Raw genomic sequence first — 56,788 nt, 5'->3', positions numbered from 1 at the left:
GAATGCCCTCGCAACGAAAATCGACAAGAGCCCCACTGCTGTCGCGGCGTACGAAAATAATACAAAGCGCCCAGCTCCCGCGACAGTTGCACAACTATGCCTGACGCTTGGAGTTGACCCGGGTTTCTTCCTCCCCGGTCCTCATCAAGCGAAATCAAGTGACTGCGTACCCCACTTTCGGTCATTGCGTTCAACGACGCAGTTGGCACGAGATCAAGCTTTTGCTTACGGAGTTATTTCTGGCGATGTAGGCGCCGCGCTCGAACGGCACGTCGAATTCCCAGAGCCCAATCTCCCGCAGCTAAGTGTCGATGTGGAAGACGAGTCAAGCACCCTTCCCGAAGAGGCGGCCCGCATCCTCCGCAAGCATTGGGAAATCGACTCGGGACCAGTCGGACACCTAGTGCGCCTAGCGGAAAATCATGGCGTCGTGGTGGTGTTCAGCCCCCCACAAAATGCTGCCGTGGACGCCTACTCTTTTGATGACGGCTATAGGCCAACAGTGGTGCTGAATCCCACCAAGGAAGATTACTACCGTCAGCGTTTCGACGTGGCTCATGAACTTGGGCACCTCGTAATGCATGTGGACGCCGAACCAGGAAGTAAGGTCGTCGAAAATCAAGCCCATCGATTTGCGGCCGAACTACTACTTCCAGAAGATGAGTTGCGCGATCTCCTACCTAGCAAGGCCGACTGGAGAATTCTCGCAACTCTAAAGGAGACTTACGGCGTCAGCCTTCAGGCCCTGCTGTACCGATCTAGAGCCCTAGGCGTAATGAGTGAGGTGACGTATCGCAACACAGTCGTCTACTTGAACTCGAAGGGCTGGCGCCGCCGAGAACCGGGAGAGATGCCTGCCGTAGAGCAGCCATCGCTCTACCCAAAGGCAGTGCAGATCCTCTCCACGGTAGGAATTACTGAACTTTCATTGGCCAAAGAGTCCCGAGTAACTCCGGGTATATTTCGAACAGTAACAGCTAGATCCCCCGTGCGCGAGGATCTGTTTCTTGAGTCCCGAGGAATTGAAACTTCAGATGGAGTCATCCCTCTATTTCGGAGCAAAGTTGATCGGCCCGCGAATTAACACGGCGGACCTCGGCTGGAACAAGAATCCGGATGCACGGCTCATTCAGCGCTCGCATCTGTCGTCAGGTTAGGTAGATGTCATGCTTGGTGCCCCGGTCGAGACCGGGGCACCAAGCATGGGGCATGCGTTCGCGAGCATCGGCGTTGAAGTAACACAAAGCCTCACGACGGCCCTGCCTGTGCCAGCGCCCTCATCGTGGTCACGACCGATACGGCACCCGCTGCCGTGAGGGCTTGCGCCTTCCCCGGCTTGTTCGCGTACCCAATCGCCGACATGCCGGCCGCGTGGGCGGCTTCGATGTCGCGGACGGCATCACCGATGAAGATGGCTTCGGCTGGCTCCGCGTGCGCTGCCCGCAGCGTGGCGAGCAGGAGTTCCGGCGACGGCTTCATGGACTGCGGCCGGCCTGGCACCCGCCCGAAGCACCCTGCCACCAATGTTTTGAGCTGATGTGTATCGACGTACCGGTCGAGGGCGGCCGTCGCGTTGTTGCTGACCAACCACACCTGCCTGTCAGTTGCCGCGCATGCTTCCAGGAACTGCACGGCGCCCTCTGTCGGTCGTGCGTGGGCGACGGCTTCAACCTCCAGTTGCACCAAGGCACCGTCCGCTGCCGGTACCAGCTCCGGTCGCGCGTCGGCGATATGCCGCAGCATTGCCAGAGGATCCGTCAGCTCATGTCCCGGCGGGGGGCCGTCCGGCCCCGTCAGTAGGTCCGCCAAGCGTCGTGCGACATCGGCCGCTGGGAAGCCTGCGAAGACCGAGCAGACCGGCCCGTCGAAGTCGAGCAGAACGTGTCGCACTGGCGCGAGGATGGCGGCCAGTTCCTCCCGAGTCGTGCTCATGCGCGCTCGAAAGCGATGGTGGACCACACGCTGTTGAACCAGGTGGTGGCCTGCTGCACGTACTGGGAGCCCATCGACTCCGCATCCGGACCGGCGGCATGGTGGAACAGGGTCGCGTCCTTGCCTGTGATGTCGTAGAAGGTCCGGGCTTCGCCCTCGACTGCCAGCGTGCGTTCGCGTAGCGGGTAGAAGCCGAAGAACACATCGCGGTGGTTCAGGACGTACAGCTTGAACAGCGATGTCGCCCGGTAGACCTTCACGTCCACCGACGCCTTGTCGACCAAGCCCATCTCCGCCAGCACCTCCACCGAGTGCTTGATGCCGGCCGCGTTCGTCAGCGCAATGTCGCGGGCCCGGTCCCTGAGTGCCGGGTCATCCGCCAAGCCATCCACCAGGGTCGGAACCGCCATCGGGGCCGTAGTGTCCGGCAGCAGGAGTCGAACCGCGATGGACTCCGGCCGCAGACGGCCTGCGCGGATCTTGTCGAGGGGTTCTTGCATCGCGCTGTGCAGCGTCTCGCTGCTGAACCCCGCGAAGTCGACTGTGACCTGCTGGTCGGCGAACGCCATCTCCAGGTGCGGACGTAGGCCAACCGGCCGCTCGGTGCGTTCGCGCACGTAGGAGCCGGACCCCTTGCGGGTCACGATCAGCCCCTCGTCCCTGAGCATGTCGATGGCCCGCGTGACCGTGCCACGGGCCACCTGGAAGCGCCTGGCCAACTCGGGGCCGGACGGAATCTGTGTCCCGGGCTCGAACTTCTTCGTCAGGATCTCGGCTCGCAGAATGCCGCTGACCTGCAAGTACGGCGGGCGTTCGTCGTTCGGATCGAGGCTCATAGAGCCATGGTAAGCCACCTGTCCAACATGCACGATCTGCTCAGCCTGCTTGACCTGTCTAAGCAGGCTGGTTATGTTGGTCACGTCGCCACAGAAACACCCGAGGCGACACGGAGGGGCCCTTCTTTGGGCTGCTCAGACATGACCAGGAGCCCCGCGGTGGACGGGGGGAGGCGCCCGGGGCCTTTGCATCCGGAGGGCACAGACCGAAAGGTCACGTCTCTGCCTAGAACGGGCCCAGGCCGCTCTACCTGATACGGGAGCGGCTGGCCCGAAGGAGACATGCACGTCAGCCCCGGTATCCAAGCCGTGAGGGCGCCGGATCAGATCCGGCCCGGGGCACTCGCACCACCCATGCCCGGTTCGGCGGCTCCCGACCAAGGAACATTCCGCCGTTCCGGGTTCCTCCATCCTCTTCGATCGTCTGGAGACGACCCGTGTACGACTTCGTTGGGCCCCATCGGGCCTTGAGTACGGACGAGTTCATCGAACTCGCGCTGGGCACCCCGCTTGACCTGTGGCTGGGTGTCGAGGGCGAGAGCGAGCAGGAGCAGGCCGCGCGTGAGGCGGCGGCCCGGGACATCCTCGCCGACGACCCGGGCATGGTCGACCGCACCACCGCGCTGGCGGTGGAGAGCATCGGCCGGACCATGCCGGAGCTGCTGCACCTCGCCCCGGCGCCCCGCCCCGCCATGGCGGCCCGCCGCCGGTCGGTGCGCAAGGGGGCGGCGGCATGACCACCAACCTGACGACCGGCGCCGGCACGGCCCGCACGGACGCGAACCTGGACGCCGCCCGCGCGGACGTGAAAGCCGAGATCAGCCGGACGGACAACAAGGCGTCGCTGTTACTGGCGTTCGTCGGCGCTCTGCTGGCCGGGGTGTGGACCGTGGCGTCAGGCCGGCGCCTTCCGCTGGTCTCGTTGGTGATCGGTGGTGCGGCGATGCTGTTGCTGGCCACGGTGGCGGGTGTGCTGCTGTGGGCGGTGCGCCCGAACCTGGGCGGTGCCCGGCCGGTCGGCTTTCCCAAGTGGGCGACGCTGGCGCCTGAGCAGGTGGTCGCTGACCTGTCCGGCGACGACCGTGCCGAGCACATCGCCGTGTTGTCGCGGATCGCGGTGCGGAAGTTCACGCACCTGCGGCGCGCGGTCGACCTGACCTGTGCCGCTGGTGTGCTGCTGGTCATCGCCGCTGTGATCGCGGTTGGGGGTACGGCATGACCCGGACGGCCAAAATCCTGCTGGTGACGGCGCTGGTGGTTGTGGTCGGGATGGCGTTCCGGGTGTCCTGGAACGCGTTGCGCGACATCGCCAGCACGGTCGGCGCCGACCCGACCGCCGCGCTGCTCTACCCGTTCGTGGTCGATGGCCTGATGGCGCTCGCGCTGGTGGCCACCCTGGTGCTGACGGGTACGGACCGGAGGTTCGCGCTGCGGGTGCTGGCCGGGTACACGGTCGCCTCGCTGGTCCTGAACTACGTGCACGGCCTGGTGCCCGCGCTGCACGCGCACACCGCCGGTCGGCTGCACCTGGTCGACAACGGGCCCGCCAACTGCGTGCTCGTGCTGCTGGCGACCTCGCTGCCGGTCGGGTCGATTTTCTTCGGCTCCGACCTGGTCGCCAAGGTTCTGCACCACCGGCCCGCCCTGGTCGCAAATCAGGATCAGATCATCCTCTCTACCGTAAATCGGTTGGGGTCTGACCTGCGGGAGTCGACCCCTACCGCCCTGCCCGAGCCGGTCGACGTACCCGTGTCGGAGTCGACCGATCCGGCGCCGCTGCCCGTACCGGTCGAGCCTGCCCCGTCCGGTCCGCGTCGCCCGACCGGTCCGGTGCCGAAAGCCGCCCGCACGCCCCGACCGACCCGCACCGCCGACCAACTGCTGACCGAGGCACGGCGGCTGACCGTCGACTGGTCGGACGACGAGCTGACCGGCGAGGCGATCCGCAAGGCCGTGCACACCTCGTCCGCCAACGGCCGGATGCTGCGCGACGCCCTGCGCGCCGAACGCACCGCGCCCGCGCCACTGCACCTGGTCGACACCGACCAGCGCGCCCACTCCGCCGCTGCGGCCCTGTGAGAACGGGAGACCTGGTCATGACCGACATCAGCAAGGCGTCCGCCGAAGCGGTGGAAGCCGCGCGGCAGGGAGAACAGTTCGCGATGATCCTCGCCACCCTCAAGGCCGTGCAGGCCATCCAGCCGCAGCCGCCCGCGCCCCTGCCGGCCGCGCCGCAGCGGTCCGGCGTCGAGACGGCGGGCAAGTGGCTGGCCATCGGTGCGGGCGGTTCGATGCTCATGGTCACGGTCGCGTTCGCCGCTGTCGCGCTGGCCATCGCATCGGCGTGCATCGCGCTGGTGGCCTTGGTGGTCTACGGCATCTACCGCGACATCAGGAAGCGGTGACCCCGTGATCCGAACCCACCCGAACGACCCGCCGCTGACTGCCGGAGAAGCCGCCAAGGCCGCCTGGTACATCGGCCGTATGGCCAAGCGCGGCCTCGCCGGTGACGACGTCGACCAGTCCGACTTGCAGCGCAAGTTGGACCGCATCATCGACGGCGCCCGCAAGCGCGCCGACCAGGCGGGCAAGTAGCTCTGCCCCGGACCGGCCGTCATCCGCCAAGACACCGGCCGGTCCGGGCCCCGCACCTCATACCAGAGAGCAGGTAACCCCAGCATGACCGAAGTCATCGACCTGGACGCCTACCGGCCCCGGTCCGCACCCGATCTGACCAAACACACCACCCCGCCCGACACCGCGCCGCCGCGCGAGGTGCTGGAAGGCGGCGTCATCCCCGCCGCCACCACGGTGACCGCCCCGGCGGCGCCGCTGTGGCGGCGTACCGCCCGCACGGTGCGGGTGGTGGCCACCGACCCGCGCACCCGTACCGCCGCCCGCACCGCCGCCCGGCACGGTGCGTACGTGGCCGGCGGCGCGGGCATCCTCGCCAAGCGCACCTGGGACGGCCGCTCGGCCGCGCGGTACGAGCGGATGATCCGCATCGCCGAAGCCGCGGGGCAGCACGAGACCGCGATGGAGTGGGAGGAACGGGGCCGGCAGTTCCGCGCCGCCCGCCACCAGCGCCGCATGGACCTACTCACCGCCCCGCAGCGCGTCGCCAAGGGCGCCGTGGTGGGCACCGCGACTACTGCCGGGGGTCTGCTGGGCTTGGGCATCGTGCTGGCCTACGCGGAGCGGGACGTTGCGCAGGTCATCGCGCCGCTGGCGTTCACCATCGACGCCATCCGCACCTTGGTGTGGCTCGCGTCGGTGGTGTGGGGCCCGGCGCTGTTCCTCGCCCCGTGGGCGGCCCTGTTCGGCCTGTGGAACGTCGGCAGGCGCGGGCAGGCGGCCCCCAACTGGGCTCTTCCGCCCGTGCAGCGCTCCACCGATGGGGTGCCGATCACCCCGTCGATTGTGGTCACCGCCCTGCGTGACCTGGGCATTGCCGCCCTGCGCGGCGCGATCAAGGCCATGGAGGACAACGGCGCCGCGATGCTCGGGCCGATCCGGATCGCCGGATGCGGTGTTGAGGTCGACGTCACCCTCCCCTCCGGCGTCAGCACGGAAGAAGTCCAGGGACGCCGCCGCAAGCTCGCGGAGAACTTGGGACGGCACGAGCACGAGGTGTTCATCAGCATCCCGACCGCCGCCCGCACGGTCCGGCTGTGGATCGCCGACTCCGGCGCTCTGGACGAGCCGATCGGCCCGTCCCCGCTCACGATCGACGCGGACATGTCCGCCGCCTACGCGACCGGTCGGGCGCCGTGGGGGCAGGACCTGCGCGGGGACGCCGCGCTGATCAGCCTGTTCCAGCGCCACCTGCTCATCACCGGCCTGTCCAACCAGGGCAAGACTGCGAGCCTGCGCGCGCTGCTGCTGTGGCTCGTCCTCGACCCCACCGTGCAAGTCCGCATCGCCGACCTCAAGGGCGTAGGCGACTGGCGGATGTTCGACGGCCTGGCCACGGTGCTGATCGAGGGCCCGACCGATGACCACGTCATCGACGCCACCGAGATGCTGGAAGAGGGCGTTGCCGAGATGGAGCGCCGGTTGATGGCTCCGGCCGGCACCACCTGGGACCCGCTGATCCTGCTGGTAGATGAGGCACAAGTGGCGTTCATGTGCCCGGCGGTCGGCCCCGACAAGCGACCCTACGGCGGGGTCAAAGCCACCTCCCGGTACTTCCAGGCCGCGCGGAAGATCCACAACCAGGGCCGCGCGGTCGACGTGCTGCTGTGGCAGGGCACCCAGGACCCCACCGACCAGAACCTCCCCAAGCTCGTCCGGGAAGGCGCGCACATCCGCGCCTCGCTCGTGCTCGGTACGGAGTCTCAGGCCCGGATGGCGCTGGGCGACAAGGCCATCGACGGCGGCGCCGCACCCCACAAGCTCCGCCAGGGCCTCGACAAGGGCACCGTCGTCGTGGCCGGCGACGGCGTCAAGCTCGCACCCGGGCAGTCCAGCGTGACCATCCGGACCCACTTCATCGACGGCGACACCGCCGCCGAGATCGCGGAGCGGGCCAAGGCTCGCCGCACCGGAGTGACCACCCGCAGCGCTGCCACGACCGGCGAGGCGGCCGACCACCTCGCCGACGTCCGGACCGTGCTCGGGGACACCGAGCGGATGCGCACGCAGGAGGTCTTGCAGCGGCTCGCCGAGCTGAACCCGGGCGAGTACCGCGAGTGGACGTTCCAGTCGCTCACGGCCGTGCTGGACGAGGCAGGGTGCCCGCCGTACACCTCCGGCGGGGTTCGCGTGGTCGCCCTCGCCCGCGTCCGCGAAGCCCTCCACGCCCGCGAGTTGGCTACCGAAAGTGAGTGAGGCGCCCGGTGAGGCGGTGAGTTCTCACCCGCCGCCTCACCGGCCCTGCCTCACCAACCCCACCAGCACAAAGACTCTCCGAGTGAGGCAGTGAGCTACGCCCCCGCCACCTGCGGAAACCCCTCAGAACACGGGTCCGGCAGACTCACTCACCTCCCTCACTCTCACGCACAGTGACCAACTTCCCGATCAGGAAGGGGGACCCGTGCCCGTGCCCGTCCACCGCTACCGGCAGGCCGGATACGACCTGCTCACCCGCCGCCAACTCCGCGCCAAGGGATTGCGCCCCGGCGGCGCCGAGCCCGTCGCGGAGATCCGCTGGCGCCGAGGGCGACGCGTCGCCTACCTCTACGACCCCGCCCGCGCCCTGCCCGTCCGACCCATGACCCCCGGACGCTGGCGCGCCCACACGGCGATGATGCGCGCCCGCCGGACCTGCCCGGCCTGCCGAACCGATCGCGGCTACGTCATCCCCACCTCGCTGGGCCGCTGCTGGCCCTGCGCCGCGTAGTACCCGTGGCGGCGGCTCCCGACCAAGGACAATCCGCCGCCACGGTCCTCCATCCGTCCCGAAGGACAGGAGAACCACCAGCATGACCCATCCCACCCCCCTCCAGCGAGCGCAGCTCCCGTTGCCCCTGCTGGAAGAAGCGCTGGCCCTGGCCATGCGCGCCGTTCCCGTGCTGCCGCTGCGCGCGGGCAAGGTGCCGTTCGGCAACTGCCCGGCGTGCGCGGGAAACGCGTGCGGTGGCCGGCCGAACATGAAGGCCCCTGGCCCGTGCGCCTGCCCGCGCCCGTGCCATGGCTGGGCTGCCGCCACCACCGACCCGCACATCATCGACTCCTCCGCATGGGCGCGGGCCTGGCGGGACGCTGCGGCGTTGGCCTACCACCCCGGCGGCGCGGGGTTGACCGTCGTGGACCTGGACAGCGCCGACGCAATCACGTGGGCCCGCGCCAACCTTCCGGCCACCCGCACGGTGCCCACGACGCGGGGTGAGCACTGGCTCTACCGGGGCGCCATGCGGTCGGTGAACGGCGTTCGGCTCGGCGTCGACATCAAGTCCACCATGGCCTACGCCCGGTGGCTGGGGCTCGGCTCCGGCACCATGACGCCCCTGCCGGACGCCGTGCGCGGACTGGCTGTGAGGCAGCCCGCCGCAGTCCGCCCGGCGACCGTCGCGGTGCCCGCGCTGGCCGGGGGCGGGGTGTGCCCGCACCGCGTGCCCGCCTATCTGGACCGTGGCATTGCCATGGCCGAGCAGCGCATCAGCGAGGCTGCCAGCGGGGTGCACGCCACGGTCTACCGGACGTTTCTCGCCGTGCTGTCCGCGCACGGTCGGTGCGGCTGCCTCACCGACACCCACACCGAGCGGCTGTTCGCGGCAGCGCAGGCCAAGGGCGAGACGGCCCGGCACTGCGCCGACGCGTGGGCCAACGCCTTGACCCGGTTGGGGCTGTGACCCATGGCCGAGGATGAGAAGAACCCCGCCCGGGAGATCATCACCGACTACGCGCAGGCGCACTTCCGGTACTTCCGCACCGCCGAGGGCACCGTGTACGCGCAGCGCAACGGTCACCCCGTGGCCCGCCCGATCCGTTCCCAGGGCACGACCGGCAGCCACCGGCAGGAACTCATGGTCGGCCTGTTCCGCGACGGACGCGGCGTGTTCAACGGCACCGCCCTGAAAGAGGCCCTGGACCTGATCGAAGCGCTTGCCCTGACCGAGGATGTACAGCCCGTGCACATCCGGGTCGCCCCCGGGTTCGACGGGGCGACGTGGCTCGACCTGGGGCGCGATGACGGGCAGTCGGTGCGTATCCACCCCACCGGGTGGGACATCACCGTCCCCGACCCCCGTGAAGTGTGCTGGCGGCGCACCCAGCTCACCGGGGAACTCCCCCTGCCCACCCGCGACATCGACAGCAAGGGCATTGATCTGCTGCTGCGGCTGTGCAACTTCGCCACCGCCGAGACCGAATGCCTGGCCATCGCCTGGCTGATCGGCTGCCTGGAACCGTCCGTGCCCGTCCCCGCGCCGTTCCTCACCGGGCCGCAGGGTGCGGGCAAGTCCACCGGCGGGCGCATGCTGATCCGCATCGTGGAGGGCATGAGCGGGGACCTGCGCCGCGCCCCCAAGGACGAGGAGAACCTCATCGCGGCGGTGGCGGCCGGATGGGTCACCGCCCTGGACAACCTGAGCCACATGACCCCCGACCTGTCCGACGCGATGTGCTGCATCGTGACCGGCGCCGAGAGCGTCAAGCGGGCGCTGTTCACCGACGGGGACGTCTTCCGCGCCCGCTACCGCCGCCCCCTCCTGCTGACCGGAATCGACGTCGGCGTCATCCGCCCGGACCTTGCCGAACGGCTCCTGCCGCTGCGCCTGGAACGCCCCCGCGTCCGCCGCACCGAGGCCGAACTCTGGGCGGAGTACGCGGAGGTTCTGCCCGTCGTTCTCGGGTCCCTGCTGGACCTGACGGTCCGGGTCCGGGCGGTAGCGGCGGAGACCCCCACCGATCTGCGGATGGCGGACTTCGCCCACCTGTGCGCGCAGCTCGACGCAGCCACCGGCCTCGGGGCCCTGCCCGCCTACCGGGCCAGCCTGGACGACCTCAACGACGACGTGATCGAGGGCGACCTCCTCGCGCAGACCGTTCTCCAGCACGCCGAGACCATCGACCCGGGCGCGGCCGAGCGGATGACCTCCACCCAATGGCTTCACTGCCTCAGCCACCTCTACAACGGCGACGAACTGCGCCCCCTACCCAAGGGCTGGCCCACCACCGGCAAAGTCCTCTCCGACCGCCTCAAGCGCCTCCAGCCCACCCTCGCCGCCCGGGGCGTCATCATCGACACCGGCCGCACCTTCGAGGGCCGCTACCTCGAAATGACCCGCCCCGCCGCACCGCCTCCACCCGAGCAACAGGAGGCGTTCTGACCCGTCACCCCGGGACAAGCAAGAAGAGCACCACGCGCCGCTGTGCCCGGGTGCTCCTCTTGCTCTTCGGCCATGGGCCGCCCCAGGATCGCGCCGCGAAGCGGCACCTTCCACACGCTGTGAGGCGCACCGCGCCACAACAGACGCCCCCTCTTTTTCCTAAGAGGGAAGACGCTGCGTCATGTGCGTCATGCGAGCCGGAAACCCACCTCCGGCCTGCGGAAAAGGCCATGACGCAGACGACCGGCCCTGCGTCATCCTGCGTCATCTGCGTCATGGGCTGCGACACCCCATGACGCAGCAATGACGCACGCATGACGCAGCCCCGCACCGCCGCGTCATGCAAACCCCCAGGTCAAAAGCTCGCATGACGCGGATGACGCAATGACGCAGAAATCCGAACCTCGGACAGACCCACCCCACCCCCGCCGTGCCCCGCAGCACCGCCGCTGCGGGGCACGGCCCATGTCCGGACCAGGAGGACACGGTGACCACCGCCCCACCGCAAGCCCTGACCGTCCCCGAAGTCATGACGGCTCTCCACATCAGCCGCTTCAAGGTCTACGACCTCATCCGCTCGCGCGAACTGCCGAGCTTCACCATCGGCCGTGCCCGCCGCATCTCCGTGGACGCGGTCGCCGCCTACATCCGTACCCGCACCGAAGACGAGGACTGACCATGGCAAAGCGCCGCGCCAACGGTGAAGGCACCATCACCAAGCGGGCGGACGGCCGGTACCAGGCCGCCGCGTACGTGTACCGCCCGGACGGCACCCGGGTACGGAAGTTCGTCTACGGACGGACCCGCGAAGACGTGGCCGGCAAGCTCACGGAACTCCAGGAGAAGACCCGGCAGGGAATCCCTGCCGCGACCTCCGCCATGGCGTTCGGCGACTACCTGACCTACTGGCTCGCCACCATCGCGCCCACGCGCCTCAAGCCAGCAACGCTCAACAGCTACGAGGGTCTGACCCGCCTCTACATCCGCCCCGCGCTCGCCAAGAAGAAGCTCAACCGCCTCTCGCCCGCCGACATCCGGCTGTTCCTCGCGCAGTTCAAGAACGGCTGTCTGTGCTGCCTGCGCGGAGTCGACAAGGCGCGGCCCCAGGAGGAACGCCACTGCTGCGCGGTGGGCCGCTGCTGCGAGCGTCGGCCCTCCGCCAGGACCGTCCAGTACGCGCACGCCGTACTGCGGTCCGCTCTGCAACAGGCCGTTCGGGAGGAACTGATTGCCCGCAACGTCGCCCGAATCGTGGAAACACCCACCGTCGAACGTCAGGAGGTCCGTCCGTTGGACGCCGCCGAAGCCCGGATGCTACTCAGGACCGCCCGCGCCCACCGGCTCTACGCCCTGTGGCTGCTGCTGATCTCCACCGGGCTGCGACGCGGGGAAGTCCTGGCGCTCACCTGGTCGGATATCGACCTGGTCAACGGGCAGCTTCGGGTGCGGCGAAACCTCCAGCGCATCAAGCGAGAGTTGATCTTCGGCACGCCGAAAACAGCGCGCTCGCTCCGCACCATCGCGCTCCCCAAGCGGTGCGTGCAGGCGCTCAACGAGCATCGGGAAGCGCAGGAGCGGGAGCGGAAGGTGGCCGGCACGAAGTGGGTGCCGGTGGCCAGTCAGCCGACCGGCCTGGTGTTCACCACCGCCACCGGGCGGGCGACCGACCCGCGCAGCCTGAACCGGATGCTGACCATCCTGTGCCGGGACGCCAAGGTGCGCCGGGTGCGCGTGCACGACCTCCGGCACACCTGCGCGTCGCTGCTGCTCGCACAGGGAGTCGATGCCCGGACCATCATGGAGACGCTGGGCCACAGCACCATCACCATGACCCTGGACACCTACGCGCACGTGATGCAGACGACCCTGCGAGCCGCCGCCGACCGCATGGACGACACGCTCGGGGTGGACGATCCGGAGGAAGCCGAGACGGGCGACGCGAGCCCCGGAGCCGCCGCCTGACGGGAGCTCCCGGCCGCGTTGATGTCAGTCGGTGATGTCAAAGGCCCCCTGGACGATGTCCAGGGGGCCTTTGAACTGTGTGCACTCGGCAGGATTCGAACCTGCAACCTTCTGATCCGTAGTCAGATGCTCTATCCGTTGAGCTACGAGTGCGGGGCTTGCGTCCTGGCCCTGGGGGCCGCTCCGCGTTGCGTGGACAACATTACATGAGGTGGCGCGGGAGGTGAAATCGATACGGCAGAGGGGGGATGAGCTGCGGAAACGGGGTCCGCGGGGGTCGCGCCGAGAGGGGGGTGGAAGGCGCGGGCAGGCATGGGGAAAAGGGTGGAGCCCCGGCCGGGCGGGGCAGGGGCTCCTGGGTCGTGATGGCGGAGGCGGAGGGATTTGAACCCTCGATGGACGGTAAAGCCCAAACCGCATTAGCAGTGCGGCGCCATAGACCGGACTAGGCGACGCCTCCTGGGTACGTGCCCGGTGACCGGGCGCGTGGAGGAATGATGGCACAGCCTGGAGGCTGCGACCAATCCGAGAATACGGTACAAGGCCGGGCCTGGGCAGGGCAAAGCGGTTGGCCGCTGCGGCTGCCTCCGCGTGGGCGCCGCCGCGCCCACGATCGGGTGAGGTGCCGCGGCGGCCGGCCGCCCGTGCGGTAGGGAGACCGCATGACCCGTACGGCGTCCCTCTCGCTCCGCGCGCTCCCCGCAGGCGTCCGCGCGCTGCGCGCCCCGCTCGTCCCGCTCGCCCTCGCGCTCACCGCCGCCGCGGCGGTCGCCGCGCTGCTGCCCGCGCCCGCCGCCTCCGCCCTCGGCGTCCCGCGGACGTTCGACCGGCTCACGGTGGCGTACGACGACGGCGCGGGCCACGCCCGCTTCTACCGCATCACCTGCGGGCTGCGCCGCGAGGACGAGCCGTGCGCGCACCTGGACTTCCTCGGCGGCCCGCTGCCGCCGGTGCCGGCCGGGCAGGCCTGCTCGATGATCTACGGCGGCCCGCAGACCGCCCGGCTCAGCGGCAGCTGGAACGGGCGGCCGGTGATCGAGACCTACCGGCGCACGAACGGGTGCGAGGTGGCGCGTTGGCACCGGATGGAGCCGGCGCTGCCGGACCCGCTCCGGGTCCGGCACATGCGGCCGATGGCCGCCTGAAGCCGCCCGCGCCCGCGGCCGCCCGGCTTCGTGACACACGCCACACCCGCCCCGCACGACCCTCAACGGCGAGGCGCACAGCCCCACATGCGCATCCGACGCCCCGACGCAAGGGGCGACACGTACACTCGGTCTAGTGACATGGCCCGGGGGTGGCGGCAAGATGGGCCGCCCGTGACGAGGACCGCAGCCGACCGCGCCGCGTGACGGATGCGCGCTGTGCGGAGCAGGCCGCCCCGGGCGACGCGGCAGCACCCCGGCACCACCCCCGGCTCCACCCCAGCAGGCAGCAAGCAGCAGTACGCAGTGCATGCGGTTACAAGGAGGACGCGTCCGTGAGCAGCAGGCCATCCCGAGGCGCTGCTCGCCTCGCCTCGATACTCGACGCCCTCCCCGACGCCCTGCTCCTCGTCAACGCCAACGGCACCGTGGTGAACGCGAACGCGATCGCTCTGGAGACGTTCGAGACGCGGGGGACGGCGCTGGTCGGGCGCGGTCTGCTGGACCTGCTGCCGGACTTCGACCCCAAGCGCATCCCCGGGTCGATGCGCAGCCCGCGCGAGGCCGCCGAGGACACCCGGACGAAGCCGACCCGGATGACCGCGCACCGCACCGACGGCAGCGCCTTCCCCGCGCAGGTCACGAGCGCCAACCTGGAGGACGGCCGGACGCCGTACGCGGACTTCGGCGACGGCGTGCCGCACTACACCGGCGACGAGCTGCTGATGCTGGTGGTGCGCGACCTGTCCGGCACGGTCGACACGGAGGCCGAACTCGCCCGCCAGCAGCGGCAGACCGAGATGATCCTGCGCGCCGCCGCGGAGGGCGTGGTGGGCGTGGACACGGCCGGCAAGGTCGTGCTGGTCAACCCGTCGGCGGCGCAGATCCTCGGGCACCGCGCGACCGACCTGGGCGGCCGGGAGCTGCACCCGCTGGTCCACCACTCGCGCGCGGACGGCTCGCCGCTGGCGTACGAGGAGACGCCGCTCGCCGACACCCTCAGGAGCGGCCGCAAGCACCGGGTGCGCGGGCAGGTGCTGTGGCGCAAGGACGGCAAGCCGGTGCCCGTCGACCTGACCACGGCGCCGGTACGGGACGGCGACCAACTGGTCGGCGCGGTCATGACGTTCACCGACCGCACCCAGTACGACGCGATGGAGGCGCGGGTCGGGCAGCTGCGGGCGCTGCTCGACACCTCGCTGCGCGGGCCGCTGGCCGAGCTGCGCGGCGAGCTGACCGGGCTGGCCGCGGACCCGGCCGGGCAGCTGTGGCCGGAGGCCAACCAGATCCTGCACCACCTCGCCGCCGGGTACGCGCGGATCACCACGCTGATCGACAACGTGCTGGCCTTCCAGCGGCTGGACCGCGGCGAGGACCGGCTGCACCGCGCGCCCGTCGGGCTCGACGACCTGGTGGCCGCCGCGGTCGAGGGCGCCGTCGAGCTGATCGGGCCGGGGCGCGCGCAGTACGCGGTGCACGCTCCGCCGGCCGAGGTGTCGGTGGACGGCGAGCGGATGGCCACCGCGCTGTCCCACCTGATCGCCGACGTCGCGGGCGTCGACTCGGCCGGAAACGCGATCGCGTACTCCGGCGACTCCACGATCGTGGTCGCGGCGGCCCAGCGCGGTGACGTCGTGCGGATCGACGTGCGCGGGCCGAGCGCGGGCGGCGACCCGGTCCATCTGCCGCTCGCCCGCGGCGTGGTGGAGGCCCACGGCGGCGTGCTCCAGACCCACGAGGTGCCGGGGCAGGGCAGCGCGTACGTGCTGGAGGTGCCCGCGGCCGGCACCGGATCGGACGGTTCCGGGGCGGGAGCGGCGTCCGCCGCGGGCGGTCGTACGGGCACGGGTTCGCGCGGCCGCGCGGCCACGGCCGGAACCGGTACGGGCGGCGCCCGCTCGGGTGACGGCGGCGCGGACGCGGCGCACGGCCCCGCCGCCGGTACGGACGCCGGTACGGACGCCCACGCGGGCACGGACGCCGGCAGCGGTACGGGTGCGGGTGGTGCGCCGCCGGGTGACGGCCGGCCGCGGCCCCGCACGTCCGCCGACCCCGTCGACCCCTCTCATGACACCGGAACCATCGTCGCGCCCTGGGCGGTGCCTGCCGCAGCCGATCAGAGCGAGGCCCCGACCGGCCGCCGCCGCGCGCTGCGCCGGCCCTCCGACGAACACGGCGCCGCGGCCGGCGCCCCCGCCGGGGAGCCCTCGGGCGCGCCCGAGGGCGCGGGCCCCGACCAGCCGACCGGGCGCAGGGCGCGGCGCGCCCGCCCCGAGGAGGACGAGGGGGCGCAGGCCGGGCAGGCCGGGCAGCCGGTACGCGCCGAGCTGCCCGCGCCGCCGATCCCCAACGCCCTGCCCGCCGCGGGCGCCGACTCCGGCCGGCCGCAGGGCCCGCCCGAGGGCACCGGGCGGCGGGCCCGCCGCGCGATCGAGCCGCCGGCCGCACCGGGCGCCGCGCCGAACGCCCCCGTCGCCGTCCCCCCGCAGGGCAACGCCCCGCAGCCGTCCTGGCCGGCGTCTCCGGTGGGCGGCCCGCCCACCCCGCAGGAGTGGCCGGGCCCGCACGCGCAGAACCCGGGCCACCCCGCCGCGCAGAACCCTTCCGCGCAGAACCCTTCCGCCCAGAACCCTCCAGCCCAGCCGCCGTCCACGCCTGAACCGGGCAGCCGGCCCGTACCGCCCCGGCCCGGCACGCCCGAGCCCGCGCAGTGGCCCGGCCCGCAGCCGCAGCCGCAGCCGGAGGAAGGCGCGCAGCCGCGATTCCGCCGGCCGGGTACGAGCGCCTCCGGCGACTGGCCCGAGCAGCACGGCAGCGCGGGCGCCACCGGCGACGCGGGCACCACCGGCGACACAGGCGGCGACGACGGCGCCGCCGAGCCGGCCGCCGCGCCGTGGCCGGACCCGCAGGGTCAGGGCCCGCACGGCCAGGACTCCGGTCCGGGCGGCGGGCAGCCGGCACCGCGACGACCGGAGGCTCCGGGCCCCACGCAGTGGCCCGAGCCGCACGGCGCCGGCGGCGACCCGGCCGCGGGCGATCCGCGGCACCAGAACGCGTGGCCCGCCGCGCCGGGCGCACCGGCCGGCGGCCCGCCGCCGCTGGCGTCGGCGCCGCCCGCGCTCGGCATGGGCGAGCACGACGACCGCCAGCAGCACAGCCACGGCCGGGCCATCAGCGTGCGCACGCTCGGGCAGGGCGTGCCGTTCGCCGGGGACGCCCGCACCGGCGGTCAGCCGGAGCTGCCCGCGCAGGTCGCGGCCGGCGGCTCGGGGCGGCGGCGCAGGCTGGCCGCGCCCCCGCAGCAGAGCAGCGGCTCGATCCTGCCGCGGGTGCCGAGCCAGCCCGCGCCGACGCCGGGCGGCGAGACCCAGGCCAGGCAGCATCCGCAGGCCGACCCCGACAGCGGCCAACTGCCGGTCCGCAGGCCGGGCCAGGGCGACGGCGCGGGCAGCAGTACGAGTACGGGCACGGATACCGGTACGGATGCCGGTACGGGTACGGGTACGGGTACGGGTACGGCTCCCGCGCGGCCCGACGACCGGGAGACCGCGCTGCTGCGCCCGGTGCCGTCCGGCGACGCGGAGCAGGGCCGCTCCTACGCGATAGGCGCGCCCGCCGAAGGCGCGGACGAGGGGCCCGAGCTGCTGGACGGCCCGAACGGCGCGGTGGACGTCACCGATGCCGTCGACGCGGCGGACGACCGGCACGAGGAGCCGCTGGAGGAGCCGCGCCGGCTGCTGGTGTGGCCGGAGCCGGACGTCTCGACCCGCCAGGCGCTGACCGACCGCGGCTACCGGCCGGTGATCGTACGGTCCCGCGAGGAGGTCGACGCGCAGGTCGCGGAGCCGCCCGCGGCGCTGTTCGTCGACCCGCTGACCGGGCCGATCACCAGGACCGCGCTCCAGTCCCTGCGGCAGGCGGCGGCCGCCGCCGACGTGCCGGTGCTGGTGACCGCCGGGCTCGGGCAGGCGACGCGGGAGGCGGCGTACGGCGCCGACCCCGCCGTGCTGCTCAAGGCGCTCGCGCCGCGCGACAGCGAGCAGCACCCGCCGCGGGTGCTGCTCGTGGAGAGCCACGACCCGATCGCGCAGGCGTTCGCGGCGACGCTGGAGCGGCGGGGCATGCAGGTCACGCACGCGAACTCGGAGACCGACGCGATGACGCAGGCGGCCCAGATCCACCCGAACCTGGTGGTGATGGACCTGATGCTGATCCGGCGGCGCCGGCAGGGCATCGTGGACTGGCTGCGCGGCCACGCGCGGCTGAACACGACGCCGCTCGTCGTGTACACCTCCGCCGACATCGACCCGGCGGAGCTGCCGCGGCTGGCGTCGGGCGAGACCGTGCTGTTCCTCGCGGAGCGGTCGACGAGTACGGACGTGCAGGCGCGGATCGTGGATCTGCTCGGCAAGATCGGAGCGTAGCCGCGCTTCGCGCGGCGGTTCACCGGGCGGTGGGGCGTTCCCCATGCGGTGGGCGTTGCGCCGGCGGCCCGGTGGCCCGCCCCGGTGGGGCGTTCACCCGGCGGTGGGCCTCCTGCCGGTGACCCGGGGCCCCGCCCTGTGGGCGGGCGTTGCGCCGGTGACCCGGGGCTCCGCCCTGTGGGCGGGCGTTGCGCCGGTGACCCGGGGGCCCGCCCCGGTGGGGCGTTCACCCGGCGGTGGGCCTCCTGCCGGTGGCCTGCGGGCCCCGCCCCGTGGGCGGGCGTTGCGCCGGCGGCCCGGGGCTCCGCCCCGATGGGGCGTTCACCCGGCGGTGGGCCTCCTGCCGGCGGCCTGCGGGCCCACCCCGTGGGGCGTTCACCCGGCGGTGGGCCTCCTGCCGGCGGCCTGCGGCCCCGCCCCGGTGGGGCGTTCACCCGGCGGTGGGCCTCCTGCCGGCGGCCCGGGGCTCCGCCCCGGTGGGGCGTTCACCCGGCGGTGGGCCTGCGGCCCCACCCCGTGGGGCGTTCACCCGGCGGTGACCCGGGGCCCCATCCCGTGGGGCGTTCACCCGGCGGTGGGCCTCCTGCCGGTGACCTGCGGCTCCGCCCCGGTGGGGCGTTCACCCGGCGGTGGGCCTCCTGCCGGTGACCCGAGGCCCCGCCCCGTGGGCGGGCGTTGCGCCGGTGACCCGGGGCCCCGCCCCGGCGGGGCGTTCAGCGGGTGGTGGGCCTCCTGCCGGTGACCCGGGGCCCCGCGCCGGCCGGTGGCCGTTCACCACGGTGGGTGCCCCTGCGGGCCGGTGGGCGCGTGGAGGTTGCGACGGGGCTGGTCGCGGGGTTCCCCGCGCCCCTCAAGGTGCGCGCCCGGGGGCGGGCTACGGGCGCTCGGTGTGGAGGTCGGTGACGTCCAGCTCGCCGGCGGCGTAGGACTTGCGGATGACCTTCTTGTCGAACTTGCCGACGCTGGTCTTCGGGACCGCGGCGACGAGCGCCCAGCGCTCGGGGACCTGCCAGCGGGCGACGCGCGACTCCAGGAAGGCGCGCAGCGCCGCGTAGTCGGCGGTGGCGTCATCGCGCAGCACGACGGTGGCCAGTGGCCGTTCGCCCCAGCGCTCGTCTGGGACGGCGACGACCGCGGCCTCGGTGACGTCCGGGTGGGCCATCAGGTGGTTCTCCAGGTCGACCGAGGAGATCCACTCGCCGCCGGACTTGATGACGTCCTTCGCGCGGTCGGTGAGGGTGAGGTAGCCGTCGTCGGAGATGACGCCGACGTCGCCGGTGCGCAGCCAGCCGTCGGGGCTGAACTTGTCCTCGGGGCGCAGCGGTTCCTCGCCGGCGCCACCGTAGTAGGCGGCGGCGATCCACGGCCCGCGGACCTCCAGCTCGCCGGCCGAGCTGCCGTCCCAGGGCATGACGGAGCCGTCGGGGCCGATCAGCCGCGCCTCGACGGACGCGGGGAAGCGGCCCTGGGTGATCCGGTACGCCCACTCCTCCTCGGCGTCGACGCCGGCCGGCGGGTGGGCGACGGTGCCGAGCGGCGAGGTCTCCGTCATCCCCCAGGCGTGCCGGAGCGTCACGCCGAGCTGCTCGTCGAACGCCTTCATCAGCGACGGCGGGCAGGCCGAACCGCCGATGGTGACATGCTGGAGGCTGGAGACGTCGCGCGGCTTGGCGGTCAGCTCGGCGAGCAGGCCCTGCCAGATGGTCGGCACCGCGGCGGCGTGCGTGGGCCGCTGCGACTCGATCATCTCGGCGAGCGGGCCGGGCTGCAGGAAGCGGTCCGGCATCAGCATGTTGATGCCGGTCATGAAGGCGGCGTGCGGCAGGCCCCAGGCGTTGACGTGGAACATCGGCACGACCGGCAGCGTCGTGTCGTGGCTGGTCATGCCCATCGACTCGGCGGTGTTGACCTGCAGGGAGTGCAGGTAGACCGAACGGTGCGAGTACACCACGCCCTTGGGGTCGCCGGTGGTGCCGGAGGTGTAGCACATGGCCGCGGCCTCGCGCTCGTCCAGCTCGGGCCAGTCGTAGTGCCGGGGGCGGCCGGCCAGCAGGTCCTCGTAGGCGTGCACCGCGGGGCGGCAGCCGTCCAGCAGCGACAGGTCGCCGGGGCCGACCACGACCAGGTGCTCGACCGGTTCCAGCTGCGGCAGCAGCGGGGCGAGCAGCGGCAGGAGGCTGCCGTCGACCAGGATGACGCGGTCCGCGGCGTGGTTGACGATGAAGGTGAGCTGGTCGGCGGGCAGCCGCAGGTTCAGGGTGTGCAGCACCGCGCCCATCGACGGGATGGCGAGGTACGCCTCAAGGTGCTCGGCGTTGTTCCACATCAGGGTCGCGACCCGGTCGCCGCGGTCGACGCGCAGGTCGTCGCGGAGCGCGTGGGCGAGCTGCACCGCGCGCAGGCCGGTCTCGCGGAAGGTCTGCCGCCGCGGTTCGTCCTCCCCGGTCCACGTGGTGACGGTGGAGCGGCCGTGCACCTGCGTCCCGTGCACGAGGATGCGGGTGACGGTCAGCGGGACGTCCTGCATGGTGCTGAGCACAAGGGGCCTCCGGCGACGGCGACGGCGGGATCAGGGCGGACGACAGAGTCGGTTTCCCGCGATTCTGCTGGCATACCGCTTGGTATGTCACTACCCCGCACCGGATCGGTCACCTCGCCCGGCCTGCTTCAGGCCACGCACAGCTCCAGTTCCGGGTCGTCGCGCAGCTTGCCGAGCGCCCGCGACACCGCGCTCTTGACGGTGCCGACCGAGACGCCGAGGGTCTCCGCGGTCTGCACCTCGCTCATGTCCTCGTAGTAGCGCAGCACGACCATCGCGCGCTGGCGCGGGGGCAGCCGCGCTATGGCCCGCAGCAGCGCGTCGCGCTGCGCCTGCTGCTCGGTGAGGTCGGGCTGCGCCGCGGCGGCCGGCTCGGGCAGTTCGTCGGTGGAGAACTCGTCGACCTTGCGCTTGCGCCACTGCGAGGTGCGCGTGTTGACGAGGGTGCGGCGGACGTAGCCGTCGACGGCCCGGTGGTCGTCGATCCGGTCCCAGGCGAGGTAGGTCTTGGTGAGCGCGGTCTGCAGCAGGTCTTCCGCGTCCGCGGGGTTCGGGGTCAGGGCGCGCGCGGTGCGCAGCAGCGTCGGGCCCTTGGTGCGGACGTAGGCCGTGAACTGCGTCGTGTTGGCGCTGGTGCACACAGGCGTGGTCATGGCTCCACGGTAGGAGCCGCGGGGGGTCCGGCGGATCGGCCGGAAGTGCCGAAACGGGATCACTCTCAGGTCGTACGACGGGGGCTGTCCCCACCTCCCGAGGGGTGATCCCGGGGGTCTCTTCCCGCAGGGGATGCACCTGGGGGATGACCCGGAGTCGTCTCCGGGTCGTCCCCCGAACGGGCCGCCCCCGCACCGGTCACGGTGGCGGTCAGCCGACCACGGCGACGGGTGCGTCGACCAGGTCGCGGTCGACGGTCAGGCTCTTGCCGCCGTGCGACTCGGTGACGCTCCCGGTGTACTGGTGGATGCGCGCGTGCGGGGTCCAGGCGGTCGGCGCGAGCGACGGCTCCGCGGTCAGCGTGGCGGCCACGCCCCAGCGGGCGTACCAGATGACGTCGGGCAGCGAGGCGGCTCCGGCGAGACGGGACTGCTCCATCTGCCGGATGCCGGAGTCGGCGCTGCTGTAGAAGCCGGAGAGGTAGCCGGCCGCGTCGACCGCCTGGTCCCAGGCCTGGACGTACTTCAGCGTGGCGCTCGCGCACGCGCTGTCGCCGATGTCGTACGCCTCCATGTCGAGGTACAGCGCGCTGCCCTGCTCCAGGCCGAGCGCCTGGGCGCTGCTCACCGCGTCCTGCCCCTCGGCGGAGCCCTGGGCGCCCGGGTTCGCGGTGTCGATGAGGTACGGGTTCTTGTTGGTGCCGTTGACGCAGGGGCTCTGGGAGCCGACGTAGATGGGCAGCAGGCTCCAGCCCGCGGCGCTGGTCTGCCGTACCCAGTCGGGGGTCAGGTACTTCTGCGAGGAGCAGGCGCGGGCGCGGCCGCCGAAGTAGATGCCGGCCGCGCGGTAGGTGGAGTTCGCGCGCCAGGCGCTCATCGTGGCGAGGTCGGGGGCCTGGCAGGTGTCGAAGCCGTCGCCCTGGAAGATCCGAGCGGCGGCGTGGTGGCCGCGCGGCGCCGGGCCGCCGGGCGCGCCGGCCGCGCCGGCCGCCGTGGCGGTGAGGAGCAGACCGGTCAGCGTCGCCAGTCCGGACAGGAGGAACCGGATAAACGTATTTCTTTCGGTCACCCCGTGAGTCAACGACGCCCGGGGCCGCGGACCACGGAGACACGCCGCCGAGCACCCGTCCGGCGGACCGGGCGGCGGACCGGGCGGGGAGGCCGGGGCGGAGAGGTCAGGGTCGGTCGGCAAGAAGTTTTCCACAGGCTGTGGATGAAAGTTGCGCACCGGCCTCCCCCACGGCCGCCGCGCCCGCCCGCACCGCCCAGCCGACCGCCGCCGCCAGCCCGTCTCCCTCGGCCAGCCGCCACGCCAGCGCGCCGGTGAAGGCGTCGCCCGCACCGGTGGTGTCGACGACCGGCACCCGGACCGCGGGCACCCGCGTCGTACGGCCGCCGCCGCGTCCGCCGTGCGCTCCCCGATCCCCCCGATCCCCCCGCTCGACCAGCACCGCGCCCGCGCCGCCGAGGGTGACCACCGCCGAGCGCACCCCGAGCCGCAGCAACTCCTGGGCGCCGGCGCCCTCCCCGCCGCCCGCACCGCCCAGCCCCTCCGCGCCGCAGAGCCCGGCGAGCAGCGCGCGCATCTCGTGCTCGTTGACCACCAACGGGTCGGCGCGCGCGAGGACTTCGGCCGCATAGCGGCTCGCGGCCAGCGCCTCGGGCGGCGACGGGTTGAGCACCAGGCGCGGGGCCGCGAGCGCCGCCGCCCGGACCGCCTCCGGCGGCACCTCGCACTGCACGGACACCACCCGCGGCCGCTCGCCGGCCGTGATCGCGGCCTCCACCTCGGCGGCGGTCAGCGCGGCGTTGGCGCCGGGCGCGACCACGATGGTGTTCTCGCCGCCCTCGGCCACGGTGATCAGGGCGACGCCGCTCGGCTGCGCCTCGTCCACGGCCAGCGCCGCGGTGTCGACGCCCGCCTCACGCAGCACGCCGGCCAGCAGTTCGCCGTGGGGGTCCCGGCCGACCCGGCCGCAGAAGCCGACGCGGGCGCCGAGCCGGCCGGCCGCGACCGCCTGGTTGGCGCCCTTGCCGCCCGGGTGCACCGCCAGGCCCGACCGGCCGGGCACCGTCTCGCCGAGCACCGTCTCGCCGGGCGCCGGGTGCCGCCGGACCCGTACGACGAGGTCGGCGTTGGCCGAACCGACCACCAGCAGCGTGCGAGCGCTCCCCGTATCCGTCACGTCCTCCATCCTCCCGCGGCCGGGGCGCGCGGTGGCGACTCCCACCGCCACCGCGCGCCCCGGCCGATCGGATCAGGCCCCGCCGGCGGCCCCCCTGGACCCCGGTGCGCCGTGCCACACGGCGCACCGGGCCGAGGAGCCGCGGGCGGGACGGCTCACCGCAGCGGGGAGAAGTGGATGCCGACGTCGTCCTGGTGGATGGCGGTGAACGCGGAACCGGCCACGCTCGCCGTGCTGTTCTGGTTCGAGGCCCCGGCGCCGGTGGCCGCCTGCTGAGTGGTCGTCACGTTGCCGAAGTTGCCCGCGCCGACATTGCCGCCGGAGTTGCTCACCACCGTCGCGTTCGAGTGGCCACCCGCGAAAGCGCCGTCGTCGGCCACGGCGGTGCCGGCGAACAACACCGCCGCGACGGGCAGTGCCGCGACAGCGGCCAGGACACGGACGGTACGGATGCTTGCCATGGTGTTCCCTCCCAGGAAACGGACTGTGCGCTGCGCGGTGCGCGGCCGGCCGACCGGTGCACCGCCGCGGCGCGGTGTCGCATTGGTTCTGTTCGTTCGTTCTGTGCGTGGTGCGGCGTCGCCAGGACGAGAATTGCCCACGCAACGCACCGGGATGCCGCAGCATGATCCTTTTCGCTCGCACGCGTGACGATCTGTCGATAAACCCATTCACTCCGGCTCGCCGGAGCAGTTCGCCGGAATTCGTGCGCCGCCGCGTACAACCATCGGCCCGCGGCATGAGTCGAGATTGCTGAATCTCCGTGGGACACCGCCGCTTTGCGATCGTTCCCACGGAGAGTCAAAAGACCGATCCACAGGGTGGGAGTTCCAGGCAGAAGGCAGCAAACCCGACGTTTGCGCCTGTACAGAAACAAGGTCTGCGGGGCATACTCGGTCGTCCGGCCAACTGGCCGTGGAACACCGAGCTTTCGGCGGCGAGACGCCTCGCAGGCCATCGGGCACGTCGCACGTCAAACGTGGAGTCCTCGCCCGCCTGCCTGCACCTGGCTGCCCGACCAGCATTCAGGGAGCATTACTCAAGTGCGAGCGACAACCAGACGAGCCATAGGCGTTGCTGCCGGCATCGGCTCCATCACGGCGGCCATCACGCTCGGCGGCATCGGCACCGCCTCCGCGTCCGACGACGGCAGCGACTGCGGCCAGACCGCCGGCGTGCAGTACAAGGTCGACGGCGGGCACTGGACGCGGGACGGACGCATCAACGGGGACACCCCGCCGTCCAAGATCACCGTCAAGCTGACGGAGAACCCGGAGGAGGGCTGCCAGTACCGGATCACACTGGCGTCCTACACCGCCGAGGGTCCGTCCTGGGACAGCTCCGGCCTGCAGACGTACCTGACGTCGAAGACGATCACGCTCTACAAGGGCCACACGAAGGACACGCTGGACATCAGCGGGTCCACCCCGACCTGCTTCGGCCAGGTCGACCTGTACGGCAACCCCGAGAACGTCGTGTACGACGGCCAGTCCGGTGAGGGCCACGGCGCGCTCCCGCACTTCCCGGACTCCTACACCCCGCCGCACCTGATCACGGCGTGGAACGGCGGTCACAAGTGCGACGACCAGACGCCGACCCCCACCCCGACCGAGACGACGGACACCCCGACGCCGACGCCGACGGACACCACGGACTCGCCGACCCCGACGCCGACCGACACCACGGACACCCCGACGCCGACGCCGACGGACACCACCGGCACGCCGAGCCCGTCGCCCTCCGTGAGTGACACGGCCTCCCCGTCGCCCTCCGCGAGCACGCCGACCGGCACGCCCACCAGCACCGCGGCCCCGACCGGCACCCCCTCGGTGCCGCCGGCCACCTCGTCCTCGGGCACCGGCAACCTCGCCGAGACCGGCTCCAACAGCTCGCAGAACGTCGCCTTCGCGGGCGGCGGCGCGGCGCTCCTCGTCGCGGGCGGCGCAGCCGTCTACTTCACGCGACGCCGCCGCAGCGGTTCGCACAGCTGACACCTCAGCTGATCGACGGCCGTCCGCCCGGGGTCGACCCCGGGCGGGCGGCCGTCGCCGTGTCAGGGGGCCGCCACCGGAATGGCCAGACAGACGGTGCCGCGCAGGTCGAGCCAGGCCGTCTCCGGGCCGCGGACCAGGCGCAGGACGACCTGGGTGCAGTCGGGGCAGCGGGCGGTGAAGCCCGGCCCGTGGGCGTAGACCCTGAGCATGGCCACCGGGCCTGAGGTGCCGCAGTGGGTGCAGCGGGCCTGGGCGGTGGTGAGGTCGACGGCGAAGAGCTCGGAGAGCGGTCCGGCGAGGGCGTTGCCGTCCTCGTAGGCGCCGTCGTCGTAGCGCACAGCGTTCATGGGGGTCATGGGGTTCATGGGGGTCATCCTCCGGTCGGGCCGAAGCGTTCGGTGCGGATGCGTTCGGGTGCGTGGCCGAGGCCGACGAGGAAGGCGGCGGCCGCCTCGACGAAGCCGGTCGGACCGCAGACGTAGACGGCCGGCTCGAAGTCCGGCGGCCAGCCCCAGGCGACCAGGTCCTGCGGGGTGAGCCGGCCCGCGGCCCTGCCGGCGCCGGGCGGCGCGGTCCTGGTGTAGAGGAGCGTCGTGTCGAGGCCGGGCGCCCCGCGGTCCAGCTCCGCCGCGTAGAGCCGGTCGGCGGGCTCGCGCACCGAGTACAGCAGCCGGAACGGCACCCGGCTGCCCAGCGCCGTACGCACCCGGACCATCGCCATCAGCGGGACGATCCCGGAGCCGCCCGCGACCAGCAGCACCGGCTCGGCCTGCTCCCGCGGCCGCCACACGAACCAGCCGCCCACCGGGCCGCGCACCTCGACCAGGTCGCCGGGGGAGAACACGTCCGCGAGATACGGCGAGACCTCGCCGTCGTCCACGCGCTGCACGGTCAGCTCCACCCGGTCGCCGTCCGGTGCGGACGCCACGGAGTAGCTGCGCTGCGTGCTGTAGCCGTCCTCGGCGGTCAGCCGGACGTCGACGTGCTGCCCCGGCAGGTGCCCCGGCCAGCCGGGGACCCGCAGCACGAGGGTCTCGGCCGAGCGGGACTCGGTGCGCCGGGCCGACAGCTCCGCGGCCCGCCAGCGCAGCGGCAGCTCACGGGTACGCGTGCCTGCGGCCATGCCCGCGCCCGTGCCCGGGTCCACGCGGCCCGCCCTCGCCCTAGTCACCCTGGTAGCGCTGCTCGCGCCACGGGTCGCCGTAGTCGTGGTAGCCGGCGCTCTCCCAGAATCCGGGCTCGTCCTCGGTGCGCAGCTCGATGCCGCGCACCCACTTCGCGGACTTCCACAGATACAGGTGCGGGACCAGCAGGCGGGCGGGACCGCCGTGCTCCGCGGGCAGGTCCCCGCCGTCGTAGCCGTGGGCGATCCACGCCCGGCCGTCGAGCAGGTCCGCCAGCGGCAGGTTCGTGGTGTAGCCGCCGTAGCAGTGGACGAGGGCGAAGTCCGCGGCGGTCGCGACGTCCGCGAGCAGCTCGTCCAGTGAGACGCCCGACCAGTGCGTCCCGAACTTCGACCACTTGGTCACGCAGTGCAGGTCCACGGTCGGCTCCTGCGTGGGCAGCGCGGTGAACCGCGCCCAGTCCCAGGTGTGGCGCGCGCCCGTCTCGGTGGTCACGGTGAACGTCCACTCGTCGCGTGGCACGCGCGGTGTCGGTCCGGCCGAGAGGACCGGGAAGTCGTGGGTCTCGTACTGGCCCGGCGGCAGCCGGTGCCCGGCCGTGGGCCGCCTGCCGTGGAATCCCCGCGAGACGATCGCCATGGCGCACGTCCTTCCTCCCCGCCCACCTCCCAGCATGCGACGTGCCCGCGCCGCCCGCCCACCGGAGGGTGGGACGGGCGGCGCGGGCACAGTCGAGGCCGGTCCTGGGCTCAGCCCTCGGTACGGACCGGCAGCCGCCAGCCGGGCCGCGGGAAGTGGCAGGTGTAGCCGTCGGGGTAGCGCTCCAGGTAGTCCTGGTGCTCCGGCTCGGCCTCCCAGAACGGGCCGACCGGCTCCACCTCGGTGACGACCTTGCCGGGCCACAGCCCGGAGGCGTCCACGTCCGCGATGGTGTCCTCGGCGATCCGCTTCTGCTCGTCGTCCACGTAGTAGATGGCCGACCGGTAGCTCAGACCCATGTCGTTGCCCTGGCGGTTCTTCGTGCTCGGGTCGTGGATCTGGAAGAAGAACTCCAGGATGGCCCGGTAGTCGGTCTGCTCCGGGTCGAAGAGGATCTCGATCGACTCCGCGTGGGTGCCGTGGTTGCGGTAGGTGGCGTGGGGCACGTCACCGCCGCTGTAGCCGACCCGGGTCGCGGTCACTCCCGGCTGCCGCCGGATCAGGTCCTGCATGCCCCAGAAGCATCCGCCTGCCAGCACGGCCCTCTGCGTCTGCGTGGCCATCTCTCATCGCTCCTTCGTCTCCGAGTCCTCTCGCGTTCCTCGTCGCGTCCGAGTCCTCGCCTTCCTCAGCGTCGGCGGGGCCCGGAGTCTTCCCGGGCCCGGGGTGAAACCGCCCACGACCGGGTGACGGCACCCGGCGGACCGCGACCGGTTCCCGCGGACCGCGGGGCCCTCGCTGCGGACCGCGGCCGGTTCGGGCAGACTCCGAGCAGCAGACCTTCACTCCAGGAGGAGCGCTTGACCGCCCCCGCACCGCCCACCGCACCCGCCTCCGCCGCCGCCTCCCCGCCCGCCGCGCCCTCGCCGGCGGTGGGGCCCGGCGCCGCCCCCGGCGCGGCGTCCGCCGCTCCCCGCCCCGACCCCGAGCCGCAGCCGGTGCTCAGCCCGCTGACCACCGCCGCGATCTTCCTGGTCGTGACGGTCGACCCGGGCGGCGAGGACACCGTCCGCGACCTGCTCGAGGACCTGCCGGGGCTGACCCGCGCGGTCGGCTTCGGCAGCCCCGACGGCGCCCTGAGCTGCGTGGCCGGCGTCGGCTCCGACGCCTGGGACCGCCTGTTCGCCGCGCCGCGGCCGGCCGGGCTGCACCCCTTCCGCGCCCTCGACGGCCCGCGCCACCGCGCCCCCGCCACACCCGGCGACCTGCTCTTCCACCTGCGCGCGGGCCGCCTCGACCTGTGCTTCGGGCTGGCCGCGGAGATCATGACGCGGCTGCGCACCGCGGTGACCGTGCGGGACGAGGTGCAGGGCTTCACGTACCAGGACGTCCGCGATCTGCTCGGCTTCGTCGACGGCACCGAGAACCCGGTCGGCGCGGCGGCCCGCGCGGCCGTCCTGATCGGCGAGGAGGACCCGGCGCACGCGGGCGGCTCGTACGTGATCGTGCAGAAGTACCTCCACGACCTGGACGCCTGGAACGCGCTGCCGGTCGAGGCGCAGGAGCGGATCATCGGCCGGACGAAGAGCGGCAACGTCGAGCGGGACGACGAGGGCTCGCACGTCACGCTCAACACGATCACCGGCCCCGACGGCGCGGAGCGGCAGATCCTCCGCGACAACATGCCGTTCGGCAGCCCCGGCCGCGGCGAGTTCGGCACGTACTTCATCGGGTACGCGCGGACCCCGGAGGTCACCGAGGAGATGCTGCGGAACATGTTCCTCGGCGTGCCGCCCACCTCCCACGACCCCATCCTGGACTTCTCGACCGCGCTGACCGGCACCCTCTTCTACGTACCGCCCGCCGGGTTCCTCGACGACCTGCCGCCGCTGCCGGCCGCGGCGACCGCCCCGGCCGCCGCCGCCCCGGCCGCCGACCCCTCTCCCGCCGAGGACCGCGAGCCCGACGGCAGCCTCGGCATCGGCGGCCTGAACCCGCAGAACCGCTAGACGCAGAACCGCTGGACGCAGACCCGCTGGACGCAGAACCGCTGGACGACAGGAACGGAGCATGTCCCCCGTGAACAACCTGCACCGCGAACTCGCCCCCCTCTCCGCTGCCGCCTGGGCCGACCTGGAGGCGGAGGCGCGGCGTACCTTCAAGCGCAACGTCGCCGCCCGGCGGATCGTGGACGTGCCGGAGCCGGCCGGGCCGGAGTTCGCCTCCGTGGCGACCGGCCACCTCGACCCGGTCGTGGCACCCGCGGAGGGCGTCACCGCGCACCTGCGCCGCTCGCAGCCGGTGGTCGAGCTGCGCGTGCCGTTCACCATCGACCGCCGGCAGGCCGACGACGTGGAGCGCGGCGCGAAGGACGCGGACTGGCAGCCGGTGAAGGACGCCGCGAAGGCCCTCGCCTACGCCGAGGACCGGGCGGTCTTCGAGGGCTACCCGGCCGCCGGGATCACCGGCATCAGGGCCGCCTCCTCCAACGCCGAGCTGACGCTGCCCGCGGACGTGCGGGCGTATCCGGACGCGGTCAGCCAGGCCGTCACCGCGCTGCGGCTGGCGGGCGTGGACGGCGCGTACAGCCTGGCGCTGAGCGCGGACGCGTACACCGCGGTCAGTGAGACCTCCGACCACGGCTACCCGATCCACAACCACCTCGCGCGGCTGCTGGACGGCGACATCATCTGGGCGCCGGCGATCGACGGCGCGTTCCTGCTGGCCACCCGCGGCGGCGACTTCGAGCTGCGGCTCGGCCAGGACGTGTCCATCGGCTACCTCGCGCACGACGCGGACACCGTCCAGCTGTACTTCCAGGAGACACTGACCTTCCTCGTCCACACCTCCGAGGCGGGCGTCGCGCTCAAACCCGCCGCGAACTGACCTCACGTTCCGCGCCGCCCGCGCGTCTACGGGGTGACGGCGGCCCGCACGCACCGGGCCGCCGGCCCCCGGCAACCGAGAGGAGCGCGTCATGCCCCGGACACAGACCGACGAGACGATCACCGAGACGCACCCGGAGACGGGATCGGAGACAGGGGCGGCGGCCGCCTCCGGCACCGCGACGACGGCCCCTGGCGGCGGGCCGCGCCACGCCGTCGCCGGCTCGCCGCTCGGCGACCTCGTCCTGGTCGCCGAGGACGGCGCGCTGACCGGCGTCTACTTCGCGCACCAGCACCGCGGCCGCCCCGGGCCGGAGAAGCTGGGCGAGCGCGCGGACGGCGAGCCGGTGCTCGCCGAGGCGCGGCGGCAGCTGGCCGAGTTCTTCGCGGGCGGGCGGCGGGAGTTCGCGCTGCCGCTGGCGGCCAGGGGCGACGACTTCCAGCGGCGGGTGTGGGACCTGATCGCCGCGATCCCGTACGGCGCCACCCGCACCTACGGCGACCTGGCCGGGGACCTGGGCGACCGGCTGCTGGCGCAGGCCGTCGGCACGGCGGTCGGCCGCAATCCGCTGAGCCTGGTCGTGGCGTGCCACCGGGTGGTGGGCGCGGGCGGGAAGCTGACCGGGTACGCGGGCGGTCTGGACCGCAAGCGGTTCCTGCTGGACCTGGAGGAGCCCGCGGGGGAGCGGGAGTCCCGGCTTTTCTGAGCGGAGGGCTCACGTTTGCCGCGCCCGGAGCGTCTACCCGGTGTGAGTACGCCCAGCACGCACAGCACGTCCCGCGCCCGCACGCGCACCCGCGCTCGCACCGCCGGCGGGCCGCCCAGTGCCGCGAAGCCGCCGTTCGAGCGGGTCGTGACCGAGCACGGCCCGATGGTGCTGCGCGTCGTGCGGGCCGTGGTCGGGCCGCACGACGCCGAGGACGCCTGGTCCGAGACGTTCGTGGCGGCGCTGCGCGCCTACCCGGAGCTGCCCGCCGGCGCGAACGTCGAGGCGTGGCTGGTGACCATCGCCCACCGCAAGGCCCTCGACGTGGTGCGCGGCGCCGCGCGGCGGGCCCTGCCGGTCGGCGAGCTCCCGGACCGGCCGGGCCGCGACGGCCGGCCCGAGGACTGGGACCCGGACCTGTGGCGGGCGCTCGCAGAGCTGCCGCCCCGCCAGCGGCAGGCGGTGGCCTACCACTACCTGGCCGGCCTGCCGTACGCGGAGATCGCCGCGCTCACCGGCGGCAGCACCGACGCGGCGCGCAGGGCCGGCGCGGACGGCATCAGGACCCTGCGCCGCACCTACCTGAAGGAGGAGAGATGAGCGATGTCTTCGCGGGGCTGCCCGCCGACGACCCGGACACGATGGCGCGGCTGCGCACCCGGCTGGCGGCGCGCGCCGGGCACGAGGACCTGCTCGACGTCGCCTACCGCACGCTCGACACCCCGGCGGGCACGCTGCTGCTCGCCGCGACCGGCCTGGGCCTGGTCAGGATCGCGTACGCGGTGCAGGACCACGACGCGGCGCTGCAGCAGCTCGCCGACCTGGTCAGCCCGCGCGTGCTGCACGCGCCCGGCCGCCTGGACGAGGCCGCCCGGCAGATCGACGCGTACTTCGCGCGCCGCCGCACCGGCTTCGACCTGCCGCTCGACCGGCGGCTGTCGAAGGGCTTCCGGCGTGACGTGCTGACCCGCCTGCTCGACATCCCCTACGGCGGCACCTCCTCCTACGCGCAGGTCGCCGCCGCCGCGGGCCGCCCCCGCGCCTTCCGCGCGGCCGGAACCGCCTGTGCCACCAACCCTCTGCCGCTGGTCGTGCCGTGCCACCGCGTGGTCCGCTCCGACGGCGCCGCCGGCTCCTACGCGGGCGGCGAACCCGCCAAGCACCTGCTGCTCGACCTGGAATCCGCCGCCGCCGGCCCGGCCGGCTGAGCGCCGGCACAGGTCCCCGGGGTGCCCCCGGCGAGGGGCGACCCGGCCCCGGGACCGTCCGGTCCGGCAGTCGCCACCGGCGGTTTCCGGCCGTTCTGGAACGACTCAGGCAAGCGGGTCGTACCCGTCGCCATGCGGACATAGGCTCTGCTGGCCCGGTGCGCGGTGATGCGCGCCGGTACGCCGGATACATGACAAGCCGGCTCCGGGGGGAGCCGACTGGGGGGAGCAGGACTGTGCCGTTTCTCGACGACTGTGCCCGATCGACGCTGGGCACTCCCACGGAGATCAACTACCCGCAGCTGATCGCCGCCGACCGCGGCGACCTCGAACTGCTGAAGCGCCACACCACCCACACGCTGGGACGGCTGCTGCGCCGGCAGGCGGCCCTCCAGGCGCTGCACGACCGGGGCCGCAGCGCCGACCTGCTGGCCTACACGAACGCCGAGCCCGGCTACCTGGCGTCGACCGGGCTGCCGATCCGGTCGTCGCACTCGGGCCGCCCGATCGACAACGGCCTGCCGCAGGGCCCCTACACGGCGCCGCCGCCCGCCGCCACCGCCGGAATCCGGGGCCGGGCCAACTACGCCTGGCTCAAGGAGAGCGTGACCGCGCACACCACGCACCCGGCGGCCGCCACCGGCCTCACGACGGACCTGAACCGGGTGCCGTCGTACTTCGAGTTCCACATCTCGACGATCCACTCCCGGGGCAACGGCCAGGCGCTGCTGGAGGGCGGCAGGCTGGTGTACGACCCGTTCAACCACCGGATCTTCCTCTCCGCCCACTACGTCGCGGAGTTCGAGCTGATCAACCTGCCGGCGGTGACGGCCGACCCCGCGTACGCCGCGCTCGACCAGCGCATCCAGGCGTACGCGAACGCCCAGGTGGGCGGGCTGCCGCCGTGGGCGAACCTCTACATCGACCTGGACATCGAGATGGCGAACGACCAGCTCTGAGAGGGCGGCTGCCGCGCGGAGCCGCCCTCGGTCAGGTCGCCTGGCCCTGACCGCTCGGCAGCCGAACCGTCTTCATGAACCGCGGCAGCAGCCACGGGCGGGGGCCGCTCACCCGGACGCGCCGGGTGAGCGCCGCCCTGGCGTGGCTGATCCGGCCGAAGAGCATCAGGTTCAGCGTTGTCGGGTCGAAGGTGAGCCGCACGTCGTCGTCGGCGCGCGGCCGTTCGACGCTGACCACGCCGCGGTGCAGGGCGAACGTGGTCGTGGTGGTGTGGCGCGAGCGGAACTGCACGGTGATCCGCCGCTCGCTGGGGGGCCCGCCGCCGTCGACGAGGTGGCCGTACCCGTTGCCGATGACGCCGGTCAGGAACGCCTCGGGGAAGTGCGCGGCGTCCGCCGGGTCGATGGTCCACGGCAGGCGGTTCGCGCGGGCGACGTCCCAGCCGTGGATGTGGAGCTCGTTCATCAGGTGGGCGAGCAGCCCGGCGACGGGGACCCGTGAGTCGCCCAGCCAGGGCCGCGTGCTCGTGAAGTCGACGTCGGCGGAGGCCCGCAGCAGCTCCCCCACCTCGGCGTCCAGCCGGTCCAGCACGTACGGGACGCGGCGCTCGCGGTAGACGCGCAGCGTCGCGGCGTTGAAGTGGTGCACGGTGTCCACCGTCGAGGCCCGCCAGGCGTCGCCCACCTCGGGGAACGCGTCGTCGGCGAGGCCGTCGTGCAGCAGCGCCGTGTACATCGCGGCGATCGCCGTCACGTGCGCGGCGGTGTCCGCCGCGTTCCAGTGCGCGGTGGCCATCCGGCCCGGATCAGCGGCCGCCACCATCCCGGCGAACTCCTTGTGCACCTTCTCCAGCGAACTCCTGATCGCCAACCACCGCTCGTGCGTGACCATCCCGCCCGCTCCCCCGTATCGGCACCCCCGGCCGCCCCAGCGAATCCCATCCACCCGCCCCCCGGCTTCTCCCACATTGCCGACTCCCACCCCAGCGCCCCCAGGGGCGCGAGGAACGGCGCGGGCGACCCCACCGGCCGCGAGCCGGGAACACCGCAGAAGCCCGACGGCGCAGCCGCGCCTAGACCCGCGCGAGCAAAGCTCGCAGCGCCGTGGTGTCCGGGGCATCAGCGACAGCGGAGTCGATCGCGTCGTCCATCCCCTTCTCCCACTCCTCCGGGAGCGCCAGTCCGGGCCGCCCGGACCAGGCGATGTCCGCGGTCGCGACCCCCGCGGCGGCGAGCCGCAGATGCACCAGGCCCGCGACCGCGTCGAACACCTTGGGCCGGACGAAGTTGCGGGCCGACTCCCCGACGAGCCGCGACGCCCGTTCGGACTTCGGGATGCGGTCGGCGACCGCCATCCACAGCAGCCCGCGGTCGAATGCGTCGAGCACCTCCTCCAGGCCGGGCAGCTCGGCGTCGCCCACCTCCTCGGCGGGGCCGCGGCGCGGCGCGGACGCGGGCGTGTCGCCCTCGGCGCGCAGCGCCCTCGCGACCGCGAGCCGCAGCGGCCGCGACCATCCCTCCGCGTCGGCGAGGGCCCGGGCCATGACGAGGTCGTCCCAGCTCATGCGGCGCAGCGTCGCCGCCTCCGGGGGCAGCGTGTGCGCCTCCAGCTCGGCGAACACGCGGTCCGGATCGCGCAGCAGGGTGCGCGCCGCCGCCTCCTCGCCCCTCCCGGGGCCGGCGGCCTCGTCGGCGGGAAGCGCCTCGATCAGGGCGACGCGCTCCGCGGTCGGCGGGTGCGAGTCGTACCGGTGCGGGCGCGGCGGACGCTGCCCCGCGGACAGGGCGGCCAGCCGCTCTCCCGGCCGGGCGTCGAGCATCCGCAGGAACCCGCCGTGCACCTCGCCCGCCGCCGGCAGCGCGCCGAGCGCCCGGCCCATGCCGGCGTACGTCTCGACGTAGTGGGAGTGCGCCGCGTTCAGGACCGGGAGCGCGCGCAGCGCGGAGGCCGTCGCGTCCCGGCCGGCGTGCCGGGCGGAGACCTGGTCCGCGGCGAGTTCCTGGTGCCGGGCGACGGACTGCGAGGAGCGCAGGAACATCCGCGCGTACCCGACGTAGACGCTGCCGATCACGTACTGCAGACGGGTGCCGCCCTCGCCGAAGGCGTCGACGGTGTGCAGCACGGCCTCCCTGCCGCGCATGGTGACGCTGCCGAGCCGGGTGTCGAGGTTGCCGTAGTGGCCGAACTCGTGGGCCAGCACGGCGCGCAGCTGCGGGACGGTCAGCCCGGCGAGCAGCGGCAGGCCCAGCACCATGCGCCGCCGGCCGGCCACCAGCCCCAGCAGGCGGCTGTGTTCGGCGACGCCCGCGTTGACGTCGGCGTCGAGGTACAGCTCGTCCGGCGGCCGCTCCCCCGTCGCCTCGGCGGCGGCCCGCACCTGTTCCCACAGCTCGGGCTGGTCCTCGGGCGTGACGGCGACGCTGCCCCGCACCGGCCGCAGCCGGCCCGCGCGGAGGAAGGCGGCCATGCCCCGCAGGATCGTCACCGCCGCCAGCAGCGTGGCCATCACGACGGTGCCCTCGAACCAGGCCGCCCCGGCGGTGAAGAGCCGCGTCAGGAGCAGCCAGTCGAGCACGGCCATGCCCGCGAGCAGGCCCACGCCCAGCAGGTAGAAGCCGCCGAGCAGCACGAGCGCGCGAAAAGCGCGCAGCCGGAAGGTCATCGCGAGGTCCCCCCACAGGACGCGGCCGGCCCCGTCAGGCCGGCACGGCTCGCGGAGCATATCCCCACCGGTCGCACCGCCGCGGCGGCCCCCCGCCGGGACGACGCGGACGCGGCCGCGGCCCACCGGCGACCGCCCTACGGAACGACCACCACCGGCCACCGCCCCGCCGTGACCAGGCGCGCCCCCACCGCCCCGCCCAGCCGGTGGAGGAGCCGGACCGACGCCCCGACCACCACTGTGTCCGCGCGCCGCGCCGTGGCGACCTCGGTGATCCCGGCGACCGCGGCGCCCGGGGGCAGGACGGTGAACTCCCAGCGCAGCGACCGCGCCTCGGCCATGCATCCGAGCCCCTCGGCCATCCGCTCGCTCAGCCGGGCCGCCGCGACCCGGTCGCAGTCGCCCGCCATCCAGCTCACGCCGGCCAGCCCGGCGACCACGTGCACGGGCAGCACGTGGAGCACGACGAGCAGCGCCCGCTGCCGCCGCGCCAGCCCGACCGCGTAGGCGGCGGCGCGCCAGGAGGAGTCGGAGCCGTCCAGTCCGACGACGACCACTCTGTCGCCGTCGGCACCTTGGGGACGCACGGTGGTGCTATGCCTCGGGGTCGCCGCTCTTCGGCGCGGCCTCGGGCGCGTCAGGGGCCGCCGGGCCGGCGGGCCCGCCGGGGGCTGCCCCGGGCGACGCCACCGCCGGCTTCGGGGTCTCCGCGAACGCCGCCGCCGTCGTCCGCAGCGGCACCTCCTTGATCATCAGCGACAGCACGAGCGCGATGACCAGGACGCACGCCCCGACGAGGAACGCCACGTTGATCGCGTCGGTGAAGCCGACCTTGAAGGGGTGCGCGAGCACGGAGTCGATGCGGGAGAGGTAGGACGTGTCGTTGAGCGACCCGGAACCCCCGCCGGACGAGGCCGAGGTGAGCGTCTTGAGCTGGTCCGGGTGGGCCTTCGCGGCCTGCTGGAAGGCCGCGCTGCCGCGCGCGTCCGCGAACGCCGAGCCGATCTTGTCGCCGACCACCGAGTAGACGATGGACAGGAACACGGCGACGCCGAGCGTGCCGCCCATCTGCCGGAAGAAGGTGGTGGAGGAGGTCGCGACGCCGATGTCACGCGGCGGCACGGCGTTCTGCATGGCGAGCACGATCGTCTGCATGTTGAGGCCGAGGCCGGCGCCGACGACGAACATCGACAGGTCCACGTAGAGCAGGCTGCTGTCCGCCGACAGCTGCCACAGCATGAGCATGCCGCCGACCAGCAGCACGCACCCGATCACCGGGAAGATCTTGTAGCGGCCGGTGCGGGAGGTGACCTGGCCCGAGACCATCGACAGGATCATGATGCCGAGCACCAGCGGGAGCGTCAGCAGGCCCGCCTTGGTGGGCGAGTTGCCCTTCACCAGCTGGAGGTAGAGCGGCAGCAGGGTGATGCCGCCGAACATCCCGATGCCGATGATCGCGGACTGCGCCGAGCCGACCGCGAAGACGCCGTTGCGGAACAGCCGCAGCGGCAGCAGCGCCTCGTCGCCCGCCTTGCGCTCGGCGAGGAGGAAGCCCACGATGCCGACCGCGCCGATCACGTAGCAGGCGAAGGCGGTGGTGCTGCCCCAGCCCCACTCGCGGCCCTGCTCGGCGACGATCAGCAGCGGCACCAGCGCCACGATCAGCGCGACGGCGCCGGGGTAGTCGATCCGGTGGGCGCGGCGCTCCTGCTTCACGTGCAGCACACGGGCCACGACGATCAGCGCGAGCACGCCGATCGGCACGTTGAGCAGGAAGATCCAGCGCCAGCCGTCGATGCCGAGCAGCTGGTCCTGGCCGGCCAGCGCGCCGCCGACGACCGGGCCCAGCACGCTGGAGGTGCCGAAGACCGCCATGAAGTAGCCCTGGTAGCGGGCGCGTTGGCGCGGCGGAATGATGTCGCCGATGATCGCCAGCGCGAGCGAGAAGAGGCCGCCGGCCCCGATCCCCTGGAACGCGCGGAAGGCGGCGAGCATGTACATCGACGTCGACAGCATGCACAGCGCCGAGCCGACGATGAAGACCGCGATGGCGAAGAGGAAGAACGGCTTGCGGCCGTACTGGTCGCCGAGCTTGCCGTACAGCGGCGTCGCGATCGTCGAGGTGATCAGGAACGCGGTGGTCACCCACGCCTGCGCGGTCAGCCCGTTGAGGCTCTCGCCGATCTTGTAGATCGCCGTGGAGACGACCGTCTGGTCCAGCGCCGCCAGGAACATGCCGAGCAGCAGGCCGGAAAGGATCACCAGAATCTGACGGTGGGTGTACGCCGACGGCGGCGCCGCCTCGGTGCCGGGCGACGCGGCTTCTGCTTGAGCACTCATCGAGCTGCTTCCTCCTGGCTGTCCGGACAGGCGCCGGGACTGGGTCCACGGGTGCGGTAGGGGTCCGCAGGGGTTGCGCTCCGGCCGCGGTGCGACCCTTGCTTGCCCAGGGCAACGTTACGCCTGGTGGGGCCCGGGGCAGAGATCGGCTGTGGACAACGTCGGCGCCTGCTGGCTGTTCACCGCGGACGTCCGGGGTCGGGGGCGGCCGGGAGGGGCCCTCCGCGGACCGGTTCGGCGCGGGTCAGCGGGCGCGGGGCCGGCCGGCCGGCCGGCGGTCAGCCGGCGCGCCTGGTGCGGCTCGCGGCCTTCTTCGCGGGCGCCGAGGCGGCCTTGGCGGAGGTCTTCCCGGCCGAGGTCCTCTTCGCGGCCGTCTTCTTGGCGGCGGACTTCTGCGTGCCGGCCTGCTTCGCGCCGCTCTCCTTCGCGGCCGGCCTGCCGGCCGCGGCCTTCTTCGCCGTCGCCTTCTTCGCCGTCGACTTCCGCGCGGGGGACTTCCGCGCCGTCGCCTTCTTCGCCGCGGCCTTGCGCGCCTTCCGCTCGTGGAGGTGGGTGACGTCCGCGTCCTTGCCCTCGCCACCCCCGCCGCCGCCCTCGCCGGCGTCCTCGCCGCGCGCCCTGCTGACGCTCGCCTCCAGCGCCGCCATCAGGTCGACGGTCCCACCGGACCTCCCCCCGGCCGCGGCGGGCGCCCGCGGCGGCTCCGCGCCCTCGATCTTCGCGGTGATCACCTGCTCGACGGCCTCGGCGTACTCGTCCCTGTAGTCCGTGATGCTGACGTCGCTCATGGACGCGATCAGGGCCAGCGCGCCGTCGATCTCCTCGTCGGACAGCTCCACGTCGCGGCGCGGGGTCGCGTCGGCGCTGGAGCGCAGTTCGTCCGGCCAGTGCAGCAACTGCAGCACCAGCACCTCGTCATGCGCGTGGACCAGGGCCAGGCGCTCGCTGCCGCGCATGGCCAGCTTGCCGACCGCCGCCTTGCCGCTGCGGGCGAGCGCGTCGCGCATCAGCGTGTACGGCTTGTTCGCCGCGGGCGCGGAGGGGGTGAGGAAGAACGGTTTGTCCAGCTGCTCGGGCGGCACCCCGGCGAGTTCGACGAAGCCGGTGACCTCGATCGTCTTCAGGGTGGGCAGCGGCATCCCGTCCAGCTCGTCGTCGCTGATCTCCACCAGCTGCCCGTCGGGGGCCTCGTACGCGCGGCCGATCTCCTCGGGTTCCAGCACCCGCTCGTCCAGCTCGCAGGTCTTCCGGTACTTCACCCGGCCCATGTCCTCGCGGTGGACCTGCCGGAAGCCGATCTTGTGGCTGGTCGTCGCGGCCTCGGCCGTGACAGCGATGCTGACCAGCGAGAAGGTCAGGTTCCCGGACCAGATACGCGGCACCGTGTCACCTCTTTCCGGACCTCTCCACCCTGCGCGACCCCCTGGCGGTCAGCCTAGGACGGGTTCCGCTCGCGCGCAGGGCACGGTCCGGCAGCCGGGTTCGAGCGGTGGACAACCCTCGCGTGTTCGAATTAAGTTCGAGTAGGGTGAGCGGGACGCGGGGAGGTGGCCGGTGACGACATCCGAACAAGCCGCAACAGCGGGCGGCGGTGCGCAGGCACCGGCGCACGCGCCGAGCGAGCCCGATAGGCCGTATGTGCCCGATACGTCGTACGTGCTGCATATACGGTGCCGGCCCGGCACCACCGAGGCCGACCACCGGGCGCTGCTCACGCTGATCCACCGCGTCTCACCGGCGGTGCAGGCGCTGCCGCCGTCGGCCGCGCTGGTCGAGGTGGCCGGCGCGCTGCGGTACTGGGGCGCCTCAGCGTACGACCTCGCCGAGCGGATACGGACGCGCGCCGCCGCCGACCTCGGCGTGGAGGTGCGGATCGGCGGCGGGCCGACGTGGGCGATCGCCGCGATGGCCTCGAAGTGCCCGCCTCCGGTGACCGTGGTCTCCGACCCTTCCGGCCGCTCCGGCCTCTCCGACTTCTCCGATCTCGCCGGCCGCTCCGGGGGCCGGGACGGCGTCCGCGCCTTCCTCGACCCGCTGCCCGTCGGCATGCTGCACGGCATCGGGCCCGCGCAGGCCGCGCAGCTCGAGGCGTACGGACTGCGCACCGTCGGCCTGCTGGCGGCCGCCCCCGAGGCCGCCGTCGGGCGGATCGTCGGCGACCGCGCGGGGCGGCTGCTGCGCGAGCGCGCCCGGGGCGTCGACGCGCGGGCGGTGACCCCGAGCGAGCTGCCCGGCACGGCGGCCGAGCGCCGCGTCCTCACCGCCGGGACGTCGGACCGGCGGGTCGTGCGTGCGGCGCTGCTGGAGGCGGCCGCCACTCTGGACGACCGGCTGCGGCGCCGCCGCCGGACCCCGGGCGTCCTGGCCCTCGAAGTCGCCCTGGACGGCGGCTCCACCCTGACCCGCACCCGGCAGGACGCCACCGACGATCCGCGCGCCTGCCTGACCCGGATGTTCGAGGCGCTGGACCTGCGGCGCACCCGGGTGCGCGGCGTGACCGTCACCGCGGACCGCCTGACCCCGGTGGGGGTCGCGGCCGCGACCGGCCGGATCAGCCTCCTGCACCAGGTGCGGGAACACCGACGTCGTACGGCCCCGGCGATGGCCCCCGGGGCCGTACGACCCCCCACTCCCGCGCTCCCCAAAGCCGGCTGAGACCTGACGGGCCGACGAACTGACGGTCCGGCACCGAAGAGCGGCCACCCCGAACCGGCGGGCGAGTCACGTCGCCCTTTCCCGTGTTGCGCCCAATGGTCGCGACCGCCTCTCTCGGCGCATGGCGTGTCGTTCCGGACAAACGACGCGCTGGAATCGGTCGACGACGCGACGGCCTCCTTCAAGGGCAGCCCCAACCCGAACGCGGCACGGATCTCGGGGCGCCCTACTGCCGTGACGTCCGCGACCGCGACCGCGGCCTCGTCCGCGACCATGACCGCGACCGCGACCGCGACCGCGACCGCGTCCAGCCGCGACCTCACGTCCCGCGATCAGTTCTTGATGAGATGACCCGCGGCGTCCAGTCCGTGGCTCTGCCAGTACACGTCCCATTTGTCGCCGACCCGCTGCGGGACCTGCCCCGCCGGGTAGCGGACGTAACCGGCGTCCGGCTCATGCCCGTTGGTGGCGCACGCGCTCCCGCCCTCCGGGCCGACCGCCTGGACCGGGTACTCGTCGGACATGCACTCGTGGTCCCGCAGGTCCACGTCACACGCCGACGTCATCCCCACGACCGCGACCCCCGCCAGCGCCATGGCGACCATCGCCACCCGCGCCCGCCCCCTGCCCTCGCGTCCCCCGCGTCCCCCGCGTCCCCCGCGTCCCCCGCGTCCCCCGCCGACCTTCATGACTGGCTCCCCTCTCGTCGATGAGCCCAGTCTGACCAGCCGCCGCCCGCCGCTCATCGCCTCCCGTACTCAACTCGTCCTGAGTACGGGGGCAGTACGACGCCCGTACGTCGGCGCGAGGCCGCGCCGCCGGCTGAGTACGACGCCGGAACGGCGCGAGCACGCAAGGCGCCCCGCCCCTGGCAGGGGGCGGGGCTGATGTGACGGCTGCGGGGCGGTCGGTCAGCGGCGGTGGCCTCGGTGGCCCCAGGACTTGGCGTCGGCGACCCGGCCGTTGCCGTCGCGGAGCGTCGCCGTGTCGTGGTCGTCGTTCCAGGCGTGGTCGCGGCGGTCCTGGTAGACGTCGGCCGCGGTGTCGCGCCCGGTGCCGGTGTGGACGCGGACCGACGCGTGGCCGGCCAGGCGCAGGTGGGTGAAGCGGTAGGTGTGGTGCTCGGCGTTGGACAGCGTCCAGCCCGACAGGTTCATGGTGTGGCGGCCCGTGTCGACCACGGCAGCCCGACGGTCTCGATCCATCCCTTGCCGTGCACGTGGCCGGCCGCGATCAGCCGCTCCTGCTGCCCCTGCGGGGCGAGCCGTTGGTCGTACAGCCGGCCGATGGTCCGATCGCCGTCCGCGAAGGCGGACCGTGCCGCGTAGGCCCACCGGTCCTCGTTGAGCCGGACGTACAGCACCACCGGCTTCCGCAGCACCGACCCGATCCAGTCCGCGGACCGCTCGGCCAGCTCGTCGACGTGCCGGTCGCGTCCAACGCCCAGGCCGACGGTCGGTCGGCCACGGTGCAAGCCTGGTGGTGCAGTCGATCCCCGCGGACCCGGTCGCCGGAGAAGTGCACGCCGATGTCGACCCGTGCGAGCGGCGACCCGGGATCGCTGAAGCTCAGGTAGGCGACGAGCGAGTCCCGGCCGCCCCACCGCCCGGCCACACCCTCGACGTCAGCCGTGGCCCACGGCGCGGTCCGTTCGCGCAGCGCCGCCACGAACGCCCGTTCCGTGGAGGTGTACTCGACGTCGTCGTCTTCCTCCGGCTCGTCGAGCTCGAACCACCGATGCGCCTCCATGCTCCGGAGGCTACGGTCGGCGCCGCGGAGCGGGCGAGCCGATTTCGGCCCGGTCCTCCCTTCCAGGAGGCTTGGCCGCGGGGAACGAGGGGGACCAGACAGGCGGGGGCCCGAGCCGCTCTGCGCTCGGGGTGCGCTCAAGGTGCGATCGTGCACGGATCGAACGGCGGGGGATGGATGACCGAGCGAACACGTCTGCTCCTGCTGGGCGTTGCCCTGTGCGGCTGGGCGGCCTTCTGCGTCGCCGTGGACCGCTGGGTTTTCGACGAGTCGTGGCGGCGTGTGGCGTTCATCCCCCTGATCGTGGCTCTACCGCTCCCCATCGGGGCGTTACGACGACGCCGCCGACGAAATCGCCCGACCGCACCCCCGCCCCCACCCCTGTGAACCCTCCCCCGACTGGCCGGCCCGTACGGGTGAGGTGATCGGCCGCGCCCTCCAGCAAGCGCGAAGCCCCGGGCCCTGACCGTCGCTCCAGAAGCCGCAGCCCATGCGGGCTGAGCACGGCCGGGATACCGGTGACGCGGGTGGGGGAAGACAGGACACGGCAGAGCGGGCGCCCCGAACTCCGGGTGCACCCGCTCTGACCTTCTCTTACTTCTACCTGCGCGGAGGCTGTGGGATTTGAACCCACGGTGACATCGCTGCCACGACGGTTTTCAAGACCGTTCCCTTAGGCCGCTCGGGCAAGCCTCCCCGCGGACCCGGGCCGGGCCGCGGCCGGGGGGCCGGGGGCGGTGGGTCGCGCGGGGACAGCGTAACGCGTCAGTTGGAGTCGCCGGTGCGGCTGCCGAGGGTGACGGTGGTGGTGTGGGCGGAGCCGTCGCGGGTGTAGGTGACGGTCGCCTTGTCGCCGGGCTGGTGCTGCCAGATCTCGCCGATCAGGGTCTGGCCGCTGTCGACGACCGTGCCGTCGAACTTGGTGATGATGTCGCCCGGCTTCAGGCCGGCCTTGGCGCCGGGGCCGCCGGAGGTGATCGCGTCGCTGCCGCTGCCGATCTGCGCGCCCTCGCCCTGGTACTGCGTGTTGAGGCTGACGCCGATCACCGGGTAGACCGGCGTGCCGGTCTTGATCAGCTGCGCGGCGACCCGCTTGGCCTGGTTGATCGGGATGGCGAAGCCGAGGCCGACGCTGCCGCCCTGGGTGCCGGGCTGGCTGGTGCCGCCGGGCTGGATCGCGGAGTTGATGCCGATCACCGCGCCGTTGGCGTTCAGCAGCGGGCCGCCGGAGTTGCCGGGGTTGATGGACGCGTCGGTCTGGATCGCGCTCATGTAGGAGGAGCTGCTGCCCTGTTCGTCGCTGGAGGCGACCGGGCGGTGCACCGCGCTGACGATGCCGGTGGTGACGGTGCCGGACAGGCCGTAGGGCGCGCCGATCGCGATGGTCGCGTCGCCGACCGCGGCGTTGTCGGAGTTGCCCAGCGGCAGCGGGGTGAGCTTGACGCCGCTCGCGCCCTTCAGCTTGACGACGGCCACGTCGTAGCCCTGCGCGCGGCCCACGACGCTCGCGTCGTACGTGGTGCCGTTGGAGAAGGTGACGGTGAGCTTGCCGCCGTTCGCCGCCGGGGCGACCACGTGGTTGTTGGTGAGGATGTGGCCCTGCGTGTCGAAGACGAAGCCGGTGCCGGTGCCGCTCTCCTGGCTGCCGCTGGCCTTGATCGTCACGACGCTCGGCAGCGCCTTGTTGGCGATGCCCGCGACGGAGGTCGGGGCGCGGTTGAACGCCTTGGTGTCGCCGGACGCGGAGACCGTCGTCGAGCCGTTCGAGTCGTTGTTGTGCCGCGCGACCTCGTAGCCGATGCCGCCGCCGACGCCGCCGGCGACCAGTGCGGCCACCAGCACCGCGGCGACCATGGCCCCCACGCCGCGCCGCTTTCCACCGGCCGGCGTCGGCGGCATCGGGGTGCCCCACACCGGGCCGCCCGGCGCGCCGGGACCGCCCGCGCCCGGCTGGGTCGGCGGGGTGTCGTACACCGGGCCGCCGGAGGCGTACGCCGGGGTGGACGGCACCGCGAAGGGGTCGGGCGACGGTGAGTCGGCGCCGCCTTCCTGCGGCTGGTGCGGCTGGTGCGACGGCGGCTGCTCCGCCGCGAACCCGACGGGTGCCGCCGGCGCCTGGCCGTACGGCGAGGGCGCGGGGGCGGGCGCTTCGTAGGGGGACGGGCTGTCGTACGGGGACGGGCCGCCCGCCGGTACCCCGGCCGGCACCGGCTCGGGCGCGGAGGTCCCACCGGTCGGGCCGCCCGTCAGGGCGCTCGGCGGCGGGCCGTACGGGGAGGGCGGCCCGACCGGCGGCGGTGCCTGTAGCGGCGAGGCCGCGGACTGCACCGGGAGCACCGCGGTGCGCGGGTCCTCCGGCGCGGCCGGGGTCACGGGGGCGGGCGGCACGGCGGGAGGCGCCGGCGGCACCGGAGGCGCCGCGGGAGCGGCGGCGGGGGCGGCGCTCTCGGCCGCGGCTCCCTCGTGCGCCGCCGCCGGCTCCACGGCCGGAGCCGGCACGGAGGACCCGGACCCGGCTTCGTTCTCGGTGCTCACAGCATTTCTCCTCAGAGGTCAGGATCAGAGGTTCAGGACACCACGGACTGGGCGGTCGTGCCGCGTCGCGGACGGCAAACCGGTCACGACACGACCGACACACCACAAGCTTTACGTGGACACAGCATTTCCCACGGCGTGTCGGACCGCCGTAAGCGGTAGCTGTGCGCCGCGCGGGGCGCACGTCCCGCGGCGTCGGTGGGACCATGGCCCGGTGACGTTCGCCCGCGCGATCCCCGACCCGTACCCGCAGCGACGGCCGGTTCAGGTCGTCGCCCACCGGGGAGCTTCCGAGGACGTACCAGAACATACGCTCGCCGCGTACCGGAAAGCCATCGAGGACGGCGCCGACGCCCTGGAGTGCGACGTGCGGCTGACCGCCGACGGCGAGCTGGTGTGCGTGCACGACTGGCGGGTCAACCGGGTGTCCAACGGGCGCGGCGCGGTCTCCTCCCTGGAGCTGGCCGACCTCGCCGCGCTCGACTTCGGCTCCTGGAAGGGCCGGACCACCGACCCGGAGGCCCCGGAGCGCTACGGCGACGCGCGGCGCGTCCTCACCCTGCACCGGCTGCTCGAACTCGTCGCGGACACCGACCGCCGCGTCGAACTGGCGATCGAGACCAAGCACCCCACCCGGTGGGCCGGCCAGGTCGAGGAGCGGCTGCTGGAGCTGCTGCGCCGCTTCGACCTCGACGCGCCCCCGCCCGGCGAGGCGTCCCGCGTGCGGGTGATGAGCTTCTCGTCGCGCTCGCTGCGCCGCGTCAGGCTCGGCGCGCCCGCACTGCCCACCGTCTACCTGATGCAGTACGTCTCCCCGCGGCACCGCGACGGACGGCTGCCCGCGGGGGTGTCGATCGCCGGGCCGAGCATGCGCATCCTGCGCGCCAATCCGGGGTATGTGGCGCGGCTGCACGCCGCCGGGCACCTGGTGCACGTGTGGACGGTGGACCGCGCCGAGGACGTGGAGCTGTGCGTACGGCTGGGGGTGGACGCGGTCATCACCAACCGCCCCGGCCAGGTGCTGGCGCAGCTCGGCCGCTGACCGGCCGGGCACGCGGTGCCGCCGCCGGGGCGCGAAGGCGGTGTGGCGGCGGCGGGCCGGCGGTGTGGCGACGGCCTGCCGCTGGCCGGAATCCGCCCCTGGTACCGCCGCGCCCGGAAGCGGCGATCCCCCCGGTTGTGCCCCGGCGCACCGGGCGGGCGGCGGCATGCGCCGGATCGTGTCGGGGGCATAGGCGCCCTGCGCGCGGCGCGCCGAGTGCGGCAAGAGAACGTGATTGGCCTGTTTCCGGCCGAGTCACAAAGGGCATTCCCTCTGTGGCGTGGGGTGAAGGAGGTCTCCGGGGGTGGCGTTGATGGTGGCGCAAGAGGTGCCGACGTCCACGACCATGGCCCTGCCCCATGGTCCGACAGGCGTGGCCGACGCGCGCAGAAGACTGCGCACCGACCTGTACGCGCACGAGGTGCCGGACACCGTCGTGGACGACGCCGTGCTGATCATCTCCGAGTTGCTGAGCAACTCCTGCCGTCACGCCCGGCCCCTGGGCGACGCCGACGCGGGCGGTGAGCAGGCTGGTCAGGCGGGCGCGCAGGCGCCCGCCGGGCGTTTCAGAACCGGCGCCCGTGCGGACGCCGGCCCCGGAGCGGGGGCCGCACGCACGGACGCCGCCGCGACCCGCACCGAGATCCGGCCGGCCCCGGCCGGCGCCGGCGTCCTCGACCCCGGCATACGGGCGGCGTGGTCGGTCGGCGAGGACGGCCTGCTGGTCCTCGAGGTCACCGACGGCGGCGGCCCGACCCGGCCGCACCCCGCCAGCCCCTCCCTGACCGCGCACGGCGGCCGCGGTCTCGGCATCGTGGGCAGCCTGGCGCTCCGCTGGGGGGTCAGGGACGCACCCGGCGAGGTCACCGTCTGGGCGGTGCTCCCGGTCCGCGGCCGTCACGCACGCCGCGACGAACCCGCCGGCACCGGTATCGGGCTTCCCAGGGGCGTCCCCCTCGACCTCCCGCTCGACCTCGCCGAGTCGCTCGACGACCTGGGCTGACCCCGGCCCTGCCGCTGTCCCTGCACCTGACCCCGCCCCCGACCCTGACCGCGGCCCCGACTCCGCCCGCGACCGCGTTCCGCCGGTGTTCCGCGCCGCCGCAAGGCGCCCCCGCCGCCGACCGCTAGGCTCGCGGCCGTAACAACGCCGCAACGGGAGAGACCGAGCCATGGCCAAGAAGCGCGCGACCGCCGTCAAGTCCAAGGGCCCCCGGGCCGAAGCCGGAGCGGCGGTTCCTGTCGTCGGGGCACGCGAGCCCTGCCCGTGCGGCTCGGGCCGCCGGTACAAGGCGTGCCACGGGCGGGAGGCCGCGCACGCGGTGACCGAACTGGTCCGCCGCCCCTTCGAGGGGCTGCCGGGGGAGTGCGACTGGGTGGCGCTGCGCGAACTCGTGCCGGCCGCCACGGTGGAGCTCACCCTGAAGGACGCGCTGCCCGAGGGCGTGCCGTCGGTCACGCTCGGCACCGTGCTCCCGATGGCCTGGCCGGGGCTGCGCCGCGACACCGGCGCGGTGCTGCTCGGGCTGCAGAACGACGCGGCGTCCGGCGACATCAGCCGCGACCTGGCCGACACCCTCCAGCGCGCGCTGACCGCGGAGCCCGGCAGTCCGGTCGACGGCCGCCGCCCGGCCGCCGACGGCCCGCGGCTCCAGGACCTGCTGGAGCTGACCGTGCCCTTCGAGCCGGTCGTGCACACCGGGTTCGAGTTCTGGCTGGAGGACGCGGAGACGGCCGGCGGCGAGGTGGCCGCCTCCCTGGAGCGGGCCAACGAGGCCGCGATCCCGACCGTGCGGCTGTCCGGCGTCGACGCGGCCTACTGGTGCGCGACCCCGGAGAAGAACCACCTGCGCTGGGTCATGCCGCACCCCGAGGAGCCGCTGCTGAACGCGCTGTCCCGGCTGCACGCGGCCGGCGCCTCCTCGCTCGGGGACGGTACCCGGCTGGTCGGGTCGTTCCGCGCGCACGGCCTGGTGGTCCCGGTGTGGGACCTGCCGGTGGGGATGACCGCGGACGAGGTGGAGAAGCCCGCGGCGGAGTTCGGCGAGCGGCTCGAGGAGTCGCTGACCCGCACCGAGCCGCTGACGCCGGACGAGCGCAAGGCGCGCAGCGGGCTCATGAACCGGCAGATCACGCTCAGCTGACGAGGGAGGGGGACCGTCCGCCTCCCCGGTCCCCCTCGTACCTCCCGTCACCCCCGTTCGGGGGTGTCAACTGAGCGGTTGCTCAGTGATTCCGATCACAACTCCCCTGTCTGGGCAGGACAATCGCCCCGCGCCGCCCCCGGCGGATTTGCGATCGGACGAAGTCTTGTTACCGTTTAAACAGCCCGGTCGCTGATGCATCCCCCGTCGTCAGCGACCGGGCGTTCGCCTGTCCGGACGCCGCCACGCAGGACGTTTTCGCCACGGCGGCTCGCCCCTCGGACACGGCTCGGTCGCCGCCCGCCCGGCCCCCACCGGTCGCCCGGCCCTCGGTTGCGGCCCTGCCCTCGGATACGGCTCAGTCGTCGGACGCGGCGCCTGCCGCCGCCCCGCCGTGGGTGGTGGCGCTGTGGCCGGCGTTGCCGTGATGCGGGCCGCCGTGGCCGCTGCCGGCGGTGGCCACCGCGAGCGGCAGCACGACGGCGAGGGCGGCGACGCTCGCCACCGCGACCCGGCGCAGCCCTTGCGCGTGCACCCGGGCCTGGTCGTCCGACGTCGGAGACGTCACGCGCTCGACATGCTTCACATGGCCCGCCCTGCGGCTCGATGGAAACGGCGCCGGCGATCCGGTGACCCCGGCACCTCCGAACATAGCCTGCCGCGTCCGCACCGCCCGCGACCTCGACCGCGACCTCGACAGAGCCGGAGTCGGCGCCGGTTCCCGCACGCGGCGACGGCCCGAACGCCAACGACCGGGCCGGCACCGCGAGTCGCGGCCGGTCCGGTCCCCGAGGGCCGTGCGTCCGTCAGGGCGTACGCCCGCACATCCGTGCGTCCGTACGCCCGCGAGTCCCTGCGGTCAGTACCGCAGGCGATCGTTGTCGGGCGCGGTGCGCCCGGCCCGTACCAGCGCGTCCACCAGCGTGCCGATCCGCGGCAGCCAGGGCGCGTCCTCGCCGTCCTCGGCGACCGGCTCGCGCACCCAGCGCAGTTCGCCCTCGCCCGCGGTGCCCGCACCGGGCGTGCCGAGCTGCGGCAGCGGCACGTAGCCGCCGTCGCCGTGGTAGCGCAGCGACGTCGGCACCCAGTCCTGGCTGTCGAGCAGTTCGCCCAGTTCGTCGAGGGAGTAGGGCGCGACGAGGAAGACGTGGCGGCTCGGGGTGGTGAGCACCGGGCCGATCCGCACGCCGAGGTGGTCGATGACGTCCAGCGCGCGCTCGCCCGCGATGGCGGGCAGGCTGGCCGCGGACACGCCGTGGCCGGTGGCCAGCACGATCGGCGCCTCGGGTCGCTGCGCCCACCACCAGCCGACCATCCGCGGGTCGCTGGTCGCGGCCATCAGGCCGGGGTCGAGCGGATGCGCGCCCGGGACCGGGCAGTTGGCACGGGGACAGGCGCACACCTGTTCCGCGTGGGGTCGTCTTGGTCCACGCCGGTCCAGCCCGACGCCTGGCACCACGCGCCAGTTCCACTGCTCGGCGTAGGCCAGCGCAGCGTCGCGCGACGCGGTACGCGCCTTCCGCCGGCCTGAGATCTTGCGTCGCCTTCCGAGGATCTCGCGCATCAGCGCTCGTTCCTTTCCGTTAACGCCCAGGGATCTGCCCATGACACAACGTAACTGTGGAGCACACCGCATACGAGGCAGCGCATCACGCTGCCAGCCGAGCGTGGAACGTGGCGGAGGGTGGCGTCCGTATGGCGCCTGTTGCAGAGATGCCCTGGTCAAGCGTCACTTCCAGGAACTTCCGCGACGCTCGCGGGCGCAGCACCCCTCACCACTCGGGGTTGGGTCGGCCGTCAACTGTTCACGTACTACGACGCTTGAGCCGGACTTCGGGTTCCTACCCACCACCCGCGATATGACGCGCTGTTGGCTGGGATCAGTCGACAGCTCGCATGAACCGGGGGTAGCGGTTTCAAGCCAACGTACGGTGTGGGCACCCCGTGCCGCAAGGCTCCGACACCTTTCCCGCTACCAGGACAATCCTGGACATGCCCGCGACCGTGCGTGTAGAAGTGGGTTCCTTGATAGCGGCGCAGCACGACATGGGGGTTTGCGATGCTATTCATGCAGATGCTCCGCGCACTGCGGACGAAAAGCGCTGATTGCCCCACCGGCTGGCCACTGGCCGGAAGCTCCCAGCCATGAGTCCGGCCCACGTCAGAAAAGTGGCCGGAACCGAGCCGCCTCCTTCCACTCAGGCGCACACTGACGCCTCATCGGCCGCTTCCGGGTCACCGGTGGCCGCCTCTCCTGTCCCACCTGCCTCTTTGGCCACACCGGTCCCCACCGGTACGCCGCCCTCGGCCATCCTCCCGGCCCGCGGCACGCCCGACCATGCGACGGCCGTGCAGGACCGGCTCGCCTCCTGGGTCTGCGACCTGTCCCTGCTGCACGAACTCACCGAGCGCCTGGCCCGCGCCGACGTCCTCGACGACGCCCTGCACGAGGTGCTCCAGGCCGGCGCCACGCTGGTCGGGGCGCGCCGCGGCCTGATCGCGCTGCGGCCCGCGGACGACCTGGGCCCGGACCTCACCGTCGGCCTCGGACTGCCGCACTGCGACCTCGGCGCTCTGGAGACCGTCCGCCACGACGGCCCGCCCGCACCCGGCGCCGGGCGCGCGCACCGCTCCCCTGACCCCCGCCACGCCTCGGACCCCCGCCACGCCGCCGACCCGCTGCTCGCCGGCGCGCTGCACGCCCCCGACCCGTTCCACCCCTACGGCGACGACGGCGGCCAGGACGAGACCGTCCACCGCGACCTGCGCCACGGGCCCGGCCTCACCGCCCGGCACCGCGAGGTCGCCGTGCAGCTCGGCCTCGGCGCCAGCTACGCGCTGCGGCTCACCTCCGAGACCGCCGGGCGGCTCGGCACCGCCGTCTGGTTCTACGACGAGCCCGCCGCGCCCGCCGCGGGCCGGCGCCGGCTGATCGGCCTCTATCTCCGCTACGCCGCCGAGCACCTGGCGCGCTGCCTCGCGCTGGCCCGCGCCCGCAGCGCCGCCGCGGCCCTCTCGGCGGAGCTGCTGCCCGCCCGGCTGCCGCGGGTGCCCGGCGTGCGGATGGCGGTCCGGCACGCGGCGGGCCCGCGCGGCGGCGGCGACTGGTTCGACGCGCTGCCGCTGCCCGAGGGCGCGCTGGGACTCGCCGTCGGCGGGGTCACCGGCGCCGGGCCCTGCGCGGTCGCCGCGATGGGGCGGCTGCGCGCCTCGCTGCGCGCGTACGCGGTGATGGAGGGCGAGGACCCGGTCGCCGTGCTCTCCGACCTGGAACTGCTGCTGCGGCTGACCGAGCCGGCCCGCTCCGCCACCGCGCTCTTCGCTTACACCGGCGCACCCGCCGCGCCCGCCGCACGGGCCGCGTCCGCCGGCTCGCCGGCGCCGGCCGGCCGCACGGTGACGCTCGCGGGGGCCGGGCAGTGCCCGCCGCTCGTCGTCGGCGACCGGCGCTGCGCGTACGTGGAGACCTCGCTGTCCGCGCCGCTGAACATGCTCAGCTGCTGGGAGGCGCCGAGCGTGGAGCTGACCGTGCACGCGGGCGACAGCCTGCTGCTCTACACCGACGGGCTGCTGCACAGGACCGGCGACTCCACCGACCGGGCCTTCGCCCGGCTGCACGCCGCCGGGCAGAAGGCGCCGCGGGGCGTGCGGGACGATCCCGAGCGGCTCGCCGACCACATCCTGAACACCCTGCTGCCCGACGGGCTCGACGCCTCCGACGGCGCCGAGGACCTCGTGCTGCTCGTCGCCCGCTTCGACTGACGGCGCCGCGTCGCGCCGGCCGCCGCCGAGGCCGCTGCCGCCGAGGCCGCCGCCGGCGCCGTCTTCCCTCCTCCGGACGCGCACATACGATGGGACGAAAGGTTCATCCGGAGGAGGCAGGACGTGGCGGAGGCCGACGACAACCAGGTCGCGACGCGGGTCGGGACGGCGGAGCACGCGACAGCGCAGGCGCCGCGGGAACGGGAAGCAGCCGGGGACGCGGCCGCCGCTGAGGACAGCGCCCGGACGGGCGAGGAGACGAGCGGTGCGCACGGCGGTGAGGACGGCGTTGAGGAGACGGCCGAGGGCAAGCCGATCAAGCAGCGCAAGAACGGCCTGTACCCGGCCGTCTCCGACGAGCTGTCCGCCGTCATGAAGAGCGGCTGGGCCGACACCGAGCGGCGCGGCCTGGAGCCGATCGCCCAGGCGGCGCACACCGCCACCCGGCGCGCGGCGCTCTCCGCGCGCTTCCCCGGCGAGCGCCTCGTGGTGCCCGCGGGCAACCTGCGCACCCGCTCGAACGACACCGACTACCCCTTCCGCGCCTCCACCGAGTACGTGCACCTGACCGGCGACCAGACCGAGGACGCGGTGCTGGTGCTGGAGCCGCTCGCCGCGGGGGGCCACGAGGCGACCGCGTACCTGCTGCCGCGCTCGGACCGGGAGAACGGCGAGTTCTGGCTCTCCGGCCAGGGCGAGCTGTGGGTCGGCCGCCGCAACAGCCTCAGCGAGGCCGAGCAGCTGCTCGGGCTGCCCTGCCGCGACGTGCGCAAGATCGCCGACGAGCTGCGCGAGGCCACTGGCCCGGTGCGCGTGGTGCGCGGCCACGACGCGCGGATCGAGGCGGCGCTCACCGACAAGGTGACCGCCGAGCGGGACGCCGAGCTGAAGGTCTTCCTCTCCGAACTGCGCCTGGTCAAGGACGCGTTCGAGATCGGCGAGCTGCAGAAGGCGTGCGACTCCACGGCACGCGGCTTCGAGGACGTCGTGAAGGTCCTCGACAAGGCCGAGGCCACCTCCGAGCGCTGGATCGAGGGAACGTTCTTCCTGCGTGCCCGGGTCGAGGGCAACGACGTCGGCTACGGCTCCATCTGCGCGGCGGGACCGCACGCCACCACCCTGCACTGGGTGCGCAACGACGGCCCGGTCCGCTCCGGCGAACTGCTGCTGCTGGACGCGGGCGTGGAGACCGACACCCTCTACACCGCCGACGTCACCCGCACCCTGCCGATCAACGGCCGCTTCTCGCCGCTTCAGCGGAAGATCTACGACGCCGTGTACGCCTCGCAGCAGGCCGGCATCGACGCGGTCAAGCCGGGCGCGGCCTACCGCGACTTCCACGAGGCGTCGCAGCGGGTGCTCGCCGAGAAGCTGGTCGAGTGGGGACTGCTGGAGGGCCCGGCCGAGCGGGTGCTCGAACTCGCCCTGCAGCGCCGCTGGACCCTCCACGGCACCGGCCACATGCTCGGCCTCGACGTGCACGACTGCGCGCAGGCGCGCACCGAGGCGTACGTGGACTGCACGCTGGAGCCCGGCATGGTGCTCACCGTGGAGCCCGGCCTGTACTTCCAGGCGGACGACCTGACGGTGCCCGAGGAGTACCGCGGCATCGGCGTGCGGATCGAGGACGACATCCTCGTCACCGCGGACGGCAACCGGAACCTGTCCGCCGGGCTGCCGCGGCAGGCCGACGAGGTCGAGGCGTGGATGGCCGGCCTGCGCGGCTGACCCGCCCGCGGCCCGCAGCCGGCGCGCCCCTCGGCGCCCGGTCGCGGGCCGCGTCGCGCGGAGCGCCGGCGGGCGGTGGGCCTGTGGGCCGCTACGACGCCTTCAGCAGCGCGCCGTCACGCCACTTGAGCACCTTGTCGAACGCCACCACCGTGCCCTGCCCCGGCCTGTCGTGGAAGTGGACGTGGTCGACGAGCGCCTCGATCAGGAAGAGCCCGCGCCCGTGCTCGGCCTGCCGGCCCCGAGGGGTCAGCGGCCGGAGCGGACGTCGGAAGCGGTCGCGGGGAAGACCCGGCCCGGAGTCGGCCACTTCGATATGGCAGCAGTCGCCGTCGATCTGCGCGGTGACGCTGTAACCGGTGGCGGAGCCGGCGTGTTCGACGGCGTTGGCGCACGCCTCGGAGAGGGCGACGGACAGGTCGAAGGAGATGTCGGGGTCGACCCCGGCGGTCTCCATCGTCCCGAGGAGCAGTCTCCTGGCGAGCGGAACGCTCGCAGCCTCGCGCCGCAAATGGAGGGACCACCAGATGCTCATGCTCCAGCCTCCTGGCTGCGGCTCGACATACGGTTACGTATTGCCGCGAAGAGCACTCCGTAAGCGTGGTGTTGACGTGATACCGCTCATTCGGCCGACGCGAGGACGCGGCGGACGGGTGTATGCGGCCGGTGCGCGTACGAACTGACGCACACCGGCGCGAGCCGGGCACCCACTGTTTCCCGCTGGGGCGCGTGGTGAGAGACTGACCGCCGTCATGGCCTCCCCCGCCACCGCCGTGCGCCGCGCAGGCGCGGGCATGCGACTGCTCAGGGCCGCGGTCTTCGCCGCGGTCTGCGTCGTGCTGGCCGCCCTCGGACACGAGCTGGCCTCCGGCCGTACGGTGCCGGTGTGGTCCCTGCTGCTGGGCTGGCTCGGGGTGTTCGCGTTCACCGCTCCGCTGGCGGGACGGGAACGCACGCTGCCGGGGATCGCGTCGCTGCTCGCGGCCGGCCAGGTCACCCTGCACGTGGTGTTCGGGACCGGGCAGATGTGCGGCAGCGTGGGCACCGCGCGTGCCACGGGCGCCGGCACCGGCACCGACGGCGGACTGCTCGCGGTCGCCGCCCGGCTGGTGTGCGGCAGCGCCGCGCACGGTGCGCTCACCCCGCAGGCCGCGCGGGAGGTGCTGGCCCGCGCCGGCATCGGCGCGATGTCGTCGACGCCGGCCATGACCTCCATGCCGTCGATGCCGTCGATGCCGTCGACGTCGTCGATGCCGTCCATGGCGGCCATGCACATGGCGTCGGGGGCCTCGGCGACCGGCGCGATCGGCTCGGGCGGGGTCGGCGCGGGCGCGGGCGGCGGGGCCGGCACGGCCTGGAACCCGGGCGTGCTGCTGGGGATGTGCACGCTGCCGATGCTGCTCGGGCACCTGCTCGCCGCGCTGGTCGCGGGCTGGCTGCTGCGGCGCGGCGAGGCCGCCCTGTGGCGGCTGGTCGCGCTGTCGGTGCGCGGCGCCGCCGGACTCGCCGCCTTCTCCCCCGCCGTGCTGCGGCGCGCCCGCGCCCTGCTGGCCGCGCTGGCCGGCACGGCCCCCTGCGCCCGGGTGCGCGCCCGCCGCGCCGCGGACGCTCCCGCGGCCCGGCCGCGCACCGTCCGGCTGCGGCACAGTCTGGCCAGGCGAGGGCCGCCGCTCCTGGCCGCGGCGGTCTGACGCGCGGTCTGCTCCCCGCCCTTGCCTGCTCCTCGTGACCAGGCGGTGGAGGTGACGGCGCAGGGCCCGCCGTGCCCGCGCCCGCGACCGGCCGGCCGAGACCGGCCGACGGCGGGCGGCACGCCCTCGCCTCATCCACCTCTCACCGTGGAGACGACCTCTGCCATGAGCAGCTTCCGTATGCCCAGCACCTCCAGCCTGCCGAGCCCGTCCGGCGCCCCCGCCGTCCCGGGTGCCCCCGGTGTCTCCGGCGCTCCCGGCGCGTCCCGCGCGCCGCGGCGGACCGGGCGGGCCGCGACCGTCGCGGCGCTCGCCGGCTCCGCCGTGCTGCTGGCCGCCGTGCCGGCCTTCGCCCACGTCACCGTGCAGCCCGGCAGCGCCGCCAAGGGCAGCTACAGCACGGTGTCCTTCAAGGTGCCGAACGAGGAGGACAGCGCCTCGACGATCAAGGTCGAAGTGAACCTGCCCGTCGACCACCCGATCGCGTCCGTCTCGCTGCAGCCGGTCCCGGGCTGGACCGCACAGGTCACCAAGTCCAAGCTGACGACACCGCTGAAGACGGACGACGGCACCGTCGACGAGGCGGTCACCAGGATCACCTGGTCCGGCGGGAAGATCGCGCCGGGGCAGTTCCAGCAGTTCCCGGTCTCCTTCGGGCCGCTGCCCGACGACGCGGACTCGCTGCCCTTCAAGGCACTGCAGACCTACAGCAACGGCGACATCGTGCGCTGGATCGACCTCGCGCAGGCGGGCCAGGCCGAGCCGGAGCACCCGGCGCCGACGCTCCGGCTGACCGCGGCCGCGCCCGAGGGCGGCGCGCCCACCGCCACCGCCACCGGCAGCGCGGCCGGCGCGCCCGCCGCCGACACGACCGGCAAGCAGACCGCCGCCACCGCGTCCTCCGGCGACACCAGCGACGGGACCGCCCGCGCGCTGGGCGTGGCCGGGATCGTGGTCGGCGTCATCGGCGTGGGCTTCGGCGTGTTCGCGGGCCGGCGCCGCGGCGACGCCTCGGCCTGATCCGCACGGCGGGGCGGCCCGGCTCTCCGGACCGCCCCGCACCCCGTATCCCCGCAGCAGAGCACCGCACAGCACCGCCCATGTGAAGAGGACCTTCATGCGCACCACCTTCAAGCCCCGCACCACCCGCGCCGCCAAGCTCGGCGCCGCCGCGCTGACCGCCGCCTGCGCCCTCGTGCTGACCGGCTGCGGTTCCGGCGGCTCCGGTTCGGGCTCCGACGGCGGCTCGGACGCCGGCAACGCGGCGGCCCAGGTGTCCGGCCCGGCCCGGCAGGCCGGCACCGTGCTGGACACGCCGTTCGCCAAGCCGGACGTCGTGCTGACCGACAACCACGGCAAGCCGTACGACCTGGCCAGGCAGACCGCGGGCCATCCGGTGCTGCTCTACTTCGGCTACACGCACTGCCCCGACGTCTGCCCCACCACGATGAGCGACATCGCGCTCGCCAAGGCCAAGCTGCCGGCAGCCGACCAGGCCGCGCTGCGCGTGGTCT

At 73.6% G+C, this 56,788-nt stretch carries 54 protein-coding genes and 3 tRNA genes (2 of these 57 only partly in view); 31 read left to right on the top strand and 26 right to left on the bottom strand.

The genetic code is table 11. The features are described 5' to 3' along the window. A protein-coding gene (locus V2S66_RS04245; RefSeq protein ID WP_330793058.1) for a helix-turn-helix domain-containing protein crosses the window boundary here: on the top strand, window positions 1-1,084 show its 3' portion. It extends 101 nt beyond the left edge of the window; only the last 1,084 of its 1,185 coding nucleotides appear in the window; the start codon falls outside the window, past its left edge; its stop codon occupies window positions 1,082-1,084. Between the two features lie 164 nt (window positions 1,085-1,248). Here V2S66_RS04245 and V2S66_RS04240 read toward each other — a convergent pair whose 3' ends face one another. Together V2S66_RS04240 and V2S66_RS04235 are read right to left on the bottom strand one after the other, a co-directional pair. After that, window positions 1,249-1,932, bottom strand: a complete 684-nt coding sequence (locus V2S66_RS04240) for an HAD family hydrolase (protein ID WP_330793057.1) — start codon at window positions 1,930-1,932, stop codon at window positions 1,249-1,251. Then, window positions 1,929-2,768: a GntR family transcriptional regulator gene (locus V2S66_RS04235; RefSeq protein ID WP_330793056.1), complete on the bottom strand. Its 840-nt coding sequence runs from the start codon at window positions 2,766-2,768 to the stop codon at window positions 1,929-1,931. The genes V2S66_RS04240 and V2S66_RS04235 overlap by 4 nt, the downstream gene beginning before the upstream one ends. A 467-nt stretch (window positions 2,769-3,235) precedes the next feature. Here V2S66_RS04235 and V2S66_RS04230 point away from each other — a divergent pair, with 467 nt between their 5' ends. The 11 genes from V2S66_RS04230 to V2S66_RS04180 all read left to right on the top strand — a co-directional run bounded on the left by V2S66_RS04230 (window position 3,236) and on the right by V2S66_RS04180 (window position 12,502). Further along, window positions 3,236-3,505: a hypothetical protein gene (locus V2S66_RS04230; RefSeq protein WP_330793055.1), complete on the top strand. Its 270-nt coding sequence runs from the start codon at window positions 3,236-3,238 to the stop codon at window positions 3,503-3,505. Next, complete coding sequence (locus V2S66_RS04225; RefSeq protein ID WP_330793054.1) at window positions 3,502-3,987, top strand: Pycsar system effector family protein; 486 nt, start codon at window positions 3,502-3,504, stop codon at window positions 3,985-3,987. Before V2S66_RS04230 ends, V2S66_RS04225 begins: the two co-directional genes overlap by 4 nt. Continuing rightward, a complete protein-coding gene (locus V2S66_RS04220) occupies window positions 3,984-4,847 on the top strand; it encodes a DUF2637 domain-containing protein (protein WP_330793053.1) in 864 nt (287 codons plus the stop codon). Before V2S66_RS04225 ends, V2S66_RS04220 begins: the two co-directional genes overlap by 4 nt. 17 nt (window positions 4,848-4,864) lie before the next feature. Next, complete coding sequence (locus V2S66_RS04215) at window positions 4,865-5,173, top strand: hypothetical protein (RefSeq protein ID WP_330793052.1); 309 nt, start codon at window positions 4,865-4,867, stop codon at window positions 5,171-5,173. 4 nt (window positions 5,174-5,177) lie between these two features. Next, window positions 5,178-5,363, top strand: a complete 186-nt coding sequence (locus V2S66_RS04210) for a DUF6257 family protein (protein ID WP_330793051.1) — start codon at window positions 5,178-5,180, stop codon at window positions 5,361-5,363. A gap of 84 nt (window positions 5,364-5,447) precedes the next feature. Further along, the gene (locus V2S66_RS04205) at window positions 5,448-7,598 is read left to right on the top strand and encodes an FtsK/SpoIIIE domain-containing protein (protein WP_330793050.1); all 2,151 of its coding nucleotides are present in this window, start codon (window positions 5,448-5,450) and stop codon (window positions 7,596-7,598) included. A 205-nt stretch (window positions 7,599-7,803) separates the two neighbouring features. After that, complete coding sequence (locus tag V2S66_RS04200; RefSeq protein WP_330793049.1) at window positions 7,804-8,109, top strand: RRQRL motif-containing zinc-binding protein; 306 nt, start codon at window positions 7,804-7,806, stop codon at window positions 8,107-8,109. Between the two features lie 82 nt (window positions 8,110-8,191). Beyond that, the gene (locus V2S66_RS04195; RefSeq protein WP_330793048.1) at window positions 8,192-9,061 is read left to right on the top strand and encodes a bifunctional DNA primase/polymerase; all 870 of its coding nucleotides are present in this window, start codon (window positions 8,192-8,194) and stop codon (window positions 9,059-9,061) included. A 3-nt stretch (window positions 9,062-9,064) separates the two neighbouring features. Then, a complete protein-coding gene (locus tag V2S66_RS04190; RefSeq protein ID WP_330793047.1) occupies window positions 9,065-10,540 on the top strand; it encodes an ATP-binding protein in 1,476 nt (491 codons plus the stop codon). 487 nt (window positions 10,541-11,027) lie between these two features. Then, a complete protein-coding gene (locus tag V2S66_RS04185) occupies window positions 11,028-11,216 on the top strand; it encodes a helix-turn-helix domain-containing protein (protein ID WP_330793046.1) in 189 nt (62 codons plus the stop codon). A 2-nt stretch (window positions 11,217-11,218) separates the two neighbouring features. After that, complete coding sequence (locus V2S66_RS04180) at window positions 11,219-12,502, top strand: tyrosine-type recombinase/integrase (RefSeq protein ID WP_330793045.1); 1,284 nt, start codon at window positions 11,219-11,221, stop codon at window positions 12,500-12,502. 80 nt (window positions 12,503-12,582) lie between these two features. On the opposite strand, the gene V2S66_RS04175 is transcribed toward V2S66_RS04180, so the two are convergent. Next, a tRNA-Arg gene (locus V2S66_RS04175) sits at window positions 12,583-12,655 on the bottom strand. A gap of 213 nt (window positions 12,656-12,868) precedes the next feature. Then, a tRNA-Ser gene (locus V2S66_RS04170) sits at window positions 12,869-12,962 on the bottom strand. A gap of 202 nt (window positions 12,963-13,164) precedes the next feature. Here V2S66_RS04170 and V2S66_RS04165 point away from each other — a divergent pair. Further along, window positions 13,165-13,647 (top strand): hypothetical protein, encoded by a 483-nt coding sequence (locus V2S66_RS04165; protein ID WP_330793044.1) that lies wholly within the window; start codon window positions 13,165-13,167, stop codon window positions 13,645-13,647. 335 nt (window positions 13,648-13,982) lie between these two features. Further along, window positions 13,983-18,071 carry a hybrid sensor histidine kinase/response regulator gene (locus tag V2S66_RS04160; protein ID WP_330793043.1) on the top strand — a complete coding sequence of 1,363 codons (4,089 nt, stop codon included), beginning with the start codon at window positions 13,983-13,985 and terminating at the stop codon, window positions 18,069-18,071. Window positions 18,072-18,945: 874 nt separating this feature from the next. On the opposite strand, the gene V2S66_RS04155 is transcribed toward V2S66_RS04160, so the two are convergent. The 5 genes from V2S66_RS04155 to V2S66_RS04135 all read right to left on the bottom strand — a co-directional run bounded on the left by V2S66_RS04155 (window position 18,946) and on the right by V2S66_RS04135 (window position 23,910). Further along, window positions 18,946-20,610 carry a long-chain fatty acid--CoA ligase gene (locus V2S66_RS04155; RefSeq protein WP_330793042.1) on the bottom strand — a complete coding sequence of 555 codons (1,665 nt, stop codon included), beginning with the start codon at window positions 20,608-20,610 and terminating at the stop codon, window positions 18,946-18,948. Window positions 20,611-20,738: 128 nt separating this feature from the next. Beyond that, a complete protein-coding gene (locus V2S66_RS04150) occupies window positions 20,739-21,263 on the bottom strand; it encodes a SigE family RNA polymerase sigma factor (protein WP_330793041.1) in 525 nt (174 codons plus the stop codon). A gap of 211 nt (window positions 21,264-21,474) precedes the next feature. Beyond that, window positions 21,475-22,332 (bottom strand): DUF1906 domain-containing protein, encoded by an 858-nt coding sequence (locus V2S66_RS04145; RefSeq protein WP_330793040.1) that lies wholly within the window; start codon window positions 22,330-22,332, stop codon window positions 21,475-21,477. A 106-nt stretch (window positions 22,333-22,438) separates the two neighbouring features. Continuing rightward, window positions 22,439-23,458, bottom strand: a complete 1,020-nt coding sequence (locus V2S66_RS04140) for a ribokinase (protein WP_413966280.1) — start codon at window positions 23,456-23,458, stop codon at window positions 22,439-22,441. A gap of 146 nt (window positions 23,459-23,604) precedes the next feature. Beyond that, window positions 23,605-23,910 (bottom strand): hypothetical protein, encoded by a 306-nt coding sequence (locus V2S66_RS04135; protein ID WP_330793038.1) that lies wholly within the window; start codon window positions 23,908-23,910, stop codon window positions 23,605-23,607. Between the two features lie 582 nt (window positions 23,911-24,492). On the opposite strand from V2S66_RS04135, the gene V2S66_RS04130 reads away from it, so the two are divergent. Further along, on the top strand, window positions 24,493-25,440 hold the full coding sequence (locus tag V2S66_RS04130) for an LAETG motif-containing sortase-dependent surface protein (protein ID WP_330793037.1): 948 nt from the start codon (window positions 24,493-24,495) through the stop codon (window positions 25,438-25,440). Window positions 25,441-25,502: 62 nt separating this feature from the next. On the opposite strand, the gene V2S66_RS04125 is transcribed toward V2S66_RS04130, so the two are convergent. From V2S66_RS04125 to msrA, 4 genes are all read right to left on the bottom strand, one after another. Beyond that, entirely contained in the window at window positions 25,503-25,808 is a 306-nt protein-coding gene (locus V2S66_RS04125; RefSeq protein WP_330793036.1) for a DUF6510 family protein, read from the bottom strand. Window positions 25,809-25,813: 5 nt separating this feature from the next. Beyond that, a complete protein-coding gene (locus V2S66_RS04120; RefSeq protein WP_330793035.1) occupies window positions 25,814-26,566 on the bottom strand; it encodes a ferredoxin reductase in 753 nt (250 codons plus the stop codon). Between the two features lie 40 nt (window positions 26,567-26,606). Next, the gene (locus tag V2S66_RS04115) at window positions 26,607-27,206 is read right to left on the bottom strand and encodes a sulfite oxidase-like oxidoreductase (protein WP_330793034.1); all 600 of its coding nucleotides are present in this window, start codon (window positions 27,204-27,206) and stop codon (window positions 26,607-26,609) included. A 110-nt stretch (window positions 27,207-27,316) separates the two neighbouring features. After that, complete coding sequence (gene msrA, locus V2S66_RS04110; RefSeq protein WP_330793033.1) at window positions 27,317-27,829, bottom strand: peptide-methionine (S)-S-oxide reductase MsrA; 513 nt, start codon at window positions 27,827-27,829, stop codon at window positions 27,317-27,319. Window positions 27,830-28,138: 309 nt separating this feature from the next. Between msrA and V2S66_RS04105 the strand changes: the two genes are divergently transcribed. The 6 genes from V2S66_RS04105 (at window position 28,139) to V2S66_RS04080 (ending at window position 32,965) form a co-directional block, all read left to right on the top strand. Then, the gene (locus tag V2S66_RS04105) at window positions 28,139-29,215 is read left to right on the top strand and encodes a Dyp-type peroxidase (RefSeq protein ID WP_330793235.1); all 1,077 of its coding nucleotides are present in this window, start codon (window positions 28,139-28,141) and stop codon (window positions 29,213-29,215) included. A gap of 70 nt (window positions 29,216-29,285) precedes the next feature. Next, window positions 29,286-30,092 (top strand): family 1 encapsulin nanocompartment shell protein, encoded by an 807-nt coding sequence (locus tag V2S66_RS04100; protein WP_330793234.1) that lies wholly within the window; start codon window positions 29,286-29,288, stop codon window positions 30,090-30,092. Window positions 30,093-30,183: 91 nt separating this feature from the next. Further along, window positions 30,184-30,798 (top strand): methylated-DNA--[protein]-cysteine S-methyltransferase, encoded by a 615-nt coding sequence (locus tag V2S66_RS04095; protein ID WP_330793032.1) that lies wholly within the window; start codon window positions 30,184-30,186, stop codon window positions 30,796-30,798. A 147-nt stretch (window positions 30,799-30,945) separates the two neighbouring features. Beyond that, window positions 30,946-31,398 (top strand): RNA polymerase sigma factor, encoded by a 453-nt coding sequence (locus tag V2S66_RS04090; RefSeq protein WP_330793031.1) that lies wholly within the window; start codon window positions 30,946-30,948, stop codon window positions 31,396-31,398. Further along, entirely contained in the window at window positions 31,395-32,006 is a 612-nt protein-coding gene (locus V2S66_RS04085) for a methylated-DNA--[protein]-cysteine S-methyltransferase (RefSeq protein WP_330793030.1), read from the top strand. The genes V2S66_RS04090 and V2S66_RS04085 overlap by 4 nt, the downstream gene beginning before the upstream one ends. 236 nt (window positions 32,007-32,242) lie before the next feature. Next, complete coding sequence (locus V2S66_RS04080) at window positions 32,243-32,965, top strand: hypothetical protein (RefSeq protein ID WP_330793029.1); 723 nt, start codon at window positions 32,243-32,245, stop codon at window positions 32,963-32,965. Window positions 32,966-32,996: 31 nt separating this feature from the next. Here the strand turns inward: V2S66_RS04080 and V2S66_RS04075 are convergent, their stop codons facing one another. The 5 genes from V2S66_RS04075 to ku all read right to left on the bottom strand — a co-directional run bounded on the left by V2S66_RS04075 (window position 32,997) and on the right by ku (window position 39,350). Further along, window positions 32,997-33,857, bottom strand: a complete 861-nt coding sequence (locus V2S66_RS04075; RefSeq protein ID WP_330793028.1) for a DinB family protein — start codon at window positions 33,855-33,857, stop codon at window positions 32,997-32,999. A gap of 181 nt (window positions 33,858-34,038) precedes the next feature. Beyond that, the gene (locus V2S66_RS04070; RefSeq protein WP_330793027.1) at window positions 34,039-35,628 is read right to left on the bottom strand and encodes a M48 family metallopeptidase; all 1,590 of its coding nucleotides are present in this window, start codon (window positions 35,626-35,628) and stop codon (window positions 34,039-34,041) included. Window positions 35,629-35,765: 137 nt separating this feature from the next. Continuing rightward, window positions 35,766-36,185, bottom strand: coding sequence for a universal stress protein (locus tag V2S66_RS04065; RefSeq protein ID WP_330793026.1), 420 nt, complete (start codon window positions 36,183-36,185; stop codon window positions 35,766-35,768). Between the two features lie 37 nt (window positions 36,186-36,222). Beyond that, a complete protein-coding gene (locus tag V2S66_RS04060; protein ID WP_330793025.1) occupies window positions 36,223-37,968 on the bottom strand; it encodes an MDR family MFS transporter in 1,746 nt (581 codons plus the stop codon). Window positions 37,969-38,246: 278 nt separating this feature from the next. Further along, on the bottom strand, window positions 38,247-39,350 hold the full coding sequence (gene ku / locus V2S66_RS04055; protein ID WP_330793024.1) for a non-homologous end joining protein Ku: 1,104 nt from the start codon (window positions 39,348-39,350) through the stop codon (window positions 38,247-38,249). 274 nt (window positions 39,351-39,624) lie between these two features. On the opposite strand from ku, the gene V2S66_RS04050 reads away from it, so the two are divergent. After that, window positions 39,625-40,623, top strand: a complete 999-nt coding sequence (locus tag V2S66_RS04050) for a DinB/UmuC family translesion DNA polymerase (protein ID WP_330793023.1) — start codon at window positions 39,625-39,627, stop codon at window positions 40,621-40,623. Window positions 40,624-40,749: 126 nt separating this feature from the next. After that, window positions 40,750-40,974 (top strand): hypothetical protein, encoded by a 225-nt coding sequence (locus V2S66_RS04045; protein ID WP_330793022.1) that lies wholly within the window; start codon window positions 40,750-40,752, stop codon window positions 40,972-40,974. Here V2S66_RS04045 and V2S66_RS04040 read toward each other — a convergent pair. From V2S66_RS04040 to V2S66_RS04020, 5 genes are all read right to left on the bottom strand, one after another. Further along, entirely contained in the window at window positions 40,956-41,228 is a 273-nt protein-coding gene (locus V2S66_RS04040) for an SCO0607 family lipoprotein (RefSeq protein ID WP_330793233.1), read from the bottom strand. The two genes, V2S66_RS04045 and V2S66_RS04040, sit on opposite strands and share 19 nt — an antisense overlap. Before the next feature lie 306 nt (window positions 41,229-41,534). Continuing rightward, entirely contained in the window at window positions 41,535-41,804 is a 270-nt protein-coding gene (locus tag V2S66_RS04035; RefSeq protein ID WP_330793021.1) for a lamin tail domain-containing protein, read from the bottom strand. After that, the gene (locus tag V2S66_RS04030) at window positions 41,777-42,097 is read right to left on the bottom strand and encodes a hypothetical protein (protein WP_330793020.1); all 321 of its coding nucleotides are present in this window, start codon (window positions 42,095-42,097) and stop codon (window positions 41,777-41,779) included. The genes V2S66_RS04035 and V2S66_RS04030 overlap by 28 nt, the downstream gene beginning before the upstream one ends. Window positions 42,098-42,981: 884 nt before the next feature. Continuing rightward, window positions 42,982-43,068 (bottom strand) — tRNA-Ser (locus V2S66_RS04025). A gap of 69 nt (window positions 43,069-43,137) precedes the next feature. After that, window positions 43,138-44,907, bottom strand: a complete 1,770-nt coding sequence (locus tag V2S66_RS04020) for a trypsin-like peptidase domain-containing protein (RefSeq protein WP_330793019.1) — start codon at window positions 44,905-44,907, stop codon at window positions 43,138-43,140. Window positions 44,908-45,121: 214 nt separating this feature from the next. Between V2S66_RS04020 and V2S66_RS04015 the strand changes: the two genes are divergently transcribed. The 3 genes from V2S66_RS04015 to V2S66_RS04005 all read left to right on the top strand — a co-directional run bounded on the left by V2S66_RS04015 (window position 45,122) and on the right by V2S66_RS04005 (window position 48,093). Then, window positions 45,122-45,949 (top strand): glycerophosphodiester phosphodiesterase family protein, encoded by an 828-nt coding sequence (locus V2S66_RS04015; protein WP_330793018.1) that lies wholly within the window; start codon window positions 45,122-45,124, stop codon window positions 45,947-45,949. Window positions 45,950-46,262: 313 nt separating this feature from the next. After that, window positions 46,263-46,952 (top strand): ATP-binding protein, encoded by a 690-nt coding sequence (locus V2S66_RS04010; protein ID WP_330793232.1) that lies wholly within the window; start codon window positions 46,263-46,265, stop codon window positions 46,950-46,952. Between the two features lie 169 nt (window positions 46,953-47,121). After that, window positions 47,122-48,093, top strand: a complete 972-nt coding sequence (locus V2S66_RS04005) for a DUF5926 family protein (RefSeq protein WP_330793017.1) — start codon at window positions 47,122-47,124, stop codon at window positions 48,091-48,093. A gap of 358 nt (window positions 48,094-48,451) precedes the next feature. Here V2S66_RS04005 and V2S66_RS04000 read toward each other — a convergent pair whose 3' ends face one another. Next, entirely contained in the window at window positions 48,452-48,661 is a 210-nt protein-coding gene (locus V2S66_RS04000; RefSeq protein WP_330793016.1) for a hypothetical protein, read from the bottom strand. 291 nt (window positions 48,662-48,952) lie between these two features. Beyond that, window positions 48,953-49,657, bottom strand: a complete 705-nt coding sequence (locus V2S66_RS03995) for a bifunctional DNA primase/polymerase (RefSeq protein ID WP_330793015.1) — start codon at window positions 49,655-49,657, stop codon at window positions 48,953-48,955. Between the two features lie 581 nt (window positions 49,658-50,238). On the opposite strand from V2S66_RS03995, the gene V2S66_RS03990 reads away from it, so the two are divergent. Both V2S66_RS03990 and V2S66_RS03985 read left to right on the top strand, forming a co-directional pair. Then, the gene (locus V2S66_RS03990; RefSeq protein WP_330793014.1) at window positions 50,239-51,855 is read left to right on the top strand and encodes a PP2C family protein-serine/threonine phosphatase; all 1,617 of its coding nucleotides are present in this window, start codon (window positions 50,239-50,241) and stop codon (window positions 51,853-51,855) included. A gap of 315 nt (window positions 51,856-52,170) precedes the next feature. Further along, a complete protein-coding gene (locus V2S66_RS03985) occupies window positions 52,171-53,583 on the top strand; it encodes an aminopeptidase P family protein (protein ID WP_330793231.1) in 1,413 nt (470 codons plus the stop codon). 91 nt (window positions 53,584-53,674) lie between these two features. Here V2S66_RS03985 and V2S66_RS03980 read toward each other — a convergent pair whose 3' ends face one another. Beyond that, complete coding sequence (locus V2S66_RS03980) at window positions 53,675-54,118, bottom strand: ATP-binding protein (RefSeq protein ID WP_330793013.1); 444 nt, start codon at window positions 54,116-54,118, stop codon at window positions 53,675-53,677. Between the two features lie 217 nt (window positions 54,119-54,335). Here V2S66_RS03980 and V2S66_RS03975 point away from each other — a divergent pair, with 217 nt between their 5' ends. The 3 genes from V2S66_RS03975 to V2S66_RS03965 all read left to right on the top strand — a co-directional run. Continuing rightward, window positions 54,336-55,274, top strand: a complete 939-nt coding sequence (locus V2S66_RS03975; RefSeq protein ID WP_330793012.1) for a hypothetical protein — start codon at window positions 54,336-54,338, stop codon at window positions 55,272-55,274. A 165-nt stretch (window positions 55,275-55,439) separates the two neighbouring features. After that, on the top strand, window positions 55,440-56,294 hold the full coding sequence (locus tag V2S66_RS03970) for a YcnI family copper-binding membrane protein (RefSeq protein WP_413966279.1): 855 nt from the start codon (window positions 55,440-55,442) through the stop codon (window positions 56,292-56,294). 97 nt (window positions 56,295-56,391) lie between these two features. After that, a protein-coding gene (locus tag V2S66_RS03965; RefSeq protein ID WP_330793011.1) for an SCO family protein crosses the window boundary here: on the top strand, window positions 56,392-56,788 show its 5' portion. 305 nt of this gene lie beyond the right edge of the window; 397 of the gene's 702 nt are visible here — the first part of the coding sequence; it begins with the start codon at window positions 56,392-56,394; its stop codon lies off the right edge, out of view.

This window comes from Actinacidiphila polyblastidii, from assembly GCF_036353415.1.
Taxonomy (GTDB): domain Bacteria; phylum Actinomycetota; class Actinomycetes; order Streptomycetales; family Streptomycetaceae; genus Actinacidiphila; species Actinacidiphila polyblastidii.
Note: the sequence above shows the minus strand (reverse complement) of the source record. Positions and strands in the feature narration are given on the sequence as shown.

Bases quoted from the DNA above. Each gene is read 5' to 3' on its own strand.
- V2S66_RS03995 (WP_330793015.1), bottom strand. From the start codon at position 49,657: ATGCGCGAGATCCTCGGAAGGCGACGCAAGATCTCAGGCCGGCGGAAG.
- msrA (WP_330793033.1), bottom strand. From the start codon at position 27,829: ATGGCCACGCAGACGCAGAGGGCCGTGCTGGCAGGCGGATGCTTCTGG.
- V2S66_RS03970 (WP_413966279.1), top strand. From the start codon at position 55,440: ATGAGCAGCTTCCGTATGCCCAGCACCTCCAGCCTGCCGAGCCCGTCC.
- V2S66_RS04005 (WP_330793017.1), top strand. From the start codon at position 47,122: ATGGCCAAGAAGCGCGCGACCGCCGTCAAGTCCAAGGGCCCCCGGGCC.
- V2S66_RS04180 (WP_330793045.1), top strand. From the start codon at position 11,219: ATGGCAAAGCGCCGCGCCAACGGTGAAGGCACCATCACCAAGCGGGCG.
- V2S66_RS04075 (WP_330793028.1), bottom strand. From the start codon at position 33,857: ATGGTCACGCACGAGCGGTGGTTGGCGATCAGGAGTTCGCTGGAGAAG.
- V2S66_RS04095 (WP_330793032.1), top strand. From the start codon at position 30,184: ATGCCCCGGACACAGACCGACGAGACGATCACCGAGACGCACCCGGAG.
- V2S66_RS04070 (WP_330793027.1), bottom strand. From the start codon at position 35,628: ATGACCTTCCGGCTGCGCGCTTTTCGCGCGCTCGTGCTGCTCGGCGGC.
- V2S66_RS04165 (WP_330793044.1), top strand. From the start codon at position 13,165: ATGACCCGTACGGCGTCCCTCTCGCTCCGCGCGCTCCCCGCAGGCGTC.
- V2S66_RS04010 (WP_330793232.1), top strand. From the start codon at position 46,263: ATGGTGGCGCAAGAGGTGCCGACGTCCACGACCATGGCCCTGCCCCAT.
- V2S66_RS04135 (WP_330793038.1), bottom strand. From the start codon at position 23,910: ATGGCAAGCATCCGTACCGTCCGTGTCCTGGCCGCTGTCGCGGCACTG.
- V2S66_RS04120 (WP_330793035.1), bottom strand. From the start codon at position 26,566: ATGGCCGCAGGCACGCGTACCCGTGAGCTGCCGCTGCGCTGGCGGGCC.
- V2S66_RS04195 (WP_330793048.1), top strand. From the start codon at position 8,192: ATGACCCATCCCACCCCCCTCCAGCGAGCGCAGCTCCCGTTGCCCCTG.
- V2S66_RS04150 (WP_330793041.1), bottom strand. From the start codon at position 21,263: ATGACCACGCCTGTGTGCACCAGCGCCAACACGACGCAGTTCACGGCC.
- V2S66_RS03990 (WP_330793014.1), top strand. From the start codon at position 50,239: ATGAGTCCGGCCCACGTCAGAAAAGTGGCCGGAACCGAGCCGCCTCCT.
- V2S66_RS04215 (WP_330793052.1), top strand. From the start codon at position 4,865: ATGACCGACATCAGCAAGGCGTCCGCCGAAGCGGTGGAAGCCGCGCGG.
- V2S66_RS04125 (WP_330793036.1), bottom strand. From the start codon at position 25,808: ATGAACCCCATGACCCCCATGAACGCTGTGCGCTACGACGACGGCGCC.
- V2S66_RS03980 (WP_330793013.1), bottom strand. From the start codon at position 54,118: ATGAGCATCTGGTGGTCCCTCCATTTGCGGCGCGAGGCTGCGAGCGTT.
- V2S66_RS04085 (WP_330793030.1), top strand. From the start codon at position 31,395: ATGAGCGATGTCTTCGCGGGGCTGCCCGCCGACGACCCGGACACGATG.
- V2S66_RS04240 (WP_330793057.1), bottom strand. From the start codon at position 1,932: ATGAGCACGACTCGGGAGGAACTGGCCGCCATCCTCGCGCCAGTGCGA.
- V2S66_RS04205 (WP_330793050.1), top strand. From the start codon at position 5,448: ATGACCGAAGTCATCGACCTGGACGCCTACCGGCCCCGGTCCGCACCC.
- V2S66_RS04140 (WP_413966280.1), bottom strand. From the start codon at position 23,458: ATGGAGGACGTGACGGATACGGGGAGCGCTCGCACGCTGCTGGTGGTC.
- V2S66_RS04225 (WP_330793054.1), top strand. From the start codon at position 3,502: ATGACCACCAACCTGACGACCGGCGCCGGCACGGCCCGCACGGACGCG.
- V2S66_RS04235 (WP_330793056.1), bottom strand. From the start codon at position 2,768: ATGAGCCTCGATCCGAACGACGAACGCCCGCCGTACTTGCAGGTCAGC.
- V2S66_RS03975 (WP_330793012.1), top strand. From the start codon at position 54,336: ATGGCCTCCCCCGCCACCGCCGTGCGCCGCGCAGGCGCGGGCATGCGA.
- V2S66_RS04190 (WP_330793047.1), top strand. From the start codon at position 9,065: ATGGCCGAGGATGAGAAGAACCCCGCCCGGGAGATCATCACCGACTAC.
- V2S66_RS04040 (WP_330793233.1), bottom strand. From the start codon at position 41,228: ATGGTCGCCATGGCGCTGGCGGGGGTCGCGGTCGTGGGGATGACGTCG.
- V2S66_RS04060 (WP_330793025.1), bottom strand. From the start codon at position 37,968: ATGAGTGCTCAAGCAGAAGCCGCGTCGCCCGGCACCGAGGCGGCGCCG.
- V2S66_RS04115 (WP_330793034.1), bottom strand. From the start codon at position 27,206: ATGGCGATCGTCTCGCGGGGATTCCACGGCAGGCGGCCCACGGCCGGG.
- V2S66_RS04220 (WP_330793053.1), top strand. From the start codon at position 3,984: ATGACCCGGACGGCCAAAATCCTGCTGGTGACGGCGCTGGTGGTTGTG.